The sequence below is a fragment of the Streptomyces globisporus C-1027 genome, from assembly GCF_000261345.2.
In the GTDB taxonomy this organism is placed as follows: domain Bacteria; phylum Actinomycetota; class Actinomycetes; order Streptomycetales; family Streptomycetaceae; genus Streptomyces; species Streptomyces pakalii.
Window position 1 is genome coordinate 7,076,862 of record NZ_CP013738.1, and the last position, 55,261, is coordinate 7,132,122.

At 70.9% G+C, this 55,261-nt stretch carries 53 protein-coding genes and 2 pseudogenes (2 of these 55 only partly in view); 19 read left to right on the forward strand and 36 right to left on the reverse strand.

The window, feature by feature from the left end:
- From manD to WQO_RS31235, 5 genes are all read right to left on the reverse strand, one after another.
- On the reverse strand, positions 1–117 hold the 5' end (the start) of the coding sequence (gene manD / locus WQO_RS31215; protein ID WP_010064651.1) for a D-mannonate dehydratase ManD. 1,098 nt of this gene lie to the left of the window's left edge; the window shows 117 of its 1,215 coding nt (coding positions 1–117); the start codon lies at positions 115–117; the stop codon falls past the left edge of the window.
- A 38-nt stretch (positions 118–155) separates the two neighbouring features.
- Positions 156–1,001, reverse strand: a complete 846-nt coding sequence (locus tag WQO_RS31220) for a carbohydrate ABC transporter permease (protein WP_010064650.1) — start codon at positions 999–1,001, stop codon at positions 156–158.
- The gene (locus WQO_RS31225) at positions 998–1,987 is read right to left on the reverse strand and encodes a carbohydrate ABC transporter permease (protein WP_010064649.1); all 990 of its coding nucleotides are present in this window, start codon (positions 1,985–1,987) and stop codon (positions 998–1,000) included. The genes WQO_RS31220 and WQO_RS31225 overlap by 4 nt, the downstream gene beginning before the upstream one ends.
- On the reverse strand, positions 1,987–3,303 hold the full coding sequence (locus WQO_RS31230; protein WP_010064647.1) for an ABC transporter substrate-binding protein: 1,317 nt from the start codon (positions 3,301–3,303) through the stop codon (positions 1,987–1,989). Before WQO_RS31230 ends, WQO_RS31225 begins: the two co-directional genes overlap by 1 nt.
- Before the next feature lie 187 nt (positions 3,304–3,490).
- A complete protein-coding gene (locus tag WQO_RS31235) occupies positions 3,491–4,312 on the reverse strand; it encodes a FadR/GntR family transcriptional regulator (protein ID WP_029182764.1) in 822 nt (273 codons plus the stop codon).
- 177 nt (positions 4,313–4,489) lie between these two features.
- Here WQO_RS31235 and WQO_RS31240 point away from each other — a divergent pair, with 177 nt between their 5' ends.
- Complete coding sequence (locus tag WQO_RS31240; protein WP_148660134.1) at positions 4,490–4,864, forward strand: STAS domain-containing protein; 375 nt, start codon at positions 4,490–4,492, stop codon at positions 4,862–4,864.
- Between the two features lie 25 nt (positions 4,865–4,889).
- Here WQO_RS31240 and WQO_RS31245 read toward each other — a convergent pair whose 3' ends face one another.
- The 3 genes from WQO_RS31245 to WQO_RS31255 form a co-directional block, all read right to left on the reverse strand.
- Complete coding sequence (locus tag WQO_RS31245; protein ID WP_010064644.1) at positions 4,890–5,315, reverse strand: ATP-binding protein; 426 nt, start codon at positions 5,313–5,315, stop codon at positions 4,890–4,892.
- A gap of 255 nt (positions 5,316–5,570) precedes the next feature.
- The gene (locus WQO_RS31250; protein WP_010064643.1) at positions 5,571–6,755 is read right to left on the reverse strand and encodes a spore photoproduct lyase family protein; all 1,185 of its coding nucleotides are present in this window, start codon (positions 6,753–6,755) and stop codon (positions 5,571–5,573) included.
- A gap of 152 nt (positions 6,756–6,907) precedes the next feature.
- Positions 6,908–7,780, reverse strand: a complete 873-nt coding sequence (locus WQO_RS31255) for a glycoside hydrolase family 19 protein (RefSeq protein WP_010064642.1) — start codon at positions 7,778–7,780, stop codon at positions 6,908–6,910.
- Between the two features lie 248 nt (positions 7,781–8,028).
- Between WQO_RS31255 and WQO_RS31260 the strand changes: the two genes are divergently transcribed.
- The 3 genes from WQO_RS31260 to WQO_RS36255 all read left to right on the forward strand — a co-directional run bounded on the left by WQO_RS31260 (position 8,029) and on the right by WQO_RS36255 (position 9,273).
- Complete coding sequence (locus WQO_RS31260; RefSeq protein WP_107115922.1) at positions 8,029–8,493, forward strand: DUF6389 family protein; 465 nt, start codon at positions 8,029–8,031, stop codon at positions 8,491–8,493.
- Between the two features lie 205 nt (positions 8,494–8,698).
- The gene (locus WQO_RS36250) at positions 8,699–8,914 is read left to right on the forward strand and encodes a hypothetical protein (protein WP_010064639.1); all 216 of its coding nucleotides are present in this window, start codon (positions 8,699–8,701) and stop codon (positions 8,912–8,914) included.
- A complete protein-coding gene (locus WQO_RS36255) occupies positions 8,911–9,273 on the forward strand; it encodes a hypothetical protein (protein ID WP_010064638.1) in 363 nt (120 codons plus the stop codon). The genes WQO_RS36250 and WQO_RS36255 overlap by 4 nt, the downstream gene beginning before the upstream one ends.
- 213 nt (positions 9,274–9,486) lie before the next feature.
- On the opposite strand, the gene WQO_RS31275 is transcribed toward WQO_RS36255, so the two are convergent.
- On the reverse strand, positions 9,487–10,527 hold the full coding sequence (locus WQO_RS31275) for a CBS domain-containing protein (protein ID WP_010064637.1): 1,041 nt from the start codon (positions 10,525–10,527) through the stop codon (positions 9,487–9,489).
- 101 nt (positions 10,528–10,628) lie between these two features.
- Positions 10,629–12,341: a GmrSD restriction endonuclease domain-containing protein gene (locus WQO_RS31280; protein WP_010064636.1), complete on the reverse strand. Its 1,713-nt coding sequence runs from the start codon at positions 12,339–12,341 to the stop codon at positions 10,629–10,631.
- 261 nt (positions 12,342–12,602) lie between these two features.
- Here WQO_RS31280 and WQO_RS31285 point away from each other — a divergent pair, with 261 nt between their 5' ends.
- The 3 genes from WQO_RS31285 (at position 12,603) to WQO_RS31295 (ending at position 14,700) form a co-directional block, all read left to right on the forward strand.
- A complete protein-coding gene (locus WQO_RS31285; RefSeq protein WP_010064635.1) occupies positions 12,603–13,616 on the forward strand; it encodes an EcsC family protein in 1,014 nt (337 codons plus the stop codon).
- A gap of 262 nt (positions 13,617–13,878) precedes the next feature.
- Positions 13,879–14,304 carry an aspartate 1-decarboxylase gene (gene panD, locus WQO_RS31290; protein ID WP_010064634.1) on the forward strand — a complete coding sequence of 142 codons (426 nt, stop codon included), beginning with the start codon at positions 13,879–13,881 and terminating at the stop codon, positions 14,302–14,304.
- Positions 14,305–14,346: 42 nt separating this feature from the next.
- Positions 14,347–14,700 (forward strand): GNAT family N-acetyltransferase, encoded by a 354-nt coding sequence (locus tag WQO_RS31295; RefSeq protein ID WP_010064633.1) that lies wholly within the window; start codon positions 14,347–14,349, stop codon positions 14,698–14,700.
- 53 nt (positions 14,701–14,753) lie between these two features.
- Here the strand turns inward: WQO_RS31295 and WQO_RS31300 are convergent, their stop codons facing one another.
- The 6 genes from WQO_RS31300 to WQO_RS31325 form a co-directional block, all read right to left on the reverse strand.
- Positions 14,754–15,524, reverse strand: a complete 771-nt coding sequence (locus tag WQO_RS31300) for a PIG-L family deacetylase (protein WP_029182762.1) — start codon at positions 15,522–15,524, stop codon at positions 14,754–14,756.
- Between the two features lie 561 nt (positions 15,525–16,085).
- A complete protein-coding gene (locus WQO_RS31305; protein ID WP_010064631.1) occupies positions 16,086–17,495 on the reverse strand; it encodes a type III PLP-dependent enzyme domain-containing protein in 1,410 nt (469 codons plus the stop codon).
- A 32-nt stretch (positions 17,496–17,527) separates the two neighbouring features.
- Positions 17,528–18,325, reverse strand: coding sequence for a family 1 encapsulin nanocompartment shell protein (locus WQO_RS31310; RefSeq protein ID WP_010064630.1), 798 nt, complete (start codon positions 18,323–18,325; stop codon positions 17,528–17,530).
- Positions 18,325–19,425: a Dyp-type peroxidase gene (locus WQO_RS31315; RefSeq protein ID WP_010064628.1), complete on the reverse strand. Its 1,101-nt coding sequence runs from the start codon at positions 19,423–19,425 to the stop codon at positions 18,325–18,327. Before WQO_RS31315 ends, WQO_RS31310 begins: the two co-directional genes overlap by 1 nt.
- Positions 19,426–19,600: 175 nt before the next feature.
- The gene (gene gndA, locus WQO_RS31320; protein WP_010064627.1) at positions 19,601–21,043 is read right to left on the reverse strand and encodes an NADP-dependent phosphogluconate dehydrogenase; all 1,443 of its coding nucleotides are present in this window, start codon (positions 21,041–21,043) and stop codon (positions 19,601–19,603) included.
- A 114-nt stretch (positions 21,044–21,157) separates the two neighbouring features.
- Positions 21,158–21,694, reverse strand: a complete 537-nt coding sequence (locus WQO_RS31325) for a DUF5709 domain-containing protein (protein WP_010064626.1) — start codon at positions 21,692–21,694, stop codon at positions 21,158–21,160.
- 232 nt (positions 21,695–21,926) lie between these two features.
- On the opposite strand from WQO_RS31325, the gene WQO_RS31330 reads away from it, so the two are divergent.
- Positions 21,927–22,850, forward strand: a complete 924-nt coding sequence (locus tag WQO_RS31330; RefSeq protein ID WP_010064625.1) for a DUF8017 domain-containing protein — start codon at positions 21,927–21,929, stop codon at positions 22,848–22,850.
- A gap of 172 nt (positions 22,851–23,022) precedes the next feature.
- Positions 23,023–24,523 (forward strand): annotated as a pseudogene (locus WQO_RS31335) (carboxylesterase/lipase family protein).
- Between the two features lie 42 nt (positions 24,524–24,565).
- On the opposite strand, the gene WQO_RS31340 reads toward WQO_RS31335, so the two are convergent.
- Together WQO_RS31340 and WQO_RS31345 are read right to left on the reverse strand one after the other, a co-directional pair.
- Positions 24,566–25,384, reverse strand: a complete 819-nt coding sequence (locus WQO_RS31340; protein ID WP_029182761.1) for an ABC transporter ATP-binding protein — start codon at positions 25,382–25,384, stop codon at positions 24,566–24,568.
- A 136-nt stretch (positions 25,385–25,520) separates the two neighbouring features.
- Positions 25,521–25,886: a hypothetical protein gene (locus WQO_RS31345; RefSeq protein WP_010064623.1), complete on the reverse strand. Its 366-nt coding sequence runs from the start codon at positions 25,884–25,886 to the stop codon at positions 25,521–25,523.
- Between the two features lie 95 nt (positions 25,887–25,981).
- Between WQO_RS31345 and sigJ the strand changes: the two genes are divergently transcribed.
- Positions 25,982–26,908, forward strand: a complete 927-nt coding sequence (sigJ, locus tag WQO_RS31350; protein WP_029182760.1) for an RNA polymerase sigma factor SigJ — start codon at positions 25,982–25,984, stop codon at positions 26,906–26,908.
- Here the strand turns inward: sigJ and WQO_RS35410 are convergent.
- The 4 genes and pseudogenes from WQO_RS35410 to WQO_RS31375 all read right to left on the reverse strand — a co-directional run bounded on the left by WQO_RS35410 (position 26,905) and on the right by WQO_RS31375 (position 30,676).
- Positions 26,905–27,755, reverse strand: a pseudogene (locus tag WQO_RS35410) (IS5 family transposase). The gene sigJ and the pseudogene WQO_RS35410 sit on opposite strands and share 4 nt — an antisense overlap.
- 40 nt (positions 27,756–27,795) lie before the next feature.
- Complete coding sequence (locus WQO_RS31365) at positions 27,796–28,752, reverse strand: IS481 family transposase (RefSeq protein WP_058953910.1); 957 nt, start codon at positions 28,750–28,752, stop codon at positions 27,796–27,798.
- Positions 28,753–28,920: 168 nt separating this feature from the next.
- Complete coding sequence (locus WQO_RS31370) at positions 28,921–29,580, reverse strand: MSMEG_1061 family FMN-dependent PPOX-type flavoprotein (RefSeq protein WP_010058853.1); 660 nt, start codon at positions 29,578–29,580, stop codon at positions 28,921–28,923.
- A 55-nt stretch (positions 29,581–29,635) separates the two neighbouring features.
- On the reverse strand, positions 29,636–30,676 hold the full coding sequence (locus WQO_RS31375; protein WP_058954225.1) for an SCO7460 family lipoprotein: 1,041 nt from the start codon (positions 30,674–30,676) through the stop codon (positions 29,636–29,638).
- Between the two features lie 286 nt (positions 30,677–30,962).
- Between WQO_RS31375 and WQO_RS31380 the strand changes: the two genes are divergently transcribed.
- From WQO_RS31380 to WQO_RS31395, 4 genes are all read left to right on the forward strand, one after another.
- Positions 30,963–32,105, forward strand: coding sequence for a S1 family peptidase (locus WQO_RS31380; RefSeq protein ID WP_010058855.1), 1,143 nt, complete (start codon positions 30,963–30,965; stop codon positions 32,103–32,105).
- A gap of 326 nt (positions 32,106–32,431) precedes the next feature.
- On the forward strand, positions 32,432–33,553 hold the full coding sequence (locus WQO_RS31385; RefSeq protein WP_029182122.1) for a DUF1996 domain-containing protein: 1,122 nt from the start codon (positions 32,432–32,434) through the stop codon (positions 33,551–33,553).
- Positions 33,554–33,674: 121 nt separating this feature from the next.
- A complete protein-coding gene (locus WQO_RS31390; RefSeq protein WP_010058857.1) occupies positions 33,675–35,441 on the forward strand; it encodes a discoidin domain-containing protein in 1,767 nt (588 codons plus the stop codon).
- A gap of 139 nt (positions 35,442–35,580) precedes the next feature.
- Positions 35,581–36,348: an isocitrate lyase/PEP mutase family protein gene (locus WQO_RS31395; RefSeq protein ID WP_010058859.1), complete on the forward strand. Its 768-nt coding sequence runs from the start codon at positions 35,581–35,583 to the stop codon at positions 36,346–36,348.
- Positions 36,349–36,439: 91 nt separating this feature from the next.
- Here the strand turns inward: WQO_RS31395 and WQO_RS31400 are convergent, their stop codons facing one another.
- From WQO_RS31400 to WQO_RS31415, 4 genes are read right to left on the reverse strand one after another with little or no spacing between them, the layout of a single operon-like run.
- Entirely contained in the window at positions 36,440–37,801 is a 1,362-nt protein-coding gene (locus WQO_RS31400) for a GH1 family beta-glucosidase (RefSeq protein ID WP_010058860.1), read from the reverse strand.
- A gap of 20 nt (positions 37,802–37,821) precedes the next feature.
- The gene (locus WQO_RS31405; RefSeq protein ID WP_029182123.1) at positions 37,822–38,715 is read right to left on the reverse strand and encodes a carbohydrate ABC transporter permease; all 894 of its coding nucleotides are present in this window, start codon (positions 38,713–38,715) and stop codon (positions 37,822–37,824) included.
- A complete protein-coding gene (locus WQO_RS31410; RefSeq protein WP_010058865.1) occupies positions 38,708–39,721 on the reverse strand; it encodes a carbohydrate ABC transporter permease in 1,014 nt (337 codons plus the stop codon). Before WQO_RS31410 ends, WQO_RS31405 begins: the two co-directional genes overlap by 8 nt.
- A gap of 11 nt (positions 39,722–39,732) precedes the next feature.
- Entirely contained in the window at positions 39,733–41,043 is a 1,311-nt protein-coding gene (locus tag WQO_RS31415) for an ABC transporter substrate-binding protein (RefSeq protein ID WP_010058866.1), read from the reverse strand.
- A 142-nt stretch (positions 41,044–41,185) separates the two neighbouring features.
- Here WQO_RS31415 and WQO_RS31420 point away from each other — a divergent pair, with 142 nt between their 5' ends.
- A complete protein-coding gene (locus WQO_RS31420) occupies positions 41,186–42,517 on the forward strand; it encodes an ROK family transcriptional regulator (RefSeq protein ID WP_029182124.1) in 1,332 nt (443 codons plus the stop codon).
- Here WQO_RS31420 and WQO_RS31425 read toward each other — a convergent pair.
- Together WQO_RS31425 and WQO_RS31430 are read right to left on the reverse strand one after the other, a co-directional pair.
- On the reverse strand, positions 42,510–43,001 hold the full coding sequence (locus WQO_RS31425; RefSeq protein ID WP_010058868.1) for an NUDIX hydrolase: 492 nt from the start codon (positions 42,999–43,001) through the stop codon (positions 42,510–42,512). The genes WQO_RS31420 and WQO_RS31425 overlap by 8 nt on opposite strands.
- A 104-nt stretch (positions 43,002–43,105) precedes the next feature.
- A complete protein-coding gene (locus tag WQO_RS31430; protein WP_010058869.1) occupies positions 43,106–44,194 on the reverse strand; it encodes a LacI family DNA-binding transcriptional regulator in 1,089 nt (362 codons plus the stop codon).
- 264 nt (positions 44,195–44,458) lie between these two features.
- Between WQO_RS31430 and WQO_RS31435 the strand changes: the two genes are divergently transcribed.
- Positions 44,459–45,790 carry a transglycosylase family protein gene (locus WQO_RS31435; protein ID WP_010058870.1) on the forward strand — a complete coding sequence of 444 codons (1,332 nt, stop codon included), beginning with the start codon at positions 44,459–44,461 and terminating at the stop codon, positions 45,788–45,790.
- Between the two features lie 46 nt (positions 45,791–45,836).
- Here WQO_RS31435 and WQO_RS31440 read toward each other — a convergent pair whose 3' ends face one another.
- Positions 45,837–46,994, reverse strand: a complete 1,158-nt coding sequence (locus tag WQO_RS31440; protein WP_032748121.1) for a DMT family transporter — start codon at positions 46,992–46,994, stop codon at positions 45,837–45,839.
- A 245-nt stretch (positions 46,995–47,239) separates the two neighbouring features.
- On the opposite strand from WQO_RS31440, the gene WQO_RS31445 reads away from it, so the two are divergent.
- Entirely contained in the window at positions 47,240–47,944 is a 705-nt protein-coding gene (locus tag WQO_RS31445; protein ID WP_058954166.1) for a (2Fe-2S)-binding protein, read from the forward strand.
- A 40-nt stretch (positions 47,945–47,984) separates the two neighbouring features.
- Here the strand turns inward: WQO_RS31445 and WQO_RS31450 are convergent, their stop codons facing one another.
- Both WQO_RS31450 and WQO_RS31455 read right to left on the reverse strand, forming a co-directional pair.
- Complete coding sequence (locus WQO_RS31450; RefSeq protein WP_010058878.1) at positions 47,985–48,347, reverse strand: STAS domain-containing protein; 363 nt, start codon at positions 48,345–48,347, stop codon at positions 47,985–47,987.
- A 223-nt stretch (positions 48,348–48,570) separates the two neighbouring features.
- The gene (locus WQO_RS31455) at positions 48,571–49,086 is read right to left on the reverse strand and encodes a MarR family winged helix-turn-helix transcriptional regulator (protein ID WP_010058879.1); all 516 of its coding nucleotides are present in this window, start codon (positions 49,084–49,086) and stop codon (positions 48,571–48,573) included.
- Between the two features lie 86 nt (positions 49,087–49,172).
- On the opposite strand from WQO_RS31455, the gene WQO_RS31460 reads away from it, so the two are divergent.
- Positions 49,173–50,342: a PP2C family protein-serine/threonine phosphatase gene (locus WQO_RS31460; protein WP_029182125.1), complete on the forward strand. Its 1,170-nt coding sequence runs from the start codon at positions 49,173–49,175 to the stop codon at positions 50,340–50,342.
- Between the two features lie 57 nt (positions 50,343–50,399).
- Here the strand turns inward: WQO_RS31460 and WQO_RS31465 are convergent, their stop codons facing one another.
- Positions 50,400–50,783 carry a winged helix-turn-helix transcriptional regulator gene (locus WQO_RS31465; protein WP_010058881.1) on the reverse strand — a complete coding sequence of 128 codons (384 nt, stop codon included), beginning with the start codon at positions 50,781–50,783 and terminating at the stop codon, positions 50,400–50,402.
- 143 nt (positions 50,784–50,926) lie between these two features.
- Here WQO_RS31465 and WQO_RS31470 point away from each other — a divergent pair, with 143 nt between their 5' ends.
- Positions 50,927–51,337, forward strand: a complete 411-nt coding sequence (locus WQO_RS31470) for a RidA family protein (RefSeq protein WP_010058882.1) — start codon at positions 50,927–50,929, stop codon at positions 51,335–51,337.
- A 35-nt stretch (positions 51,338–51,372) separates the two neighbouring features.
- On the opposite strand, the gene WQO_RS31475 is transcribed toward WQO_RS31470, so the two are convergent.
- The 4 genes from WQO_RS31475 to WQO_RS31490 form a co-directional block, all read right to left on the reverse strand.
- On the reverse strand, positions 51,373–51,846 hold the full coding sequence (locus tag WQO_RS31475) for an ATP-binding protein (protein WP_010058884.1): 474 nt from the start codon (positions 51,844–51,846) through the stop codon (positions 51,373–51,375).
- Between the two features lie 97 nt (positions 51,847–51,943).
- Positions 51,944–52,387 carry a response regulator gene (locus tag WQO_RS31480; RefSeq protein ID WP_010058886.1) on the reverse strand — a complete coding sequence of 148 codons (444 nt, stop codon included), beginning with the start codon at positions 52,385–52,387 and terminating at the stop codon, positions 51,944–51,946.
- Positions 52,384–54,015, reverse strand: a complete 1,632-nt coding sequence (locus tag WQO_RS31485) for a sensor histidine kinase (RefSeq protein ID WP_050992280.1) — start codon at positions 54,013–54,015, stop codon at positions 52,384–52,386. Before WQO_RS31485 ends, WQO_RS31480 begins: the two co-directional genes overlap by 4 nt.
- On the reverse strand, positions 54,005–55,261 hold the 3' portion of the coding sequence (locus WQO_RS31490; protein WP_010058888.1) for a PP2C family protein-serine/threonine phosphatase. The gene runs 9 nt beyond the window's last position; 1,257 of the gene's 1,266 nt are visible here — the last part of the coding sequence; its start codon lies off the right edge, out of view; it ends in the stop codon at positions 54,005–54,007. The genes WQO_RS31485 and WQO_RS31490 overlap by 11 nt, the downstream gene beginning before the upstream one ends.

Below are 55,261 nucleotides of genomic sequence, written 5' to 3' on the forward strand. Positions count from 1 at the left end.
CCGCCCGTTGAGGGTCGCGTCGCCGAGGCCGGTGAGCCCTTCGTCGGTCGTCAGCTTCAGGGTGACGAAGTTGCGGCCGGGGCTGGTGACGACGACCTTCGCGTCGACGATCTTCATGCGTGTGTGCTCTTTCCGCAGGTGGGGGAGTGAAGGGTTCAGCCCTTGGAGGCGCCGGACGTCAGCCCGGCCACCAGGTACTTCTGTCCGAGGAGGGCGGCCAGGACCACGGGCACGGTGATGAGGGCCGCGGCGGCCATCAGACCGCCCCAGTCCGTGCTCGCGTAGGAGATGAAGTTGAAGAGGGTGACCGGCACGGTCTGGGTCCGGTCGTCGGAGAAGACCAGCGCGAACATGAAGTTGTTCCAGCTGAAGACGAAGGCGAGCAGGGACGCGGTCGCGGTGCCGGGCGCTGCGAGCGGCAGCGAGATCCGCCAGAACGCGCCGAAGGCGCTCAGCCCGTCGGTGCGGGCGGCCTCCTCCAGCTCGACCGGCAGCCCGGCGAAGAAGCTGATCATGATCCACATGATCAGCGGGACCGAGACGAACATATGGCTCAGGACGAGCACCGTGTAGGAGCCGACCAGGCCCATCCGCGCGAACAGGTAGTACCACGGCACCAGCAGCGAGATCGCCGGGACGATGCGCGCCACGAGGATCACCGAACCGGTGCGGTGCATGGAGAACCGGCCGACCGCCCAGGCGGCCGGCACCGCGATCACCGCGGAGAGCACCGTCGAAACGACTCCGACCAGAAGGGAGTTGCCCATCGAGCGCACGATCTGCCCGGCCTCGACGACGGCACGGAAGTTGTCCAGCGTGGGCGTGAACCACAACCCGATCGACGGATCGGTGACCTGCACGTTGGTCTTGAAGGCGGCGGCGAACATCCACACCACCGGCAGCGCGAAGACCAGCGTCACGGCGGTGATCGCGATGCCCCGCAGCCAGGAACCGAGACGCCTGCCGCGCCGGGCCCGCGCGGGGGAGAGGGTGGCACTCATGCGTTCTTCCTTCCGCCCCGGCGGCGCAGCAGCACCACGACACCGATGATGAACAGCGTGAACAGGACCAGGACGGCGGCGGCGAGACCGTACTCCTGGTAGTCGAAGGTGAGCCCGTAGGCGTAGACGTTGAGGGTCTCCACCTCGAAGTCCGAACCGCCGCCCGCGCCCTTCGTGGCGTAGAGGAGGTCGAAGGTCTTCAGCGCGTCGACGGCGCGCAGCACCAGGGCGGTGGCGAGGGTCGGCCCGAGCATCGGCAGGATGACGTGACGGAAGCGCTGCCAGGCGTTCGCCCCGTCCATCAGGGAGGCCTCCTCCGGCTCCTCGGGGAGTGTGGTGAGGCCCGCGAGCAGCAGCAGCGTCATCATGGGGGTCCACTGCCACACGTCGATGAGCATCAGCGTCGGCAGCGACTGCCCGACCGAGCCGAGGAACTCCTGCCGGGGCAGACCGACCGCCTCCAGCAGGTGGTTGGCGATGCCGTTGGTGGGGTCCAGGATCAGCAGCCACAGGATGCCGATCGCGACCGGGGTGGCGAGCAGCGGGATGATGAGCACGGTCCGTACCCACCGCATCCCCTTGAACGGCTTGCGCATCAGCATGGCCAGGGCGAGCCCGAGCACCGTCTCCAGCACCACCGCGCCGACCGTGAAGACCAGGGTGCGGCGGGCCGCGGGCCAGAACCGGCGGGTGTCGCCCAGGGCGTCACCGAAGTTGCGCAGCCCGATGTGCGCGCTGTCGGCGTTCACCGCCCCGAAGGCGTCGGTGAGGCTGAGGTTCAGCGTGAAGACCAGCGGAAAGACGATCATCAGGCCGACGAAGAGCACGGCCGGGGCCAGCATCGCCCACTTGAGCCGCCGGTTGGCCTGCTCGAAGGTCCGCTGCCGCCGCCCGGATCGGGAAGGCGCAGGGCGCCGGGTGCGAGTGGCGGCAGTCCGGTCGGCCCCTGCCACCCCCGGGGTCTCGGCTGTCTCCGTGGCGGGCATCAGGACTCCTTGTGGCGGTTGTCGCGTACGAGGAACTCGGCGAACTCCGCGTCCGCGTCGCGCACGACCGGCCGCACGGACTGACCGAGGATGCCCGCGACCAGCGGGCGGCCGACGATGTCCCGGGCCCGGCCGACCTGGAGGACGCGCGGCCGGTCGTGGCCGACGCCGCGCTCCGCGTTGATCCGCATGGCCTCGGCCAGCTCCGGCGGGAAGGCGGACAGCGTCTTCGGGTCCGACCACACGGAGGTGCGGGCGCCGGGTATGCCCTCCTTCTGGAGCGCGGCCGACATCTCCGGACCGGCCGCCCACCGGATGAACTCCCAGGCGTCGTCCCGCAGTCGGGAGAAGGTGTTGATACCGAGGCTCCAGGACGGGATGTTGTGCGGCTTCGCCCCGGCAGGCCCGGCCGGGAAAGGCGCGAAGCCCACGGTCTCGCGCACCCGCGACACCTTCGGATCGAGGAAGCTGCTGTAGATCGCGTCGGCGTCGACGAAGAAGGCGGCCTTGCCCTGCGCGAAGATCGGCAGGGCCTGTTCGAGGCTCATGTTGGTGGCGCCGGGCGGTCCGGAGCCGGCCAGCAGACGGCCGTAGTACGCGTACGCGGCGACGGCCTCGGCGCTGCCGATCCCGGACTTCCCGTCCACGACGAAGTCCCCGCCGTACGAGTAGAGGAAGCTCGACCACTGGGAGACCGCGCCACTGCGCTGGCCCCTGCCGACGTACCCGTAGAAGCCGTCCTTCCGCCGGGTCAGCTCCCGCGCGCCCTCCATCAGCGCCTCCAGGGTGCGCGGCGGGCCGCCCAGGTCCGCCACCAGGTCCTTGCGGTAGTAGAGGGCGGGGCGCTCGGTCACCACCGGGACGCTCAGCACCTTTCCGGCCGTGACCGACGCCTCGCGCGGTGCGTCCTGGAAGTCGTCCCAGGCGAACCGGTCGTCCGCGACCCGGTCGCTGAGATCCGCGAGCCAGCCGTTGTGACCGAACAGCAACTGCTCCTGGAGCGCGCGGACCATCATCACGTCCACGTCCGTACCCGACGCGTTGAGCTTGACGTTGTAGCTGCCGGCGAGTTGGTCGGCGGTGAGCAGCGTCATCGAGACCCGCCGCCCGATGCGCTCCTCGAACTCTGCTGTGCGGCGCCTGATCGCCTGGGACCAGACGTGGTTGATCGCCATGATCCGCAACGGGGCGTCGGCCGAGGGCCTGCCGCCTCCGCCCGAACAGGCGCTCAGCGCACCCGCCCCGGCGGCCGCCGCGACCCCCGCGGCGATTCTGCCGAAGGCGCGCCGGCTCAGGAGCTGGCTGCTCGTGGACATCGTCGTCCTCGTTTCTCTGCGTACGTGTCGCGTGCCGGTCCCCTCGGGAAACCGGTCTGGTCCAACTGGTAGGACCAGTTGGTCTACGCGGGACCGTAACAGCAGGGAAACCTCCCCGACCAGACCCCGAAGCCAAGATCCCACGGACCGGACGGACGAATTCCGCCCCGGGCCGATGGGACGGGGGCTACCGCCCCGAGGAGGCCCGGCGGCCCTCGGTCTGCCCCAGCAGCGTCTCGATGTGATTGCGCGCCATGGTGTCGACCTGTACGTCGAGATCGGCCCCGTACGTCCGCAGGCCGAGCATCAGGTGCTCCCGCATCCGCGCGCACGCGAGGTCCACGTCCCGCGCCTCGATCGCCTCGAAGATCTCCGGGTGGTGCGGTACGCCGGGCTCCCCGATCGACGGGTCGGAGTTCGAGCGGAGCATCATCTCGAACATCATGCCGCCGATCGACGACAGCATGATCCTCAGCACCGGATTCTTGCTGGCCACCGCGATGGCGTCGTGGAACTCCATGTCCGCCTGGGCCTTGACCACGACGTCGGTCGCCGACTCCAGCCCGTCCCGGGCGGCCCGCATCGCCGCGATGTCCTCCTCCGTGGCCCGCTCGGTCGCCAGCCGGACCATCTCGACCTCCAGCGGGATCCGCGCCTCGATCAACTGCCGGACGGTGGGCCGCCCCGCCCGGTACAGCGCGTCGTACCCCCGGGCCTGTCCCGAGGACTGCTCGCGGACGAAGGAGCCGCGGCCGGGAGCCACCTCGATCAGGTGCTGGGCTTCCAGCCGCCGCAGCACTTCACGCACGACGTTCCTGCTGGCGCCGAACTGGGCGGCGAGCTCCCGCTCGGAGGGGAGCTTCGTCCCGACGGCGATCTCGCCGGAACGGATGTCGTGCTCCAGCTCACGGGCGATGCGCTCGGTCAGGAGCCCGCGCCGGGCGGGGTCCGCGGTCGGGCCGGACCGTGCGGACCCCGACGGGGAGGAGGAGGGGACGGGCGGCTGCATGATCGCAGCGTACAGGCCGGGTCGGAGGCGGATGGAGGCTCCGGACCGGGCCTGGCCGGGTGGGGCCCCGTCGCTGATCACGTCGGATCGGGCGAGCGGAAAGTGTGTTTTCTGCAGGAAACCGCTCGTCTGCGATCGACTTGCAGAACATTCATTTGGCTCTGTAAGTATTGCCTTGTGGAAACTATTGGAGACTTCCCTGCGGGCACGTCGATCACGGCGGAACTCCGCCGGACGCCGGCTGTGTGGTTGGTGCGGATCGTCGGCGACGTCGACATCGACTGCATAGAGCCGCTCCGCACGGCGCTGTCCGAGGCCACCCGTACCCGCACGGCCGTCCTTCTCGACTGCTCGGGCACCACCTTCGCCGACTCGTCCTTCCTGAACGCGGCCCTTCAGGCGATCCGTTTCGTGCCGGTCCATCTCGCGGGCGTCTCCGGCATGCTGGCCTCGCTTTTGAAGGTCACGGGAACGGAGGAGGCGTTCCACGTCCATCCCGACGTCGCGACGGGCCTGCGGGAGTGCGCCCGGCGGGAGGAGAACGGGCCGTGACCGGCTGGGGCCCTGCCCGCTGTGGTCAGAGGGCGAAGGTGACCGTGATCCGTTTTCCCGCGCCCGGCAGCCGGGTCACGGAGCAGGTGTCGGCCAGCCGCCTCACCAGGGCCCACCCCCGCCCGCCCGGTTGGAAGCGGTCGGTCTCGGACGGGCTGCGGGGCAGACGTGAGTCGGCGTCCTCGACCGCGAGGCGCAGCCGTGAGGAGTCGGGGCTCAGATCGGCGGAGAACCCCGTGAGGCCGCCGCCGTGGCGGATCGCGTTGCTGATCAGCTCGGTGACGGCCAGATGTGCGTCCCCCCTGGCCGCCGACGTATCGGCCGCGCAGCGCTGGAGGAGCGAGGTGATCAGGTCCCGCGCCGCCGCGCACGTCGGCACTCGCCGGTCCGTCGCGGTGGATCCGGCGGACTCGCTCCGCCCCTCCCCGTGTGCAGAGATGATGTCGGACATGGCGCTCCCCGGCCTTCGCGATGTGTGAACGATCTCTGTCCCGCGGTCGGCACGCACGGGGGGACATCACGCCGCATACCCGTACCGCGGCCGAACAATCGTGGTGATCGTGCGTCGCGTGGTGTGCGGGGTCGCGGCGTCCGACGGGACATCGGCGCGCATGATCTGCCGACAGCCGCCGATGCCCCTCTCGGCCGCGGGCTCGCCGTTCGCCCGGAAGGCAGGCCGTGGGCCGGGCCTCGGCGGCAGGCGGCGTCAGAACGCGTATCTGATGCGGAGCCAAGGAGCGTGGGACGCGATCAGCTCACGGAGCCGGGCGATGGCCCGCTGCTTGACCTGAAGCTCGTAACGGACGTTGATCGCACCGTTCTGCGAGCGCTTGGTCTCCTGCGCGGCGGGCTGCCACAGGACGTCCTCGGCCCGGGGGTGCCAGCCCAGATTGACTTCGTGGAGTTGCTCGTTGTGGGTCAGCAGAATGACCTCGGCGGCCGCCTGCTCCTTCACCCGGTCCGGCACCACGTCGTCGAGATGGGTGAGCAGTTCCGCCCAGTCCCGCTGCCAGCCCGGACGCAGCACCACGGGGGAGAGATTGAAGTGAACCTCGTAGCCCGCGTCCAGGAAGTCGGCGGCGGCCGCGATGCGCCGGGCCACGGGGCTGGTACGGATGTCCAGCAGGCGGGAGTCGTCCTGCGGCATCAGCGAGAACCGCACCCGGGTACGACCCCCCGGGTCCATACCGAGCAGGTCGGGATTGACGAACTTCGTCGCGAACGATGCCTTCGCGGTGGGCAGCGCGCGGAACGCGGCGATCAGGTCCGCGGTGTTGTCGCAGATCAAGGCGTCGACGGAGCAGTCACCGTTCTCTCCGACGTCGTACACCCAGGCGTCCCGATCGCACTGGTTGGGTTCCGGTTTGGCCCCCTGGGCCCGCACATGCCGCTGGATGTGGGCGATGATCGCCTCGATGTTGGTGAACAGGGTGATCGGGTTGGCGTAACCCTTGCGGCGCGGCACATAGCAGTACGCGCAGGCCATCGCGCAGCCGTTGGACGCACCGGGGGCGATGAAGTCGGCGGACCGTCCGTTGGGGCGGGTGGTGAGGCTCTGCCGGACGCCGAGGACCAGCGTCTCGCGCTTGATCCGGGTCCAGCGGGCGACGCTGCCGGCGTTCCCGTGGAGGGAGGGAATGCGCCAGTGGCCCGTCACCTCGGTGATCGGCACCTCCGGCAGGCGGGCCAGGATCTGCTGCCCGCGGGGGGACGCGAGCGCGGCCGGCTCTCCGTACACCTCCCGGATGTCCAGCATGCGCCGGGCCGTCGCGCTGTTCCGGAAGGCTCCGTCGCCCTCCGGGGGTGCGGCGGGAGCTGTGTCGGCCCAGCCGAAGAGGGCCTGCTGTTCCGGCTCTCCGTCGAAGGGATCTCCACCTGAGGTCGGCTGCACGGCGCTGCTCCTGATCCGGTGTTCCGGCGCTGCTGGGTCCGGGCCGCCCCCGACCGTACGCGGACACGCCCCCGTGAACACCGCGACGCGGCCGTACCGGGGGATCGCGGGCCGGAGGCGTCGGCCCCGGCCCGCGATCGCTGTGAAGCGCGTCAGCAGCTCAGGTTGGAACCGGGCGTGGTGCCCAGGATCTGGGTGAACTGCTGGAACTTGTTGATGCGGCTCTGTACCTGGGCGGGATTGCCGCCGTTGCACTCGATGCTGCCGTTGATGGCGCGGATCGTGTGACCGAAGCCCTGGTTGTTGACGATCGCGTTGTGCGCCGTCATCCACCCCGGGCCGTTCTGCGTGTTCCAGTACCAGAGGGCGGTCTTCCAGGAGACGGACGCGTTGTTCTGGACGAGCCAGGGGTTGTTCAGCAGGTCGATGCCGAGTGCGTCGCCCGCGGCCTTGTAGTTGAAGTTCCAGGAGAGCTGGATGGGCCCCTTGCCGTAGTACGCGGCTTGTCCGGCCGGGCAGCCGTAGGGCTGGCTCCAGTCGCAGTAGTGCGGATAGTTGGCGGTGTTCTGCTCCACGATGTGGACGAGACCGCCGGTCTCGTGGCTGACGTTGGCCAGGAAGGCCGCCGCCTCGCGACGCTTGACCTCGGTGCTGCCCGTGTTGGCGAACGCCGGGTACGCGCTCAGCGCGGAGACGAGCCCGCTGTAGGTGTAGAAGGAGTTCCTGTTCGGGAACATCTGGTCGAACTGCGCCTGGCTGACCGGGAAACCGGTGGTGGGCGGGTTGCCGCCGCCACAGGTGTAGGGGTCCCAGTACCACGTGCTGATGGTCGGATCGTAGGCCGGGTTGTCGTGCTCGGCGATGTAGTAGGACCCGTTGAAACGGACGACGGTCCCCGCCGTGTACCAGGAACCCGCCTGCCAGTTGGGTGCCGTGTCGCACAGACTGGCGGCGGCTTTGAGGGGGGCTGCCGAGGCGGCGGGGGCGAACGCCGCCGCGAGCCCGGTCACCAGCAACAGGGTCATGAGCGTTCTCGCGATGCGATGTCTGAGCACTCGGTCACTCCTTTACGCATGACGGCCGCCCGGACCGGGGTGCGCGGCGTCCGGTCACGACCGTGATGGGGGTGTGACCACACTCAAGCGTCTTGACATGATCCAGTCAAGGTATAGACCAATGATCGAGTGGGGGAAAAGTCGCCCGAATCGGCTCCACGGTGGCGGGCGTCGCGTGAGCAGGCGGAAATCCTCCGTACGGCCGCCATCTTGTGACCGTGCAACGCGACGGACACCAGGATGCGGAGACCGCCACCTACCGTTCCGAACTCCGGAGGGTCCTCGATGCTGCCTCGCCGTCGGTGGTGCGCCGGCTGGAGGTGGTCCGGGACGCCGCGACGGTGCGGACGGACGGTGTGACCATCGACGTGTTCCCGGACCAGGAGGGCGACGGCACGTTCGTCGTCTGGGCACGGTTCAGGGGAGCGGACTCCTTCGCCCTCGACTGGCTGATCGGCGACGAGCGTCAGCTCTTCACGGTCGTCTGGGCCGAGCACGGCTGGGAACCGGCAGTTCCTGAACGGCCCGGAGCCTGGTCCACCGCGCGGTTCGAGGACGTTCTCTTCGCCACCGTCGTCGAGTGGATCGACCCGCTCATTCCGCCCGATGCCGTACATCTGCAATGGGAAGTCACGGCACCCGACGGCACACAGGACTGTCACCCGGTGGGGCCGGGCCGCTGAGCGGTACTGGAGTACATCCGGTCGCCGAGGTACGCCGACCAGGGCTCCCTGAACTTCGGTGCGCTGCGGTGGCGCGACGTGGCGGTGGGGCCTGGTCATGACGTTCAGGCCGAAGCTCCGATCCGAACGCCTACCGTGGGCGGTAGTCCGGCCGTCACGCATAGTGCTTCCGCTCGTATACCGTTCGTACATCGGGAGGGGGCCCGTGAAGCTGATCTACTTCTCCTTCGAGGGCACGCCACAGGAACTCGACGCGTCAGAGGTGCTGCGCGAACTCGTCCAGCAGCAGTCCGGCACGGTCGACACCCCGCGCCGGACACCTCGAGTGGTCGCCGACTCCGACAGCGATGACGCCGTGGACTTCGGATGGCGCGTCGAGGGTGACATCCCGGGCTTGCGGACGAAGGGCAGGGGACGGTGAAGGCACAGCTCGCCTTCAACCCCGCTGCGCAGCAGTTCATCGACTTCATTGCGGAAACCAGCTCCTGGGAGAGCGTCGGAGTGCATGGCATCAAGCGCAAGACGTGGCAGGAAGGCGATCCGCTCGACTATTCCGGCTGCCTCCGGCCCCGCCGTAAGGGCAGCCAGTTCGGAGGGTTCGCCTATGCCTTCGCGTCGACGGGTGTGATCAACTTCCGTCTGCAGCACAGTGACGAGATCGCGGAGCTGGCGCCGGACGCCCATCGCCTCATCACCGGCCATCGCCGATACCGGGTGAGTATGCAGATTCGTGATGAGAGAACTCTGAAACAGGCCCTCGCTCTGGCCGAGCTCGCTTGACGCGACGTGAAGTCGTTCTGCCTCCGCGCGCTGGTGACAGGGCCGCTTCTGCCGCATGAGCGGAGAGCGGTGCGGGCATCCGACTCCTAGAAACCGAATGCCCGACAGCTCCGCTCTTCGCCTGGGGGTGCGAGGCGTGAGGCGTCCACACGGTGACCGTGCGGGCGCCTCACGCACCCGTTGTGCCCGGACGGCCAGGCGGACCGTGCGTGATCAGGAGACAAAGGCTCGTAGCAGCGCCGCGAAGGCCGTCAGCTCCTCGATCATCTTCGCTGGGAGCGGCTTCTCGTCGAAGTGGGCGATCCGGTTGCGGATGTCCTTCACCCGTGTCAGCCGGCCGATGAACTGCTCCCGGGGCATGTTCGGCCACTTCAGAGCTTCCCAGTTGCGATCGGCCTGTTGGGCGAGCGACTGTTTCGCCTGGTCGCCGTCCAAGAGCCGCAGGTAGTCGCCGAACATCAGATCCGACACCTGACCGGTGCGGTGCTCGGGCTTCTTGTTGGTCTGGACGGCTTTGACGGACCCCTCGTCGAGCGCCGCGCCCAGACAGCGGCGCAGCAGGGACTCGATCTCTCCGACGATGAAGAAGGGCCGCGCTGACCCCGCGAAGCGTTCGGTGACGTCCGCAGCGGTGACGATCCCCGACAGGCAGCCGTCGTCACCGCGCACGAGCAGGTATCCGTGTTCCCTGACCACCGGGAGGGCTGAGAAGAGTTCCTGGCGCGCGTCCGCGACGGGCAGGGAGTCCTTCTCCATGGCGTTCTCCAGCGTGGCGTCCTTGCCCGCCTCGTACATCCTGGCCACGGAACCCCAGGTGACCACGCCATGGATCTGCGCCATGCCGGTGGTCACCGGCACCTGGGAGAAACTCTCGGTGCGCATCAGGAAGGTGGCGTGCGCCAGGGAGTTTCCGAGGGTGACGCCACGCACGCCCCGTTTGGCGGATGGTAGGTCACTGAGGAGCAACCGCTGGGGAAGTGAGGGGAGGGCCTCGTCCGTCTCCTCGCCGGCGGTTTCGACGGGTCCGGCCTGAGCGGGTACGGAGACGAGGGGGACCACGTCGACACTGCTCCGCAGTCCGCAGACCGCGAAGTCCGGCAGTGTCGTCAGTCCCGAGTCCGCCAGCGCCTGCGCGATCAGGTGCACCGTGCGGTGATCACGGACCCGTACCTGGAACAGGTCCAGGATTCCCTGCACGGGCACGGTGGTGCCCTTGAGTGCTGCCAGATCCTTCTCGCTGGGTCTGGTCGTCATCGTGCGTCGCCCTCCGAGACATCCCGGAGCATGGTGGGCTTGCCCATGGCGGACTGCACCAAATCCAGCAACTGCCGAGAGCGGTCGGTGTAGAAGCGCTTTTAGTCGCTCTCGCGCAGCGTCTCCGGGTCGATCAGATGCGTGGCGACCACATCGTCGAACCACTCGGGACGCTTGTCCGAGGAGGCGACCAGGGTGGGAAGATAGGACGACGGCGCCCCCATCATGTCCATCGTGGCGCGGTGGGAAAGCGGGGTCTTGTTCACGATCGAGCCCGTCGGCAGGCCCTGGCTGTTGCCCCGGCGAAACCAGGCTTTGGGGAAGACCTGGCGAACATCCACGCTGTACTCGTCGAGCCGCCCGGGACTGAGCGGAGCGTCGGTGTAGTGCCAGTCGACCGCGCCCTGCTTGATGAGCAGGGCGTAGATCCCCTTGTAGGCGGCGCTGTTGCGAGTGCTGAGCGTGTCGAGCCGCTCGGCGAGGAAATAGGCGTCCGTGACCGTGTCGGGTGCACGGCCCTCATGCCGCATCCAGCCGATGAGCTGCTCGACGTCCCGGGTGAAGCGCGTCTCGGTCGATCCGCCGTACATCTCACCCAGGACCCCGCACCAGTACCACTGTTCGACCCTCTCCCGCGGGCCCGGCCCATCCGTCCCGTTGCCGAGAATCGCGCGGACGGCCGCGAGCGGGACCAGCTGGGTCTTGTACGGGAGGTCGTTGGGGCGGACGATGCACTGCCGCTCCAGGAAATCGCCCACCCAGGCGAAAGCCTCGGCGAGTTCGGGTGCCAGACGGACAAAGTCGGCCAGCGGGAGATCCAGCAGGTCGCGCCGCTTGCAGGACACCGCGGTCCTGGCACCGGCCTCCTTGCGCTCCCAGGTGCGTACCAGTGCGATGGCCTGCAGGAAGTCGATGCTGCTCAGGCCGTTCTCCAGGCCGCTCTCCAGCCGTCCGAAGACCGGGTACTTCGACGCCAGGGCCTGCTTGGTCTCCCGCCACACCTCCGGAAGCTGGTAGTAGTCCCCGGTCCGTTCCACGTACCCGGGGTCGCCCGCATAGGTGGCGGTGAGCAGTTCGAAGACGTTGAGGGGCACGCCGCCGGTGTTGACGCGCTCGAACACCGCGCAGACGGCGTCCATGGACGTGGACGCGGCCAGTCGGATCATCGGGACCTGGAAGGCGCGGACCTGCTGGAGGACCAGGTCGTCGAACTGGCCCCAGCGGTCCCAGTTCCGCTCCTCGTCCGCTTTGATGTAGCCCTTCTTCCACTGGTTGACGCGCTGTGCGTCGAAGACCAGGTGCAGAGGGAAGAGGCCCGCCGCGCACTCGGCCTCCTCGGTGCTCAGATCCAGCACCACAGTGCGGTTGAAGTCGGTGCGGAGAACCTTGTCGGCCGGGACGGACAGGATCGCCTCGTCGCGGTCGGCGGACGGTCCGACCGCCTTCTCGATGTCGACGTAGTACCAGCGCTCGATGGGCTTGCCGCGGGAGTCCGACGTCTCCACCGGGGCATCCAGCCACAGTGCTTGGAAGAGGGAGGTGAGGCGCTGCTGCCCGTCCAGCAGAAGGAGTTCCGCCTTCGGGTCGCCGTCGGGCCGGGCCCCGGTGAGCGTGCGGGAACGGAAGCGCGTGGAGCCGCCGGTCTGCAGCGTCATCACCACGCCGAGCGGGTAGTCCAGCGTCACCGTCGCGATGATCGCCCTGATCCGGTCGTCGTCCCACTTCCAGTTCCGCTGGAAGTCGGGCAGTTGTAACGCCCCTGAGGCGACATCCGCGAGTACGTCCCTGAGCTTCAGATTGTCCAATGCCGCCATGTGTCTCTCTTCTCACCCTGCCGCACGTACGGAGAGTGATTCCAGCAGTGCCTTCCGGTGACCGTCAACCTGTTCATCGAAGAACGACGGCACGGGCGGCGTTGGCCGGTTCACCCTGCCTGACCTCGTCGTCCGAGTCGCGCGCCTGGCCTATGTGGCCGTTCCGCTGCGAGATACGTCCGCGTTCCTGGAATATTCGGATCAGTGTGTGATGACCGGCGAGACGGTACCCGGCGATCACCGTCGAAATGGAGAACCTCAATGAGCGTGTACGCCGCCCCTCTCATCGACGATGCACCCCCGATGAGCGAGTACGAGGGGCATGTGTGGGACACGCTCAACGAGCACTGGCAGCGCCGCAACAACCGCCGTGGACTGCCGAACTGGGCGAGCACCGCCCTCGGCCGCACAGGCGAGGCCGCGGGAAACGCCGCGAGACGGGTGTCGGACGCTGTGCCGGAGGCCGTCACGAAACCGATCCGCCGCGCGGGCGACGCGGTCGCCGACAAGGCCATGCGACCGGCGCTCGCAGGGGCGGCCGCGTTGCTCGAGCTGGTCAACGACTGGGCCATGGAGCTCAACGACCCGAAGAGCGTCGAGAAGCTCGCCCGCAAGCGAGGCTTCGACATCGACACTTTCGCCGAACTGCGGCAACAGGATCTCAAGGTCTGCGACCGCCTGCTCAGCCGCAACACCCTCAAGTGGCGGACGACCGGCGCGTTCGAAGGCGGTGCGATGGGCCTGCTGGCCATGGTCCCCGTCGCAGGTATCCCCGCCGCGATGACTGCGGACATCCTGGTCGTGCAGGTCCTCAGTACATCGATAGCGGCGCGCATCGCGTACTCCTACGGCTACGACGCCAAAGACCCCAAGGAGCAGGAATTCATCCAGCGCCTGGTGCAGCGGTCCTTCATGGCGCAGGCGGCCAAGGCCAAGCCCCTGCAGGAGACCGCACGGGCGGCGAGCGCGGTCAAGGGACGCGTCAACTGGTCGCAGAATCTCCGCCAGGACCACCGTCTCCTCGCTGCTCTTGAGAAGCTGATGCAGCAGATGGGCCCGGCCGGCTCCAGGGTGTCGGTCAAGAACGTCGCGAAGGTCGTGCCGTTCGTGGGCGTCCTCATCGGGGCCGGCATGAACGCCGCGGTCCTCGGCAGGGTGGCCGCCGACGCCCAACGCTACTGCCAGACCCGATTCCTGTGTGACAAGTACGGGCTGCCGCTGCCGACTGCACTGGTGACCGACGAAGACGAGGATCTGCCGGCCGACGAAACGTGACCGTGCATGGCGATGAACCGGGCAGCGCGATCATTCAAGGAGGTCCTTGCGCACGGAGGGACGGCGCACTGGTCTCAGTGAGCACCACCGGACCAAAGCGGCCCGTCCCGCTGGATGGTGCCTTGTGGAAGTCAGCGCGGGTCAGCGTGGGCCCTGCAGCACCTGGGAGCAGCTGACCGAACACGGGAACCGTTGTACGCTCCGGCGATAGCCCTTGACCTGCGAAGAGCAGGCAGGGAGCAGACAATCCGGGAGATTCTCCATGCTGCGCACCATGTTCAAGTCCAAGATCCACCGCGCCACCGTCACCCAGGCCGACCTGCACTACGTCGGCTCCGTGACCATCGACGCCGCTCTGATGGAGGCCGCCGACCTGCTGCCCGGCGAGCTGGTCCATATCGTTGACATAGACAACGGCGCCCGCCTGGAGACGTACGTCATCGAGGGCGAGCGCGGCTCCGGTGTCATCGGGATCAACGGCGCGGCCGCACACCTCGTGCACCCCGGTGACCTGGTCATTCTGATCAGCTACGCGCAGGTCGACGACGCGGAGGCCCGGGACCTCGTGCCGCGGGTCGTGCACGTGGACGCGGACAACCGGATCGTGGCGCTCGGCACCGACGCCTCGGCGCCGGTTCCCGGGAGCCGTACGGAGCGGAGCCCGCAGGCCGTCGTCGCGGGCGGCTGAGAGCGCCGGCCGCGTCCGGGAACCAGGAGAGGGTGGAAGGCGATGGCGGAGAACGCTGCCGTGGAGATCAGGGACGACCGGGAGCACGGCAACCTCGTGGCGTACGAAGGCGGTGAGCCGGCCGGGACCATCGCGTACTTCGTCATGGACCCGGCTCCCGGCGCGCTCGTGGCCGTCCACACCGTCGTCCGGCCCGAGCATGAGGGCAAGGGCATCGCGGGCGCGCTCGTGCGGGAGTTCTCTGCGATGGCCGCCCGTGAAGGCGTCGCCGTCATTCCGCTGTGCCCGTACGCGGCGAAGTGGGCCGAGCGCCACCCGGACGAGGCGCCCGAGGCATCGGCCGAGCTCGTCCAGGAGGCGAAGCGGCAGCTCAGGAACCACCCCGAGCTGTTCTGAGCGGCCCGAGGGGAGCCCGGGCCGGGGCGGATCACGGGATCGGACCGGGCGGATCACGCGCTCAGTTCCGTGGCCGATCCGCCCCGGTGCCGCAGGTCCTCGCGGATGTACCACTCGGTGCCCAGCACCTCGCGCTGGACGGCCGGAGTCAGGGCGGCGATCCGACCGGGTGCCGCTCCTCGTTCCACCTCACTGCGGTGCGCGAGGATCGCGGCCAGCTTCTGCGGAAGCCAGGGGCGGACGTCGACGGTCGTGGTGATCCAGGCGTCCTCGGAGCAGTACAGCGCCTCGGCCGGGGTGCCCGACCGGGCCATCCGTCCGCCCACCGCGACGGCCGCCGAGCGGGGGTGGGTGGCGAGGTACAGGGCACTCGGCTGCCAAGGGGCGCCGGCGCCTGGACAGAACCCGGGGAGCCCGGCGGCACGTGCCGCCAGCACGGTGATCCGGTGGGCGTGCACGTGGTCCGGGTGGCCGGTCATCCCTCCGTAGGCGTCCGTCGTGATCACGATCTCCGGGCGTACGCCACGGATGTGGCCGACCAGCGCCGCCACGGCTTCGCCCAGCGGCGCGTCCAGGAACCGGGTCCTGCCCGGGGCCGACTCCGGCACCCGCGCGTCCGCGTAGCCGAGCAGCCGGGGGGCGCCCGCGCCCAGGGCGTCGAGGGCCCGGGCGAGCTCGGCTGCCCGGTGCGTGCCCGCCGCCCAGGTCGCCGTGACCACCGCCGTACGGGCCCCGGCCGCCGCGTGCCGGGCGAGGACGCCTCCGCAGAACAGGGCCTCGTCGTCCGGATGGGCGTGGACGGCGAGCACACTCGGTGGGGGCATGGAGGCACCTTTCGCAGCGGTGGCGACGGTCCCGGATCCGTGCCGGCCCGGGCGTCGTGCCCGGAGTTCTGCCCATTCGGGACCGCCCTGCACCTGCGCCCGAACGCGCCGCGGCCACCGGGCGTATGTGTGGACTCGGCAGGCGCGGGCAGCCGCACCGGGAGACGGTGGAGGAAAGCTCCATCTGTCCTTTTCGTGCCGTTGTGGAGGATCGCGATGACCCACCCGTACCCCGACCCCGTACCGCCCTCGCCGACCCCTCCGCCCGTGCCGGGCCCGCCCACGCCGGTGCCCAGCCCGCCGCCCGTGCCGCCGGGGCCCGGGCCGATGCCGCCCGGGCCCGCACCGGACCCGATCCCGCAGCCGCCGGGCCCCAGCCCGGACCCCGTACCGGACCCGGAACCGGAGCCGCAGCCGGCCGGGACGTGACCGGGGGAGCCCCCGGACGACGCTCATCGTCGTCCGGGGGCTCCTCGGTGATGGGCGGGTGGCGGGTCCAGGTGCTCCTCGGAACGGACCGGACCGGACCGTGCTGCCCGCCGAGCCGTACAGCGAGCCCCCTCAGCCGTCCCGCCCGGCCTCCCGGTCGTCCCGCTCGATCAGGGCGTCCACGTGCGCCAGTCCGCTCTCCGCCGCGATGGAGTCCAACGACTGCGGCCCCCGCACGGTCGCGAACGTCACCGTCCCCGCGTGCCCCGGCCCTTCCCCCTCCCGCCCTGCCGCCACCCGGAATCCGTACACCGCCGGGCGGGGCAGGCTGTTGTACGCCCACGGGGTGGAGAAGTAGTACGCCCCCGTGTCGTACAGCACCACCACATCGTCCTCGGCCAGCTCCGGCAGCTCCCTGCCGCACGCCACCACATCCCCCGCGAAGCAGCAGGGACCCGCGATGTCCTGCGCCAGCACCGGGCCGCCCTTGGGGACGCCGTCCGGGCCGAACGCGCCGATCCGCAGCGGCCAGGCGTCGGGCATCAGGACGGTACGGGTGGCCGTGTGCGCTCCCGCGTGGGTGAGCGCGATCCGGCGGCCTCCGGCGTCCTTCGTGTACTCCACCCGGGCCCCGATGAACCCGTTCTTCGCCAGCAGCGACCGGCCGAACTCCGTGACCAGCGCATAGCGGCCGGAGAAGAGGCCGGGGGCGGAGGCCGTCAGGGCCGCCACGTAGTCCGTGTAGGTGGGGTGCACAGTCTCGTCGGCGAAGTTGACCGGGAGCCCGCCGCCGATGTCCAGGCTCGTGATCTGCGGGACGCCCAGCGTGGCGTTGATCTCCTCGGCCAGCTCGTACGTCCGGGCCACCCCGGCCGCGATCAGCTCCAACGGGCAGCCCTGTGAGCCCACATGGGCGTGCAGGCGGGTCAGCCACGGCCGCTCCCGGAAGGCCGCCACGATCGCCTCGCGGGTCCCCGGGTCGCGCAGGGCCACCCCGAACTTCGATGTGTCCGTCGCCGTGCTCATCGGCCCGATCGACCCGCCGCCCACCTGGGGGTTGACCCGCAGCCCGAGCACCGAGGAGGTGCTCGGGTTCCGCAGGGCGTCGATGCGGCGCAGTTCACCGAGGCTGTCGGCGTTGACGGCCACGCCGAGGGCGAGTGCCAGCCGGATCTCCTCGCGGGTCTTGGCGGGGGAGTCCAGGACGACACGGGACGCGGGGAACCCGGCCTCCAGGGCGAGGCGCAGTTCACCGGGGCTCGCCACCTCGCACCCCATGCCGCAGTCGGCCAGCAGCCTCAGCACCGGAATGAGGGAGCAGGCCTTGGCCGCGAAGGTGTGCAGCACCCCGGGCGTGGCGGCGAAGGCGTCCTGCAGGGCCCCGACGGAGGCGCGTACCCCCGCCGTGTCGATGAACCCGGCGACCGGACCGCCCTCGCCCAGCAGCCCCTGCTGGACGGCCGCTTCGACGACGGCGTCGAAGCGGGCGGCGGGCGGTGCCGTGCCGTCCTCGTGCCGGGGTGCGGAAGTCGTCTGCGTCATACGGCCAGCGTCCCTGATGGCTGCCCCCGGGGTCAGGCGATCAGGCCGACCACGGCTTCCGGCGTGAGCATCCGGAAGGTGAAGGCCTGATGGAAGTAGAGGTGGATGCTGGTGGCGTCGTGGTCCGCGTAGCCGATCGACAGGTCCTGCCCCAGGCAGAGTTCGAAGTCCCCGCCCCGCGTCGACAGCAGTACCCCGCCCTTGACCGCGGGCGCCCACAGGATCTCGTCGTCCACCAGCCGGCTCAGGTGGGTCTTGACCGGATACCCGTGGTCCGAGGTCTCGGCAGCCTCGGTGAACGCGTCCGCGCCCAGCAGCAGCCGGTACGGTCCGTCGACACCGGCCAGCCGCAGCCGCGTCACGGCCTGGCTGACCGCCACCGGATAGTCCCGCGCATCGGCGGGCAGCGGCAGCGGTTCGTGCGAGGAGCCGTCCCGCAGACCGGTGATCCCGGCCGCCGCGTACCCGTCGATGACCGCCATGTCCTCGGCGAACGCACAGGTGCGGGCCGCGTCCTTGACCGGCTGCCAGTCGCTGTCCGCGGAGCCGCGCTCCACGTCGTCCACGGCCTGGCGGCTCACCGTGAACGGCACCCGCCACTCGATGACCGGCATCGACGTGCGGGCCCGGGCCAGCACGTCCGGGGTGGGCGGATCGATGTCGCGCAGATGGCCGTCGCCCACGGCGGCCAGCGTCGGACCGTCCGGATCGGACACGTCGACGACGCGGCGGCCGGCGACATGGCGGCGGAAGGTGCGCCGGGCCTCCTCCTCGATCTCGTCCCACGCGGACGGGGTGACCGGTGCGAGTTCGCGGTGCAGATTGTTCATCACTGGGCACTTTCTTGCAGGCTGCCGATGCGCAGCGAACCGTGGTCGGAACCGGCCGGGACCGGCTCCCGCCGGACGGGGCCGGGCGCCGGTTCCTGCCCGACCGGTGCGGCGACCGGTTCCGGCCGGTCCCCGGATCGGGTCAGGGAGGGCAGGGGCGGCGGGTCGTCCAGGAAGTCGGCGCGGGGGGCGAAGAAGAGGGAACCGGTGACCGCGGTGGAGAAGTCGAGGATGCGGTCGTGCGTCCCGGGCGGATCGCCGAGGAACATGTTGCGCAGCATGCGCTCGGTCACGTCGGGATCGGCGGCGTACCCGATGAAGTACGTACCGAACTCGCCCTTCCCGAAGCTCCCGAACGGCATGTTCGCCCGCAGGATGTCGCGCTCGGTGCCGTCCGGATCGGTGATGGTGTTGAGCGCGAGGTGGGAGTCGCCGGGCTTGTCCTCGTCCGGGAACTCCACGTCGTCCAGCTTGGTGCGGCCGATGACGCGTTCCTGCTCCTCGACGGTGAGCGCGTTCCACGACGTCAGGTCGTGCAGGTACTTCTGGACGACGACGTAGCTGCCGCCCTCGAAGTCCGGGTCGTCCTCCGCGCCGACCAGCGCCGCCGCACGGGCCGCGTCGCCGACCGGGTTCTCCGTACCGTCCACGAAACCGAGCAGGTCCCGGTGGTCGAAGTAGCGGAAGCCGTGCGTCTCGTCCACGATCCGCAGCGCTCCGCCGAGCTTGTCGAGCAACTGGGCCGCCCACGCGTAGCAGACGTCCATCCGCTCGGCCCGGATGTGCAGCAGTACGTCACCCGGCGTCGCGGGCGCGTGGTGCAACCGCCCCCGCAGCTCCGGGAACGGGTGCAGGTGTGCGGGGCGCAGCCCGGCGAACAGCCGGTCCCAGGCGCTGGAGCCGAACCCCGCCACGCAGGCGAGATCGGCGTCCGGACAGCGGAAGCCGAGCGACCGGGCCACGGCCGCGAGATCCGGCAGCACGTCCCGTACCGCGCCCTCGCCGCCCGGTTCGATCGTGCCGACCAGGATCAGCGCCGCGTTCGTCACCGGCGCCACGACGGGCTGTACGGAGACGGGATCGGGGACGGCGTCGGGCATGCGCGCACTCCAGGACGAAGGTGACAGGAGAACAGGACTCGCAGCCACTAAGCCACGTCCCGCAGCCCCCCGCACTCGGGGTGGACCGGCCGGGTCAGCCCTCTTCGCCGCGCCCCCGCCCGCACGCCGGGAGCGCCCGGCCCGGTCAGCCGGCCCCGGATGGGACCCGGCCGGGTCAGCCCGCCCCGACCTCGGACCGGTCGCCGCCCCAGAGCGTGTGGAACGAACCCTCCCGGTCCGTACGCCGGTAGGTGTGCGCCCCGAAGAAGTCGCGCTGGCCCTGGGTGAGCGCGGCGGGCAGCCGGTCCGCGCGCAGCCCGTCGTAGTACGCGAGCGCGGCGGCGAAGCCCGGCGTCGGCACGCCCTGGCGCACGGCCTCGGCCACCACCGCCCGCCAGTCCTCCTGCGCCGCGCCGATCTCCTGCCCGAACTCCTTGTCGGAGAGCAGGCTGACCAGGTCGGGCCGGCTGTCGTAGGCGGCGCGGATACGGTCGAGGAACGCGGCCCGGATGATGCAGCCCGCCCGCCAGATCGCCGCCACGGAGCCGAGGCCGATGTCCCAGTCGTAGGCCTCGCTGCCCGCCCTGATCTGGTGGAAGCCCTGCGTGTACGAGACGATCTTGGAGGCGTACAGGGCCTGCTCCACCCGGTCCGCGAACGCCGCGGCCGCCGCCTCGTCGAGCGGCTCCGGCGTGGGCCCCGGCAGGCCGCGCGCCGCCTCCCGCAGATCGGCGTGGCCGGAGAGCGACCGGGCGAAGACCGCCTCGGCGATCCCCGACACCGGGACCCCGAGATCGAGCGCGATCTGTACGGTCCAGCGCCCGGTGCCCTTCTGCTCGGCCCGGTCCTGCACGATGTCGACGAACGGCTTTCCGGTCGCCGCGTCGGTGTGGGTGAGGACCTCCGCCGTGATCTCGATCAGATACGAATCGAGCCGGCCGGTGTTCCACGTACGGAAGACGTCGGCGATCTGCGCGGGGGAGTACCCGGCGACGGCGCGCAGCAGGTCGTACGCCTCGGCGATGAGCTGCATGTCCGCGTATTCGATGCCGTTGTGGACCATTTTCACGAAGTGACCCGCGCCGTCCGGACCGATGTGGGCGGTGCACGGCGTGCCGTCCTTCGCCTGCGCGGCGATCTTCTCCAGCATCGGGCCCAGCGAAGCGTAGGACTCAGCCGAACCGCCCGGCATGATGCTGGGCCCGTTCAGCGCGCCCTCCTCGCCGCCGGAGATCCCGACCCCGACGAAGTGGATCCCGCGCTCGCGCAGCTCCTTCTCGCGGCGGCGGGTGTCCTCGAAGTGGGCGTTCCCGCCGTCGATGATGACGTCGCCCTCCTCGAGGAGCGGCGCGAACTCCTGGATCACCGCGTCGGTGGGATCCCCCGCCTTCACCATGATCACCAGGCGCCGGGGACGCTCCAGCGCGGCGACGAACTCCTCGGCCGTGTGCGCGGCGACGAAGGTGCCCTCGTCGCCGAACTCCTCGACCAGGGCGTCGGTCCGGGCCGTGGTGCGGTTGTGCAGGGCGACGGTGAAACCGTTGCGGGCGAAGTTCCGGGCGAGGTTGCGGCCCATGACCGCGAGTCCGGTGACGCCGATCTGAGCAGTGCCGCTCATCTGTGTGCTCCTGGGGTGCGGTACGTACCGCTCTTCGGGTGCGGTGCTTCGGTCAGGGGAATACGGGCGCGGGCACAGCCGCGTTCAGGGCCGCGCGCACGCCGGCGGGCCCGCTCAGGGCGAGGCGGCCGTGCCACCGGTGGCGGGATCGGTGCCGGTACTGCCCGCGACCGGCGAGGGCTCCAGGAGCGCGTCGTCGTCCCCCGGCTCGGGGATCACGTGCATCGCGGCCTCCTCGGCCGACGCGGCCGCCCCGTCGATGCCCACGTCGCTGGCGGTCAGGGTGGCCGGTACGGTCCCCTCCGCCTGCTGGGTCAGCCGACCGGCGCGGGCGACGCCCACCTCGTTGTCCCAGGGCTCGCCGTCGCCGTCCACCAGATCGCCCACACCGTCGCCGAGAGAGCCGTCCGGCTCGGGAACCTCCCTCGTCAGCCGCCTCTCCAGGGATTCGCCGGAGTGCCGCTCGTTGGCCGTGGTGCCGAGCCCCTCGACCACCCACGGGCGGTCCGGGGGCGCGTAGCCCTCGTCCAGCGGATCGCCGGTACCGGACGGGTCCATGAGCGTGTCCTCCGCGCCGAGCTGCTCGGCGGGGTCGGAAGCCTCGGGTTGCTGGGGCTGGTAGACGTCGTCCCCCCAGTCGGTGTCGCTCATGGCGCGTCCTTTCCTCCGGGGGTCTCCGGGAGTACCGAATTCCACTGTCCCCTGTACGCAATTCCACTGCGGTCCTGCTCCGGCCGCAAAGGGAAGATCGGGTTCGGGTGCCCCGCGCGGGTGGCGTGAAACGGTCCGTACGCAGGTCGCGCCCCGTTCCCCGGTGCACGGAGACTCTTGGACGCCGGGACTGTTCGAATCGTCGAACAGTCCCGGCATAGGGTGACCCTCCATGGGGTACGGACAGCAGTCGCCCGGGGGCGAACACCAGCAGCAGGGCCCATGGCCGCCGTACGCGGGACAGCCGCCCGCTCCCGGAGGCGGCGCGCCGTGGAACGCGCACCCCGGCCCGCCTCCGCCCCCGCCCGGCGGCCGCCGTAGCTCGCTCATCGCGGTCGTCGCGGCCACCACCGTCGTGCTGGCCGCCGGGATCACCGGATTCCTGGTCCTCGGCGGTGACGGGGACGACGGGAGGCCGGACGCGGGACCCACTGGAGCGGCCGCCGTCTCGCCGTCCGCGTCCCCGGGGGAGCCCCGGGGCGGAGCCGGGGACGGCACCGCGCCCCTCGTGCCCGGCTGGAAGACGGTGATCAACCCCAAGCGCGGCATCGCCTTCGACGTGCCGGTCGAGTGGGCGGTGAAGTCGTCCGGATGGGTGACGTACGTCGCGGAGAACGGCGACCCCGAGGAGACCCCGCTCGTCGGGTTCGCCGCGCCGGCGATCCTCAAGGAGAAGTGGTGCCGGTCCGACGACGACGGCAACGGCACCCAGGAGGACACCCCGCTGGCCTCCGTGGGCTCCCGGGCCGAGCCCGACGCCCGCGACACCGCCGAAGCGGCCCGGGAGAACGCCCGCCTGTGGGTCTACGGCAGCTACGCCCAGCCGGCGAAGGAGAAGGTCACCACCGGGGCCGCGAAGCCGTTCACCACCAAGTCCGGCCTCACCGGGATCGTGGCGACGGCAACCTCGACCGGCGTCGACGGTCCGGGCCGCTGCGCCTACGACGGCAAAGTGACCGCGTTCGCCTTCGAGAACCCGGCGGGGGACACCCTCTCCTGGACGTTCGTCGGTGTCCGCGGCGTCGACGACGAGGTGCCCGAGCCGACCGTGCGGAAGATCCTCGGCACGGTCCGGCTCGTCGACGGTGCGCCCTGACCGCTTACAAGATCAACTCACTGGCGGCGGTACGGTGAACTGCGATGCCGGCCCGGCCGCGCCGAACGCCGGACGGGGCAGGAGCTGGGGGGCCGGTAGCGGTGGACGTCTTCACGACTTCACGACGAAGTCCGGAACGGTACGGGGGCGGCGCGCCGACCGGGGTCACGGCATCGTCGTCGTACGCGGACTCCCGTACGGGGCACCGCCGTTCGGCGACCTGCGTTTCCGGGAGCCCCAGCAGCCGGAACCCTGGGACGGCGTACGCGACTGCACCGCCTTCGGTCCGGTGGCCCCGCAGTCGGCCGAACTGCCGGGCGCGCCCGTCTGGTCACCCGGTGACGAGGACGTCCTCACGCTGAACCTCTGGATGCCCGCCGACGGCCCGGGCGACCTGCCCGTGCCGGTCTGGATCCATGGCGGCGCGTACGTCTTCGGCTCCTCGGCCCAGCCGGACTTCGACGGCACCTCGCTGGCGGGCGAAGGACTTGTCGTTGTCACCCTCAACAGCCTTCTCGGCTTATGGGGTTCGGTCATGTGCCGTGCGCCGGTCGCAGTGCGGCCTTCCCCGGCAACCGGGGCCTCCTCGACCAGATCGCCGCCCTGGAATGGGTCCGCGACAACATCGCCGCGTTCGGCGGCTCGCCCGGCCGGGTCACCCCGGCCGGGCAGTCGTCGGGCGCGACCTCCGTGGCCTGTCTGACGGTCGCCGGCCGGGCGCGTGGCCTGTTCCGCCGCGCCGTCCTGCACAGCGCCGTCAACGCCTTCGCCTCGGTGGAGCAGGCGGCCCGCACCACGGCCGAGGTCGCCGCGGAAGCCGGGGTGCCCGCCACCCGCGCCGGGCTGCTCGCGGCCCGCCCGAGGCCCTCGTGGCGGCCACGGGCCGGGTGTGCGCGCGGTACGCCCAGGACCCCGCCTCGGGGCAGCGCCACTACGATCCGGCGATCTACGGTCCGGTCGCCGACGGTGTCCTCCTGACCGCCGACCCGCTGGAGGCGCTGGCGGCCGGAGCGGGCGGGGCGGTGGAGCTGCTGGTCTGCCACACCACGGAGGAGTACTGGCTCCTCGACGCGGTCGGCAGTAGCGCGAAGTTCACGACGGAGGGGCAACTGGCTGTCTTGGCCGCCGACTTCGGGCTCCCGGCCTCGCTCGTCGAAGGGCACCGCGAACGCCTGCCGGACGCCACGGTGCTCGACGTCCACCTGTCCCTCCACTCCGGCCCCCTCTTCGCCGAGTACAGCTCCCGCCTCGCCGAGGCCCACGCCCGGGCGGGCGGCCGGGCCTTCCTCGCCCGCTTCGACCGCCGCCGGGACCAGGCCGGGCGGCGGGTCCGCGCCTGGCACTGCGCGGACATCCCGTTCGCCTTCGGCAACCTCCACGAGGAGAGCGTCCACTTCCTCATCGGCGGCCCGCCCGGCGAGGAGGACGAAGAGCTCTCCCGGCGCATGACCGGTGCCTGGGCCGCGTTCGCCGGCCACGATGACCCGGGCTGGGAGCCGCTCGACGGATCGGCCGGGAGCGGGGCGGCGGCGGTACGGGTCTGGCGTACGGCGGAGGAGAGTGCGGACGCGGTTCGGCGCGCTGCGGAAGGACCGGCCGGGGACGCTTCCGCGGCGCAGAGCGGCTTCCGCGACCTGTGGCGTACCGCCGGCCTGCCCCTGCTGGCTCCCTGAGCCGGCCGACCGGGCGGGCCTGTTCGCCCAGGCCGCCGTGGTCTACGCGTGCCCGTCGGCGCGTGCCAGCCAGCGGCCGGCGTGCCGGGTCACCCCGATGGGGCGGCCGAAGCAGGCGGTCATGCGCTCGGCCGTGAGAACGCCCTCGATCGCCCCGCGCGCCAGAACGCGCCCCTCGCGCAGGAGCAGGGCGTGGCCGATCGCCGGAGAGAGCTCCTCCAGGTGGTGGGTGACGGTCACCGTCGACAACTCGGGCCGGGCCGAAGCGAGATGGCGCATGGTGTCGATGAGGTCCTCGCGCGAGGGCAGGTCGAGTGCGTTGAACGGCTCGTCGAGCAGCAGCAGCGCCGGGTCCGCCATGAGGGCGCGGGCGATGAGGATCCGGGCGCGCTGGCCACCCGAGCAGACGCCGTACTCACGGTCGGCGAGGTCCTTGATCTGGAGCTCGGCGAGCAGCGCGTGGGCCCGGTCGCGCACCTCGCCGTCGTACTTCCTCCACAGCGGCTGGACCGTGCCGGTGTGGCCGGTGAGCACGACGGCGTGGCCCGTCAGGTCGCCCGGGACGCGCTGGGAGGTGGAGACGTGACCGATCAGGGCGCGCAGATCCCGCACGTCGACCCGGCCGAGCCGGTGGCCGAGAACCTCGACCGTGCCGGCCGTCGGGAAAGCGGTGGCGCCGACGAGCCGCAGGACGCTGGTCTTTCCCGCCCCGTTGGGGCCGAGCAGTGCCCAGTGCTCACCGGCCCGGACGGCCCAGTCGACGGCGTCGAGGATGACCTGCCCGCCGGTGTGGCGGCGCATGCTCACGCCGTCGAGGGCGGCCACCACGCGCCCGTGACTGATGCCGGTGTTCCCGTCCATGGCGTCGGTCGGCCCCTTCGCGTCGGTGTTCACCGCACGAAGGGTAGCTGTAGACGGCATTTACCCGTTGCGGGTGACTGCATCGTGGAATCGGGACCCGGCACCGCGGCGCATGGGTGCCGCGGCACCGCGGACCTCAGCGCCGCGCCAGCGCCAGCACGCTCAGCCCGAACATGAGGACGCCCAGGGGGAGATGCACCGACGGTACGTGCGCGATGCCGACGACCACCTGTACCGAGGCGAGGACCAGGAAGCCGACGGCGTGCCCGACGGGCCGGGGCGAGCCGCCGCCCGGCTTCCACGCCAGCACGGCGGCGAGCACGTACAGCATCGACGCCCCGTACATCACGCGCGCCCCGACGCTGTGCAGGACCGCGCCGTAGGCCGAGGTCATCAGCAGCCCGGAGGAGACCGCCTGAAGGAAGATGGTCAGGGTCTGCAGGGCGATCGCGATCCGCAGGAACGAGAAGCCGCTCCGCTCCGTCGTCACGTGGGTGGTCATGCCGGGCCCCCATTTCCCGCCCGTGGGCGGCAGATCGATAAGGTCTCACCAGCCCGACGACATGGGCCCGCGAAAGGTAAGGCGAAGGGGCGGCGGTGAGCTGGGGGACGGCTGGGGCGAGTGCTGACGGGACAGCCGGTGAGCGGCGCCAACTGTTGAATGTGGCCTACCGGTTGCTCGGCTCGGTCGCCGAGTCCGAGGACGCCGTGCAGGAGGCCTACACACGCTGGTACGCGCTGCCGCGCGGCCGACGGGACGAGATCACCTCCCCCGGCGCCTGGCTGACGACGGTCACCGGCCGCATCTGCCTGGACGTTCTCGGCTCGGCGCGGGCCCGGCGGGAACGCTATGTCGGCGCGTGGCTGCCCGATCCGCTGCCCGACCGCGCGGAGTGGGGCCACGGCCCGGGCGCGGACCTCGTCGACCCCGCGGACCAGTTGGTCCTGGACGAGTCGGTGACCATGGCCTTCCTCGTCGTCCTGGAGTCGATGACACCCGCCGAGCGCGTCGCGTTCGTCCTGCACGACGTCTTCCGCTACCCGTTCGCCGAGATCGCCGACGTCCTCGGCCGCACCCCCGCGGCCTGCAAGCAACTGGCCGCGTCCGCCCGGCGCCGGGTGCGCGCCGCACAGACTCCGGTGTCGGCGGCGGCGACCCGGCGGGCCGAGGCGGTTCGGCAGGTCAAAGAAGCGTGGGAGAGCAAGGACGTCGCCGCCCTCGTCGACCTCCTCGACCCGGCCGCCGTGATGACCGCCGACGGCGGGGGCCCGGCAGGAGCCGCCCTGCGGCCGATCGAGGGCGGTGCGCGCATCGCGCAGTACATGGTCGCCATCGCCGACAAGGCTCCGGGGCTCGAACTCCTGGAGCGGTCGGTCAACGGCGCGCCGGGCCTGGTGGCCCGGCGCGACGGCGTCGTCATGACCGTGGCCTCGTTCGACCTCAGCGACGGCCGCGTCACCCGGATCTGGGCGGTCCGCAACCCGGAGAAGCTGCGGCCGTGGGCCCGCCATGACCTGTCCTAGGGGGTGTCCGCAATGTCCGCGGGGAGCCAGAGTCGTAGGCAGGCGATGGTGACGAGAGCTTGGTAGTGGCGGGCGCGTTTGTCGTAGCGGGTGGCGAGGGCTTTGTTCTGCTTGAGCTTGTTGAAGCAGCGTTCGACGACGTTGCGGCGTCGGTAGGCGGTGCGGTCGAGGCGGCAGGGGGTCTCGCCGCGTCGTCGGCGGCCGCTGATCTGGTCGGTGCGTTCGGGGATGGTGCAGGCGATGCCGCGTCTGCGCAGGTAGGCCCGGATCTTTCGGGAGGAGTAGCCCTTGTCGCCGGCTACCCGGTCGGGCCGGGTGCGGGGCCGGCCGGGCCCGTCCCGCTTGATGGCGATGCGGGCCATGACCGGCTCGAACTGCGTGCAGTCGTTGACGTTTCCGCCTGTGATCGTGAAGGCGAGCGGTCGGCCCTGCCCGTCGCAGGCGAGGTGGATCTTCGTGCTCAGCCCGCCGCGGGACCGGCCCAGTGCCTCGCCGGTGCAGGGCCCCCTTTTCGGGCCCCGGCCGCGTGCTGGTGGGCCCGCACGATCGTCGAGTCGACGCAGACGATCGACCAGTCGACCTTCCCGACCGCATCCGAGTGCTGCTGGACATGAGCCAGGAGCCGGTCCCACGTCCCGTCCGCCGACCAGCGACGGAACCGTTCGTAGACTGTCTTCCACGGCCCGTACCGATCCGGCAGATCCCGCCAGGCCGCCCCCGTGGACAGCTTCCACAGGATCCCGTTGAGGACCTGCCGCCGGTCCCGCACCGGACGACCCATCCGAGGCGGAGCCAGCAACGGCCCGACCACTTCCCACGCTTGATCAGTCACTTCATGACGACGCACCACGAACGGCCCAACGACCAAACGACATTGCGGACACGCCCTAGGTGTGCTGTTCGGAGAGGTTGGTGCCGCGGCTGGCGGGTGTTTGGCCGCCGATGCCGGTGTGGGGTCGGTGGTAGTTGTACCAGTGCAGCCAGTGGGTGAACGCTTCCCTGCGTTCGTGGTCTGAGGTGTAGGGCTTCTGGTAGGCCCATTCGTCGAGCAGGGTGCGGTGGAAGCGTTCGACCTTGCCGTTGGTCTGGGGTCGCCAGGGCCTGGTCCAGCGGGGGCTGATGTCCAGGTCGCGGCAGGTGTTTCGCCAGGTGTTCTTGCTGTAGGCCCAGGCGTTGTCGGTCAGGACCCGTTCGATCCGGATGCCCAGGGACGCGAAGTGGGCCGTGGCCCGGACGAGGAAGCCTGCGCAGGTCGGGGCGGTCTCGTCGGGCAGGTCCTCGGTATAGGCGATGCGGGTGTGGTCGTCGAGGGCGGTGTGCAGGTAGGCCCAGCCGGCGCCGTTGGTCCGGCTGCGGTGGCCGTCGGCCCGGCCGAGAGTCCTGTGGCCGCCGCCGTCGGGGATCCGGCCGAGCTTCTTGACGTCGATGTGGACCAGTTCGCCGGGTCGGGCGCGTTCGTAGCGGCGGACGGGCTCGCCGGTGGCCCGGTCCAGGGCGGCCAGTGGCGGCAGGCCGTGCCGGACCAGGATGCGGTGGGCGGTCGAGGCGGCGATGTTGCATCGGGCGGCCAGTCGTAGCGGCCCGATCCGGTGCTCGCGTCGCAGCCGGAGTACCTGTTCCTCGACGGTGACCGTGGTCCTGCGGGGCTGGTGGTGCGGGCGGCTGGAGCGGTCGCTCATTCCGGTGACGCCGAGCTGCCGGTAGCGGCTCGCCCAGCGGGCGGCGGTGGTGTGGCTGACCTGGAAACGCTCGGCCGCCCGCCGTACGGGCCATCCGTCCTCGACGACGCAGCGGGCCAGGCGGAGTCTCCCGGTCTCGGTCAGCGGGGCATTACGGTGGACCACGAGGGCCTCCTGATCTCGGTGGAGATGTCGCAATCCACACCGAACCCGGAGGCCCTCACCCATATCAAGAACCCAGCACGCGTGTCACCAACGTCCCGGGACTACACACCTAGGGCGTGTCCGGCGGCAAAGGGGCCCTCCTGCTCGTACTGGTACTGAGGGGCCCTCCTACTCGTACCGGTACTTCAGCGATTCCGCCTCCCGCTGCTCGATGTCGGCGATCGTCAGCTCCGGCATCCGCAGTTGCGCCAGCGTCACCTCGGCCGAGGTCGGCTGGGCGTCCGCCGGCAGCCACTGCTCCGGCTTCCAGGCCCCGCTGCGCAGCAACGACTTGGGGCAGTGCGGGTAGACCTCCTCGATCCCGATCACCAGTGCGCTGGCCGGCGGCTTGCCCACGGCGGTGAGCTGCGACAGCAGCTCCGGGCGGGTGGAGACACAGGCCCGGCCGTTCACCCGGAGCGTCGTGGTGCGCCCCGGAATGAAGAACAGCAGCCCGGCCCGTCCGGTGGCGATGACGTTCTGCAGGGTGTCCAGCCGCTTGTTGCCGGTCGCGTCGGGTATCGCCACGGTCCGTGCGTCCAGGACGGAGACGAACCCGGCCGGGCCGCCACGCGGCGAGACGTCGCAATTGCCCTCCGCGTCCGCGCTGGCGACCAGAACCAGTGACGAGCACCCGATCAACCGCTGTGTCTGCTCGGTGAGTTCGGTCATCTGCTTGCGGATGGCCGAGGCCCCGGGCAGTTCGTAGGCGCGGCGCAGCGCCTCCTGGTCGGCCACGGCGTCGAGGCGGAGCGAGTCGAAAGCGCTGCCTGCAAGGGGTGTCGTCATGTCTGTGACTCTAATAGGGGGTGTCGATCCCGGCCGGTGGGGCAGGGCCGGCCGGTCAGTACGGCGGCAGCCGCAGCGCCCCCGTCCCCTCGCGGACGTCGTGGACGAGCCGGATCTTCTCCACCGGGTTGCCGCGCCCGTCCGTGGTCACCAGTGCCGCGTCGTCGGCGTTGACGCACCGCCCGCGTGCGCCCGGCTCGGGGCAGAACAGGACGTAACCGGTCTGCCGGTCCACCCGGCCCGGCTCCAGTCGCCAGATCCACTGGTAGTCGCTCACGACCACCCGGGGGTAGGTGGCGCGCAGCTGCTCCTTCACGGCGTTCTGCACGGTGTCGCCGAACTTCTGCCGCTCCCGGAACGGGCGGACGATCCTGGCGCTGCCCGTCGTGTCGACCCGACCTGCCTCGATCTCGTAACTCGCCGAGAAATACGCGTGCTTGGTGAGCGAGGCCAGGAGGTCCGACCGGGTCAGCCGCATCACCGTCGGCCAGGAATCCTTGCCCCGGTCGCGCCGGTCGGCGACCGACGGGGAGACCACGTTCACGTACGAGGCCTGAGCCTTCGCCAACGCGCTGTCGGCCCCGCTCGCCGTGACCCACCGCTGGACGCACTCCCCGATCTCGCCGAGCACCTTCGTCACGGTGGCGTTCGTCAGCTCGGCCACCACGTAGGGCGGGGTGCCGGTCGGGCCCAGGGCGACGACCTCGTAGCCGCAGGCGTCGAAGGCGTCCCGGAGCGCACGGAAGTCCTCCGCCTGCTGCCGCCCGCGCTCCACGGCCTCGGCCAGCACGCCCGCGCACTCCTTCCGGTCGCACATGCCCCGGTCCGCCTCGTCCGTGTCGATGCGGAGCCGGACCACGGCGTCGCGGTCGTCGGTCACCGCGAACGTGACTTCCGAGCCGCCGGAACCCGGGAAGAGCGTGCGCACCCCGACCGCCTTGAGCTGCCCGGGGAAGTGCTTCTCGGCCAGCTCCTCCGCCGCCCGGCGGTCGTCCTTCGTGTCCACCACACCGCACGCGCCGAGCAGCACGACCAGCGAACCCGCCAGTGCGCCGGTGAGCCCGGCTCTCCACCGTCTGCGGCGTGATCCGGCCATGATCTGCTCCTCCACCTGGTCCTGCCATCGGGTCTCGCCCCGTGCTCCTGTGACCGTAGGACCAGTCTCCGCGGGGCGGATGAGTACGCCTACTCAACCCCGGTGCGCACAGCGCCCCGAACTCCTCCCGCGCACCTCCTGTCATTGGCATGGACCTGACTCTTGAACTCCGCTACAGTCCGGGAACGGCACATCTGAGAGCGCTCTCAAAAGCACGCCCGGATCGCGCTCCCGGACGCCTCCCGTTCCACCCCACGTCGTTGGAACAACAGGAAGGGTCACTCCCTTGAGACACGCAACCCTGCTGCGGACCGGTCTGTCCGCACTCCTGGTCATCGGTGCCTGGACCGCCGCCGGTCCGGTGTCCGCCTCCGCCGCGCCCGCCCCCGCCGAACCTCCCGCCTCCGCCGCCCTGCTCTCCGCGATGCAGCGCGACCTCGGCCTCACCGAGAAGCAGGCCCTCACCCGGCTCGCCGACGAGAAGGCCGCCACCGCCCTGGAGAAGAAGGCGCAGCGCGCCGCCGGCTCCGCCTTCGGGGGCTCCTGGCTCGACGCGAAGACCGGCAGGCTGACCATCGCGGTCACCACCGCCGAGAAGGCCGAAGCCGTACGGGCGACCGGTGCCGACACCCGGCTCGTCGAGCACTCGGCCAAGAGCCTCGACGCCGCCAAGGCGCGGATCGACGCCCTGAAAGCTCCGTCCGGGGTGAGCAGCTGGCACGTCGACCCGGCCACCAGCCGCGTCGTCGTGAACGTCGTCGCCGCAGAGCAGTCTGACAACGATGTCCGCACCTTCGTCGCCAAGGCCCGCAAGGCCGGTCCCGTCACCGTGAAGACGACCGCCGAGGCTCCGCAGACCTTCGCCGCCGGAACGGTCGGCGGCGACCCGTACTACACGGGCAACGTCCGCTGTTCCATCGGCTTCTCCGTGCACGGCGGCTTCGTCACCGCAGGCCACTGCGGCGGCACCGGCCAGCAGGTCCGCGGCTGGGACAACTCCTATATCGGCAACTTCCAGGGCTCGTCCTTCCCCGGTGACGACTACGCCTGGGTGAACGTCGGCAGCGGGTGGTGGACCGTCCCGGTCGTGCTCGGCTGGGGCACCGTCCCGGACCAGCTCGTCCGTGGCTCGAACGAGGCCCCGATCGGCGCTTCGATCTGCCGCTCCGGTTCCACCACGCGCTGGCACTGCGGCCGTGTCCTCGCCAAGAACGAGACCGTCAACTACAGCCAGGGCGCCGTCCACCAGATGACCAAGACGAGCGTCTGCGCCCAGGGCGGCGACTCCGGCGGCTCGTTCATCAGTGGCGACCAGGCCCAGGGCGTCACCTCGGGCGGCTGGGGCAACTGCACCAGCGGCGGCGAGACCTGGTACCAGCCGATCAACGAGATCCTCAACCGGTACGGACTGAGGCTGCACACCGCGTGATCCGGGGGAGTCGTCCCGCCGTCCTCCCCGGCGGAGCGGGCCCCGGCAGTACGACGTAGGACCAGTGAGCGGCCCCGCCGGTGTGCGGGGCCGCTTCCTTGCGCCAACAGCCCTTGGGCAGCGCATCGTTCACAAGCTATTGACACCCTCTCAGCCTCGGCGCAACACTGGCACCGCTTTGGAGAGCGCTCTCCCGGAGGGATCCCGCGGTCCGCCGGCCTCGTGACGCGCAGGGTGGAGTCTCTTCCCGGCTGCACCGTCCAGCTCACCCTTTCCCCCCACCGTGCACCCGAAGTGCAGGGATGAAGAGCGGCATGGAGGTCCCGATGGTGACAAGACTCAACCGATCAACTCTGGTGTCCGTACTGGTCGTTGCCACCGCCCTGGCGCTGGTCGCGCTCGGGCTGTCCGCGATCGCGAATGCCGGTCCGGCCGCCGCCGGTGCGGCCCCGGAGGCGGCCGGCAAGCCCGCTGCGGCCTCGCACGCCATGCAGGGGCACAAGATGGCCCCGGCCAAGCCCGTGGCCTTCGGGGACGACCCCGACGGCGACGGCTACATACCCGCGGAACCGCCGGTCACGGGCGTGGAGCCGTCCGACGAGATCCCGCCGCACCGCTACTTCCACGAGTTCCAGGCGAACTGCTCGGTCAACCACACCGCGCCGGACGACCCGATCGTCTATCCGGGCCAGGTCGGCGCCTCGCACGACCACACGTTCATGGGCAACGCCACCACGAACGCGGACAGCACCACCGCATCCCTGAGCGCGGGCGGCACCAAGTGCGTGGCGCCCGGTGACCGGTCCGCTTACTGGATGCCGACCCTCTACAACGGGGGCGAGGAGGTCCGCCCGATCGGCCCCCAGACCATCTACTACAAGGCCGGAGTCACCGACTACCGCACCGTCCGGCCCTTCCCCAAGGGGCTGCGGTTCGTCGTCGGCAGCCCCACGCAGACCGCCGAGGAGTTCCGCAACCACCCCGGCATGGTCGAGGGGTACGAGTGCGGTGAGAGCTACCACAACTACGACTTCCCGGCCGCCTGTCCGACCAGCCAGGACACCCAGCTCAACCTGCGCATGCAGGCGCCCAGTTGCTGGGACGGCAAGTATCTGGACACCCCCGACCACAAGGCCCACATGGCCTACCCGGTCGTGATGGGGGCCAACCAGGACGTCTGCCCGCCGAGCCACCCGGTCGCCCTGCCGATGATCGAGTTCAAGATGGCATGGCCGGTCAACGGTGACATGTCGCAGGTGAGACTGGCCAGCGGCTCCGGCCACTCCTTCCACTACGACTTCTTCAACGCCTGGGACGACGCCACGCTCGACGCCCTCGTCGACCACTGCATCGTCGGCGCTCTCCAGTGCAACGCCCGTGGCTACGACGAGAACAACCCGGGCGAGGGCGCGGCCCTCGACGAGAACTACGAACTGCCCCGACTCTGACCCCTCCCCGTCGCGTCTCCCTCATGGGTGCATCGCGCCCATGAGGGAGAGCGCTCTCCAAATTCTCCCGTACCTCGGCACCCCACCCGCACCCCGACTCCCGTGAGGAGCTTCTCCCCCCATGATCACGTCCCGTTCTCGACGACCGGCCCGCCCCCGTGGCCGTACCACCGCCCGCCTCGCCGTCGCCGGAGTCCTGGCCGCCACGGCGGCCGCCCTTCCGGTCCCGAGCGCCCAGGCCGCCGGAAGCGTGGTGAAGGTGACCGGCTCCCAGGGTGCCTGGCAGCTGACCGTGGACGGCGCCCCGTACACCGTGAAGGGCCTGACCTGGGGTCCGTCCGTCGCGGACGCCGGGCGGTACATGCCCGACGTGAAGTCGATGGGCGTCAACACGATCCGTACGTGGGGCACCGACGCCACCACGAAGCCCCTGCTGGACAGCGCGGCCGAGAACGGCATCAAGGTGATCGCCGGGTTCTGGCTGCAGCCGGGCGGCGGCCCGGGCAGCGGCGGCTGTGTGAACTACCTGACGGACACCGCGTACAAGAACGACATGCTCGCCGAGTTCCCGAAGTGGGTGGAGGCCTACAAGGACCATGAGGGCGTCCTCATGTGGAACGTCGGCAACGAGTCGGTGCTCGGCCTGCAGAACTGCTACAGCGGCGACGAGCTGGAGCGGCAGCGCGACGCGTACACCACCTTCGTCAACGAGATCGCCAAGAAGATCCACGCGGTCGACCCGAACCACCCGGTCACCTCCACCGACGCCTGGACCGGGGCCTGGCCGTACTACAAGAAGAACGCACCCGACCTCGACCTGTACGCCGTCAACTCCTACGACGCCGTCTGCGACATCCGCGCCACCTGGGAGAGCGGTGGCTACGACAAGCCCTACATCGTCACCGAGGGCGGGCCCGCCGGCGAGTGGGAGGTCCCGGACGACGCCAACGGCATCCCGGACGAACCCACGGACGTGGCGAAGGCGGAGGGCTACCAGCGGGCCTGGGACTGCGTGAACGGGCACCAGGGGGTCTCGCTCGGGGCCACGTTGTTCCACTACGGCACCGAGTACGACTTCGGCGGCGTCTGGTTCAACCTGCTTCCGGCGGGCCAGAAGCGGCTCTCGTACTACGCGGTGAAGGAGGCGTACGGGGCGGACACCTCCGGCGACAACACCCCGCCGGTCATCAGCGGCATGACCGTCGACAACGCCTCCGCCGTCGAGGCGGGCAAGCCGTTCACGTTCAGGGCGTCCGTCTCCGACCCCGACGGCGACGCGCTCACCCACCAGGTGCTGGTCAACTCCAAGTACATCGACGACAGCGGCCAGTTGACGGACGCCGACTTCACCGACCGGGGTGACGGCACCTTCGAGGTCACCGCTCCGGACAAGCTCGGCGTCTGGAAGGTCTACCTCAAGTCGACCGACGGGAAGGGCAACGTCGGCATCGAGACGAAGTCCTTCACGGTGGTCCCGCCGAAGGTCGACGGGGTGAACCTGGCCTCCGGCAAGCCCGCCGAGGCCTCCTCGTTCCAGCCGGACAGCGTCGGCTGCCCCTGCCCGGCGGCCAACGCCGTCGACGGCTCCTTCGACACCCGCTGGGCCAGCGAGTGGGCCGACCAGCAGTGGATCCAGGTCGACCTGGGCGCGACCACCTCCTTCGACCACGTCCAGCTGGCGTGGGAGGCCGCCTACGCGAAGGCGTACACGGTCCAGACCTCGGACAACGGTCAGGACTGGAACACCGTTCACACCGAGACGGCGGGCAACGGCGGCATCGACGACATCCCGGTCACCGGGAACGCGCGCTACGTCCGCGTGAGCACCTCCGAGCGCGGCACCCCCTGGGGCTACTCGCTCTACGAGTTCGGCGTCTACCGGCGCTGATCAGGCGGGGCCCGCAAGCCCTCCGCGCCGTCCCATCCCCGCTGTCGGCGCGGCGGGAGCCCGCGGCGGCCACGGAACATCCGTGGCCGCCGCGGGCTCGTCACGTCGTTGGCGGGAGATGCGGGGTAGCGTCCTCGTCATGGACTTTCGAACCACTGTCGAGCGCGCTGAGCGCCTCAAGCAACTGCACGCCGACCACCAGCCGCTCGTGCTGCCCACCGTCTGGGACGTCTGGTCCGCCCGGACCGCGGTCGCCGCGGGCTTCCCCGCGCTGACCATCGGCAGCCATCCGCTCGCCGACTCCCGAGGGGCCGAGGACCAGGAGGGCCAGACCTTCGAGGAGGTGCTCGCGGCCGTCAGGCCGATCATCGCGGCGGTCGACGTCCCCGTCTCCGTGGACCTGGAGTCCGGCTACGGCCAGAAGCCCGCGGACCTCGTCGCCGGTCTCATCGAGGCCGGCGGTGTCGGTCTCAACATCGAGGACACCGTCCACTCGGAGGGCGGACGCGTGCGCAGCACGCAGGAGCACGCGAGCTACGTCGCGGGCCTGCGCGGGGCGGCCGACGACGCGGGCGTCCCGGTCTGGGTCAACGGGCGCACCGACCTCTTCGCGCACGCGGAGAACCCCTCCGCCGTCCTCGACGAGGTGATCGAGCGACTGCGGGCCCTGGAGCAGGCCGGAGCTGACAGCGTCTACCCGGTGAAGATCCAGGACGACGACGAGCTGCTCGCGGCGGTGACCGCGGCCGTCGCCGTTCCGGTGAACACCACGGCACACCCCGTGAAGCACGACCTGGAACGCTTCCGCCGCCTCGGCATCGGCCGCATCACCTACGGCCCGCTGTTGCAGTTGGCGCTGACGGACGCGATGAAGGACATGCTGAAGCCGTGGGCGCCCTCTTCCTAGAGGCTGCTCGGCGACAGGCAAGCCCTCCGGCCGCGGCGAGCGATGCGCCGCGGCCGGAGGGCTGCCGGGGAGGAGCAGGGGAGAAGAGGGGTCAGGCGGCTGTCCGGCCCTCCCGGCTTCCCGCGTGCTCCCGGACCAGCTCCGCGTACCGGAGCCCGCTGCTCTTGACCGTACGGCGCTGGGTCGCGTAATCCACGTGGACCAGGCCGAACCGCTTGTCGTAGCCGTACGCCCATTCGAAGTTGTCCATCAGGGACCAGGCGAAGTACCCGGCCAGCGGGGCGCCCTCGGCGACCGCGCGGGCGCAGGCGGCGAGGTGCTCCTCCAGATAGCGGACGCGCTCCGGGTCGTGCACCGAACCGTCCGCCGCGACGACGTCCTCGTACGCGGAACCGTTCTCGGTGACGTAGATCCGCTGCACGCCGTACTCCTCGGTCAGCCGCAGCAGCAGCTGCTCCAGGCCCTCCGCGTGGACCTCCCAGTCCATGTGGGTGAGCCGGGCGCCGGGGACGGACACCTGCCGGGCGTGCGGTGCTGTCCCGTCGGGATCGGCGGTGACGATCTGCCGGAAGTAGTAGTTGAGCCCCAGCCAGTCCAGCGGGGTTGCGATCGTCTCCAAGTCACCCGGATGGACCGGGAGTTCGATGCCGTACTCCTCCACCATGTCCTGCGGGTAGCCGCGCCCCAGGATCGGGTCCAGCCACCAGCGGTTGATGTGGCCGTCGGCGCGGCGGGCGGCGGCGTGGTCGGCCTCGCTCGCGCTCGCCGGCTCGATCGGGCTGAGGTTGTTGACGATGCCGACCCGGGCGTCCGAGGAGGCCGCCCGGATCGCCTGGACGGCGAGACCGTGGCCCAGGTGCAGGTGGTAGGAGGCGCGCACGGCGGCGGTCAGGTCGGTGAGGCCCGGCGCCATCCGGCCCTCCAGGTGCCCGATCCAGGCCGAGCACAGCGGCTCGTTGAGCGTCGCCCAGTCCTTGACCCGGTCGCCCAGGCGCTCCACCACATGGGAGGCATACGCCGCGAAGTGCTCCGAGGTCTCCCGTACGGTCCAGCCGCCCCGGTCCTGGAGCACCTGCGGCAGATCCCAGTGGTAGAGCGTGGCGAACGGGGTGACGCCCGCCTCCAGGAGACCGTCCACGAGCCGGTCGTAGAAGTCCAGGCCCGCCTTGTTGGCCGGCCCGTCGCCGCCGGGCACGACGCGCGGCCAGGCGACGGAGAAGCGGTAGGCGTCCGCGCCGAGTTGCTTGATCAGGCCGATGTCCTCAGGGACCCGGTGGTAGTGGTCGCAGGCGATGTCGCCGGTGTCGCCGCCGTCGACCTTGCCCGGGGTGTGCGAGAACGTGTCCCAGATGGAGGGGGAGCGGCCGTCCTCGGCCACGGCTCCCTCGATCTGGTACGCGGCGGTCGCGACGCCCCAGGTGAAGTCGGCCGGGAGTGCGGTGAGGTCGGACACGTACTGCCTTTCTGTGGAGGTCACTTGACGGCTCCGGCGGTGAGACCGGCGACCAGGTAGCGCTGGAGCAGCAGGAAGCCCACGACGATCGGGACGCTGACGACGAGGGACGCGGCCATGACCTGGTTCCAGTACACGTCGTTCTGCGTGGCGTAGCCCTGGAGGCCGACGGAGAGGGTCCGGGTGGCGTCGTTCGTCATGACGGAGGCGAAGAGCACCTCGCCCCAGGCCGTCATGAAGGAGTAGACGGACACCGCGACGATCCCCGGCACGGCGGACGGCACGACCACCTGGAAGAGGGCGCGGACGGGACCGCAGCCGTCGACCAGGGCCGCTTCGTCGAGGTCGCGGGGGATGGAGTCGAAGTAGCCGATCAGCATCCAGATGGAGAACGGCAGCGAGAACGTGAGGTAGGTGAGGATGAGCCCGCCGCGCGAGCCGTACAGGGCGACGCCGGTGCTGTTGCCGATATTGACGAAGATGAGGAACAGCGGGAGCAGGAAGAGGATCCCCGGGAACATCTGCGTGGAGAGCACCGTGACGGTGAAGACCCGCTTGCCCCGGAACCGGTAGCGGCTCACCGCGTACGCCGAGAACACCGCGATGGTCACCGACAGCACCGTCGCCGAGCCCGCCACGATCAGCGAGTTGACGAAGTACTTGGCGAGCGGGACGGTCTCCCAGATGTCGAAGTACGGCTGGATCGTCAGCGTCGACGGGAGCCACTGGAACTTCCCCGACACATCCTGGAGCGGCTTCAGCGAGCTGCTGACCATGACGTAGACCGGCAGCAGGACGAAGCCGGCGAGCAGGGTCAGGATGATGCGCCGGGTCCACAGGAAGGACTGCGGGGCCGCCATCGGCGAGCGGGCCCGCGACCGGGCGGTGCGGGTCGGCCGCGTGAGGCTAGACATCGGCGCCCTTCCTTCCGCGCGAGGTGAAGAACAGGTAGACGGCCGTCACGATCAGCAGGAAGAGCAGCAGCAGGACGGACATCGCAGATCCGGTGCCGAAGTTCCAGGTGACGAACGACGACTGGTAGATGTGGATCGAGATCAGGTCCGCGTTCTCGGGCGCCGATTTCCCGAACAGGACGAACGGGGTGTTGAAGTCGTTGAACGTCCAGAGGAAGAGCACCAGGACCAGCACCTGGTTGACCGGGCGCAGCGAGGGCAGCGTGATCCGGCGGATCTGCTGCCAGATCCCCGCGCCGTCGATCGAGGCGGCCTCGTACAGTTCACGCGGGATGTTCTGGAGCCCGGCCATCAGCATGAGGAAGGCGAACGGCCAGCCCTTCCAGACCGAGACGATGATCAGGGTGTAGAGACTGTTGTCGCCGATCAGCCAGAACGACGGCTCGTCCGTGATGCCGAGCTGGTCGTGCAGCAGGTGGTTGATCATCCCGTTGTCCCGCTGGAACATGAACGCCCAGGTGATGACGGCCGCGTAGACCGGCAGGGCGTACGGGACCAGGAAGATCGTCCGCAGGACGCCCCGCCCCCGGAAGCTCTCCTGGAGCAGGATCGCTGCTGCTGTGCCGAGCAGCCAGGCCAGGCCGACGGAGAAGAACGTGAAGACGCAGGTGACGAAGAACGAGTGGAGCAGGGCCTCACCGATCGGCGCGTCGATGTCGACGGCGATCCTGTAGTTGTCGAGGCCGGACCAGGGCGCCGCGCCCCAGTTGTTGATGAAGAACTGCGTGAGCTGCCGGAAGCTCATCACGATCCCGATGACCATCGGGATGATGTGGATGAGGAGTTCCAGCAGGACGGCGGGCAGAAGCAGGAGATAGGGCAGTCCGCCTTGGCGGATCCGGTCGGGGATGCGCGGCAGTCTCCTGCGCGCACCCCCGGTGCCCGGGCTCGCACCCCTGCTGGTCGACTTGTCGACCTCGGGGTCCGTGGTGACGGTGACGGTCATGGATCAGGGCCTCACTGCTGCATCGTCTGCTGGGCCTTTTCCAGGCGCTCCTTGACCGACGCCTCGGTCACGGGGCGCCCGGCCGCCGCGTCCGCCCACAGCTCCTTGACCGCAGTGCCCACGGCCGTCTCGAACTGCGACTCGTTGGGGACCTGGGGGAGCGGGGCGGCGCTGGTGGCGAGGGTGTCGCGCAGGACCTTGAGGTCGGGGGCCCTGAACGCGGCGTCGGCCTGGGCTGCCTTGACCGGCGGGATGGAGCCGTAGGTCTTGTTGAGCAGCTTCTGCTCGGCGTCGCTCGTCATGAACTTCACGAACTTCTTCGCGCCGTCGATGTTCTTGCTGTTCTTGAACACCGCCATGTTGATGCCCGCGACCATGGAGTTGACCTGCTCGCCGGTGCCCGGGGCGCCCGAGGGGACCGGCACCGGGGCCGCCCCCCAGTCCTCCGGCTTCATGCCCTGCGCGGCGAAGGTGGAAGCGGCCGCCTGCCACAGCACCATCGCGGTCCTGCCCTTGGCGAAGTCGGTGAGCGACTGGTTCTGGGCGTACTCCGCGTTGCCCGGGGCGATGATCTTGTCCTTGGCCATGAAGTCGATGTACTGCTTCACCGCCGCGACCGCACCGTCCGAGGTGAACGTCGCCTTGCCGTCCATGTCGAAGAAGTCGGCGCCGTGCTGCTGGCCCAGGACGAAGGTCTGGTGGATGTTGTTGGAGAGGTTGCCGCCCTCGGCGCCAAGACCCCACTTGCCGTCCTTGGATATCTTCTTGCCGGTCGCGACCAGCTCGTCCCAGGTGGCCGGCGGCTTCTCGACGCCCGCCTCGGCGAACATCTTCTTGTTGTAGTAGAGGGCGTACGCCAGCGAGTACAGCGGCACGGCGGCGGGCGGTTCGCCCTCCTTGCCGGCCGAGGCGACCGCCGAGTCGACGAAGCGGTCCCGGCCGCCGATCGCCTCGAAGTTCTTGTCGTCCCACGGCAGGAGCGCGCCGGTCGCCTGGAGCGAGGCCGACCAGGTGTTGCCGATGTTCAACACGTCCGGGCCCTGACCGGAGGTGGTGGCCGCGAGGATCCGGTTCAGCAGGTCGGCCCACGGCACGACCTCCAGCTTCACCTTGATCCCGGTCTCCTTCTCGAACTTCTTCAGCTCGGGAGTGAGGATCTCCTTGTCGGCCTCGATGCTGGGGCCCTGGTTGGACGCCCAGTAGGTGAGGGTCTTCGGCGACTCGTTGCTGCCGCCCGACGTGGTTCCCCCACCACAGCCGCTGGCGGCCACGGCGATGGCGAGGGTGAGGGTGACGGCGCTTGCGGCTCTGAGATGACGCATGAGAGGTGGCCCCTTTCCGGGGATGGCTGCGTTCGGGAACCGAACGGCCTCCATGACTTAATTTATGCCGTGATTTAAGAGGTGAGGGAAGGTCGCGTCAAGGCCTTGGGCCGGGGTATGTTCCTGGACGGGAAGGAGCACCATGGCCGAGCGCAACAGACGAACCGTGCGTGACCTGCGGCGGGGCAACCGGGCGCGGGTATTGCAACGGTTGTATTTCGACGGCCCGCTGAGCCGTCAGGAGCTCGGCCCGGTCACGGGCCTGAGTTCAGGCTCCATCAGCAACGTCGTCGCGGAGCTGTCCGCCGTGGGCCTGCTGGAGGAGGCCGGTGTCGTCGACTCCGACGGCGGTCGCCCCCGTACGCTGCTGCGCGTCGCTCCGGACGGCGGCCTCCTCGTCGGCATCGACATCGGCGAGACCCGGGTCCGCGTCGAGCTGTTCGACCTCTCCCTCACCGAACTGGCCCGCACGGAGCGGCTGTTGGCCCAGCACGGTTACGACGTCGAGCGCATCGTCGCCCATGTCCGCACCGGCGTCGCGGACGTGCTGCGCGACGCGGGCGCCGACCCGCGCCGGCTCCTCGGCATCGGGATCGGGGTCCCCGGCATCATCGAGCGCGAAGGCCCCGAAGGCCTCGACGGCACCCGCGGCGCGGTGGTGCACGGCCAGACGATCGGCTGGCGCGCGGTCCCCTTCGAGCAGCTGCTGCGCGAAGCGGTCGACGTGCCGCCCGAGGTGCCGCTCTTCATCGACAACGGCGCCAAGACGCTCGGCCAGGCCGAGATGTGGTTCGGCGGCGGCCGGGGCGCGGGCGCCGCCGCCATCGCCCTGATCGGCTCAGGTGTGGGCGCCTGCGTCGACCACGGCGACATCCTCGACGAGGACCGCACCAGCCTCGCCCTCGAATGGGGCCACACCACCGTGCAGTTGCGCGGCCGCCGGTGCCGCTGCGGCTCCATCGGCTGCCTGGAGGCGTACGCGGGCGCGGAGGCCCTGCGCGAGCGCTGGCGGGAGGCGGGCGGCCCGCTGCCCGAGGACGCCGACGACGAGACCGCGCTCGCCGCCCTGCTCGCCGCCGCCTACCCGGGGCGCCGCGGCACCCCGGACCCGGTGGCCCTCGCGCTGCTCGACGAGACGGCCGAATGCCTCGGGGCGGCCCTCGCCGACCTGGTGAACCTCTTCCTGCCCGAGCGCATCCTGATCGGCGGCTGGGCGGGCCTGCTCCTCGGCCCCCGCCTGCTGCCGGAGATCCGCCGGTACGCGAACGAGTACGCCCTGAGCCACGCGGCGGCCCGCACCACCATCGAGATGGGCCGCCTCGGCCCGGACGCGGTCACCGTGGGCGCGGCGACGCTCCCGCTCGCGGACTTCCTGACCCGGGGCGGCAGCCGCCCCGAGCCGGGCGGGACGGGCACCCCACCGCGTACGGCCGTCCACGCGGTACGGGAACGGCACCGGACCCCGGTCAACTGAGAAGACGCGCCTCGTCGGCCCGGCCCGCCGCCTCGCCCGGCGCGGCCCAGCGCGGGTCCACCCGGCGCAGGTGCGCGCCCTGGGCGTCGGCGAGCGGGTACGCCAGGCGGAGCGGCGCGAACCGGCAGACGAACCGCATGCCCGCGTCGCCCCCGTCGCCGCGGACCCGGTGCTCCCACTCCGCGGGGCCGTCCGGCGGGGCGTCGAGCAGAAGACAGGTGGTCAGCCGGGGCCGCCCTGCCTCGGGATGCGGCCGCCCGTCCACCGCGACCCGCCGGACGACACGGGCTCCCCGCAGCCCGGTCTCATCGGCGACCTCGCGCAGGACGGCCCGCTCCGGATCCTCGCCGGGCGCGACACCGCCCGCGTGCACCTGGGTGCCGGCCTCGGGGAAGGCCGGCTGATCGAACACCAGCAGGGCGGGGGAGGGGTGACGCCGGATCACAGAGGCGGCGACCCGTACGCGGGGCGGGGGAGAAGTCATGAACGGCATCCTCGCGTACGCCGATGAGACCCCGTCCGGCAGACCCCGGGCCACGCACGCCGATGTGCCTCCGCCCGGTCGAGTGTGCCTCCGCCCGGCGTTTCCTAGGCCGACCCCCGTACCACCAGTTCCGGTTCGAAGATCACCGAGGTCACCGGGCCGTCCGGCCGGGACAGCCGGTCCAGGAGCAGGCGCGTCATCTCCGCGGCCATCCCCTCCACCGGCTGGCGGACCGTGGTCAGCGGCGGGCGGCAGGCCAGGGCCGCGCTGCTGTCGTCGAAGCCGACCACCGCCACGTCCCCCGGCACCGAGCGGCCGCGCTCCCGCAGGACGTGGCAGGCGCCCAGCGCCATCAGGTCGTTGGCGGCGAACACCCCGTCCAGGTCGGGGTGTTCCGCCAGTAGCCGTTCCATCGCCGCCTCGCCGCTCTCCTGGGTGAACTGCCCCTCCACGATGGGGATGTAAGGGTGCCCGTGGCGCGCCATGGTGTCCCGGAACCCCGTCAGGCGCGCCTGCCCCGCCGGTACGCCCAGCGGGCCGCTGATCGTCGCTATCCGGCGGCAGCCCCGGCCGAGCAGATGCTCCGCCGCCAGCCGTGCACCGTCCTGGTGCGCGAGATCGACATAGCTGACCGGGACCGGCCGCGCCGGGCGGGCGAACAGGACGGCCGCCAGGCCGGCTTCGGCGATCAGGGCGGGCAGCGGGTCCTCGGCGTGCGTCGAGACCACCAGGGCGCCGTCCGCGCGGCCCTGCCGCAGGTACGCCACCACGTCCTCGCGTGCCCGCGAGGACTCGGCGAACATCAGCACCGGGTGCATCCCGCGCGGCCGCAGGTAGTTGACCACCCCGGTCACCACCCGGCCGAAGAACGGGTCGGCGAAGACCTGCGCGGTGAACGAGCTCCCTTGCCCGGACTCGGTGGTGTCTTCGCCTTCTTCTGCCGCCCCCGGCTCCACGCCCGCGCCCGACACCACCAACGCGATGGCGTCGGCCCGCCGGGTGACCAGGGACCTGGCCGCCCGGTTGGGGGTGTATCCCGTCACGGAGACCGCCCGGCGCACCGCCTCCTGGATCACCGGGTCGACATTGCGCACCCCGTTGACGACCCGGGAAACAGTGGCGCGTGAGACGCCCGCCGCCCGGGCCACGTCCTCCAGGGTGGGTGCTCCGGCCGACCGCAGATCATCCGTCATGAGCGCCTTTATAGCACTGACGGAGAGCGCTCTCCATGGAACGGCCTTCCTGCCGATACCGATGGGGAGGCGGTCATGCGTGCCTGGCCCGAGGAGTCCCAGGAGGGGTGAACGCGGCCGGGCGAGAGGGAAGTTCAGAGCGGCGCTATTCGGCCACGGACTGGCCGGGGGCGGCTGAAGTATCACGTTTTGCTTGTGATCAGTCACTGTGCGGACCTACGTTGCCCCTTGCGAGATGTACCGAAGCCAGTGGGGGAGCCACGTATGGCCGCGACCGGACGGCACCGCAGATATCAGCCCAGTCGGATCAACCGTGCCTCGCTCACGGTGACGGCGGGCGGCGCGGGCATCGCGCTCCCGCTCATCACCGCGGCCTCGGCCGGGGCTGCATCCGGCGAGGTCTGGGAGAAGGTCGCCGCCTGCGAGTCCAGCGGCAATTGGGCCATCAACACCGGCAACGGCTACTACGGCGGGCTGCAGTTCAGCGGCTCCACCTGGGCCGCGTTCGGCGGCACGGAGTACGCGCCACGCGCCGACCTCGCCACCCGTGAGCAGCAGATCGCCATCGCCGAGAGGGTGCTGGACGGCCAGGGGCCCGGGGCCTGGCCCACCTGTTCCGTACGGGCGGGGCTCACGCGGGGCGGCGACGCACCCGACACCACCGCGGAGACCGGGACCGCCCCGCAGAGCGCGGGCAGCCGGACCGCCCAGGCAGCGGCGCCGCAGAGCGCACCGCCCCGGCAGACCCGTCCCGCCGAGGCGACGCCCACCCATGTGCCGGGCAAGCGCGACGCCTACACCGTGGCGAGCGGCGACTCCCTCTCCGGGATCGCGTCCGCCCAGCGGGTCCCCGGCGGCTGGCAGGGCCTCTACGCCGCCAACCGCACCGTCGTCGGGGACGACCCGGACCTCATCTTCCCCGGACAGCGGCTGAGCCTGGGCGGGAGCCGGGCATCGAAGACGGGGGAGGGGACGAGCGCCGGGAAGCCCGCAGGGCAGACCGCTCCGAAGCCCTCGGCCACAGCGTCCGGGCCGAAGAAGGCGGAACAGCGTCAGACCGGGCCCAAGAAGGAAGCACCGAAGGAGCAGGCGCCCAAGAAGGAAGCGCCCAAGCAGCAGGCCCCGAAGCAGGAGGCGCCGAAGAAGGCCGCCCCCAAGAAGGAACAGCCCGCTCCGGAACGGGCCGTGCGGCACCCCGGTTTCAGCGCCCCGGTCGCCGCCGGCACCGGCACCCCGTACCGCCAGGCCGGCTCCTGGTCCAGCGGCTACCACACCGGTGTGGACTTCCCCGTGCCCACCGGGACGTCGGTGAAGTCGGTGGCCCCGGGCCGCGTCGTCTCGGCCGGCTGGGCCGGAGCGTACGGCTACGAGGTCGTCATCCGGCACAGCGACGGCAAGTACAGCCAGTACGCCCATCTCTCCGCGCTCCACGTGCGCGCCGGGCAGTCCGTCTCCGGCGGGCAGCGCATCGCCCGCTCCGGCTCCACGGGCAACAGCACAGGGCCCCACCTGCACTTCGAGATCCGCACGGGCCCCGGCTACGGCTCGGACGTCGACCCGCTCGCCTACCTGCGAGCAGGCGGCGTCAGGGTCTGACCGTCCCCGTACGCGCGGGCGCATGGCGTCGGGGGCCGAACGGCCCCTACCTGTGGGCAGGCGGCATCAGAGTCCGAACCCTCCGCTCGGAGCGGGGGCGCCGCAGGGTGGCTCCGCCGCGCCGCTGCTGCTCCGCGAGCGGCCCCGGCGTGCCGAACTCCACCTGCGGCACGGCACGCCCCGGCGGCAGGGGCGACGACTTGGTGGCCGTGGACGCCGGTCCCGGCACGGCAGGCGCATCGGACACATCCGGCGACGACGAGGGCCGACCGTCCTCCTGCCCCTCCGGGCCGCGAGCCCCGTCCACCCCGGCCGGGGCCGCGCGCCCGGCTCCCGGGCCCGCCGGCTCCGGGTTCGCCAACGCCTCCTCGGCGTGCTCCCGATTCATCCGCTCCCGCGTCAGCATGATCAGACCTGCGGCGGCCAACGCCCCGGAGGAGAGGGCGAGGACGGTGCCGGGGACGCCGAGACGGAAGTGCTCGCCGAACAGGGTGAGGCCGATGGCGGCGGCCACCACCGGATTGACCACCGTCACCGTGGCCAGCGGAGCGGTGAGCCCGGCGCCCCGGTACGCGGCCTGGGACAGGAACAGGCCCGCCGCGGCGAGCCCGGCGATCACCAGCAGCGTCAACGCACCCGAGCGCACCGAACCGGACGTCCACTCCACGGCCACGGTCTTGGTGAACACCGAGGCCATACCGAACGCCGCTCCCGCGCCCGTTGCCAGGACGATGCTGCGCAGGACCGGCCGGCGCAGCGTACGGGAGAGGACGACGAGCGCGCTGACGGCACCGAACGTCACCGCGGCCAGCAGCGCCTGCTCCGGGCCGTTCAGGGTGTGCGGTTCGGCGTTCCCCGTGAGCGCCAGCAGCCCGCCGAGCCCCGCCGTCGCCATCAGCGCGCCACGCCACGCCGTCGCCCCCGCCCGCCGCCCGACGAACAGGGCCGCCATCGGCAGGGCGAAGACGATCGTCAGTGCCCCGAGGGGCTGGACCAGGCTGAGCGGACCGTAGGCGAGCGCCACCACGTGCAGGACCGCGCCGACCCCGTTGAGGACGACGGCGACCCACCACACGGCGTTGCGGAGCAGGGCGTGCCAGGCGTTGTCATCGGTCGCGGCCACGCGCTCCTGGATGATCGCCCCGGCCGCGTAGGCGACCGCGGAGACCAGTGACAGCAGCACGGACAACGCAAGGGAGCTCATGTACACCACGATGTCCCGTCCGGGGCCCCACGTCGTCGTCCTTGAGTCTCCACTTCGGCGTACTGCCCCAGTAGTACGCCCGTCGGACCGACGTCCTCCTCCTGACGGTAGTCCTGCCGCCCCCGGCCGTCAGAAGTTGGCGCCCGGCGGATACGGTGAGCCGCCGGGGCGGCACAGTCGGTGGCCGCCGGACCGGTCACGGGAGCGGGACCGCGGACGGACCGGAGACGGAGGCGGAGCGGGCCATGGACCTGGCACAACTGGCATCGGTGGGGGGTTTCTTCGCGCTGCGGACCACCCCGGTGCCGGACGGCGGGCACCGGCCGCTGGAGCGGCTGTACGCGGGCGAGAACGCTCCGCTCGCCGCGCGTGTCGACCGGGTCGCGGAGCGGCTTCGGGCCCCCGAGCGCCGCGTCGCCGCCTCCATCGCCCATCTCGGTCTGGCCGCGCGGCTCTGGTCCATCGCCCTGGGCCCGGCCGCGCTGTTCGGACGGATCCCCGTCCTGGCCCCCGGCGATCTCCACTGGGACCCGACGTCCACCTCGCCGGACGACTTGTGGCTCGCGGGGACGGCCGAGATGCCCGGCACGGCGGCCCGGATCCGCGAGGAGGTCCAGTACGGGCATCTGGTCCCGCTGGCCGACGCGTTCCGGCGCGACGGGAACATCTCCTCGCAACTGCTGCGCGGCAACGCGGGATCCGCGCTCGCCGGGGCCGTGCGCGAAGTCGTCGCCTTCGCACGCGCCCAGGACCGGCCGGACGTGGCCGCACGGGCCCGCGCGCTGGCGGCCGAGCTCTTCGACGACGAGACGCTGCGCGACACCGGGGCCCCGCACGGTCCGGCGTTCCGGCGGCGCAGCTGCTGTCTGTACTGGCGCTGTCCCGGCGGCGGGCTGTGCGGAGACTGCGTGTTCGACCGGGCGCCCGGCCCCGCTCGGGCCGGGGCGTGACCTCAGGAAGTCAGGCGGGCGAAGACAGGCGGGAAGAAGGTCAGGAAGGCAGCACGGCGTCTATGGCGTCGTCCACCGACGGCAGGACGGGCAGGGCGCTGTCGAGGCCGATCATGCCGATCAGGCGACGCATGAACGGGGACGGGGCCGCGAGACGCAGCCGGTCGCCGAGCGCGGTGTGCCCCTGGAGGAGCACGTTCACCGTCGTCGAGTCCGCGAATCCGACGCCGGAGAGATCCACGACGACCGGGCCCGAGCCGTCGTCGGCCGCCGAGGTCAGAGCCAGGCCCAGGGGGGACACGCTGTCGATGTCGAGGTCACCCGAGACGGTCAGGACCAGAGCGCCCCGCTCTCGCCGGGTGGCGATTCTGACGGCTCTGTCCTCGTTGGGCGATGAAAGCACGGAAGGCACCTCGGGCGGGATCGGAAGGGAGCGGAGAGCCGTGCTGCCGGAGGGGCCGACAGCGCTCCGTCCCTGGTCGCGGCGGGATATCGGGATAACGATAGAAGTAACAGTTGCCATTTGACAACATTCTCCATCGGGTAACAATCTGATCCCCGACGGTTGATCGTCCGGCTGTCGACGGCGGAGTGCCGATGGATGCGGAAGCAGGGGCTGGATGAGGCTAGGCGCTGTCGGCGACATCATCGCGGAGCGGGGAGGCGTCCGTATCCCGTTCCGGGGAAAGGCGCTCCGAAGCCGCGGCATGGAAGGCCGCGAGTCCGTCCGTGAGCGCGGCGAGGTCGGCGGGAGCCATCCGCTCCAGCACGGCGTTCAGCTCGGCGGCGCGCAGGGCCCGGTATTCTTCGAGGAGGGCGTGGCCACGAAGACTCAGCCGCAGTTCCAACTCGCGTCGGCTGGTCGGGCTGGGTGCACGCAGCACGAGCCCCATCGCCTCCATCCGGTCGCAGAGCCGGCTGACGGAGGGGGCGCGCGAGCCCAGGGCTTCCCCCAAGGCCCGCAGATTGGTGCCTTCGTGCTTCTCGATCACCAGCAGGGCACGGAGCTGGGAGGGCGATACGGTTCCCGAAGCGGCGGATTCCTGGCCCCGGCCCCACAGCACCTCCAGCAGCTCCGAGGCGGCGACGGCATAGACGGACGCCTGTTCGCCATTGCGGGGGCGGAATCCTCGGTGGGGCATTCAGCCACTCTGTCACCCGTCAGCCCTCCTTGTCAGCCCGGGCCCGGCCCTTACCACGTCGCAGGACGAAGATTGCGCGAGAGACCGTGAACAGACGAACCCACATCGAGGCCGCAGTGCGGGCCGCCGCGCCGCACGCTCTGCTGGCCGCCCTGCGCGCCGAGCTCATCAGCGCCTACGGGGCCCTCGCGGTGGAGCTGCACCTCGCCGACTACGGTCTGCGGGTCCTCACCTCGCTGGACGGGCCCGACGGCGAGAGCGAGCCGCTGTCCCTCCACAACAGCCCTGAGGGCCGGGCGTTCGGCAGCCAGGAACCCCGTGAGCAGCAGGTCCGGCACGACGACGCCGTCGATCACCACCTCCCCGTGACCGTCCGGGGCGAACGGCTCGGCATCCTCACCGTCCGGCTGCCCCAGGCGCTGTCCACCCCGGAGCTGGTCGGCGAGCTGACCCACGTCGCCGACCTGCTGGGACACGAGATCCTGGTCGCCGAGCGGGACACCGACCTGTATCAGCGCGCCCGGCGCACCAGCCGTCTCACCCTGGCAGCCGAGATGCAGTGGCAGCTGCTGCCGGCCCGCGCCTGCACCGCCGCCGAGTTCGCCATCGGGGCCCAGCTGGAGCCCGCGTACGCCATACACGGCGACAACTTCGACTGGGCCGCCGACGGCGACGAGCTGACCCTCGCGGTGACCAACGGCATGGGCGAGGGCATACAGGCCTCCCTCCTCACCAACCTCGCCGTCAACGCCCTGCGCAACGCCCGCCGGGCCGGCATCGGCATCGCGGACCAGGCGGCCCTCGCCGACCAGGCCATCTACGACCAGCACCGCGGCGCCTCCCACGTCTCCACCCTGCTGCTCCGCTTCGAGCTCGCGACCGGGCGGGTCGGCGTCGTCGACGCGGGATCGCCGCAGCTGTGGATGCAGCGCGGCCGCTCGGTCCATCGGATGGAGCTGGAGGCGCAGCTGCCTCTCGGCATGTTCGAGGAGTCGCAGTACACGGTCCAGGAGTTCCACGTCGAGCCCGGCGACCGGCTGCTGCTGTTCAGCGACGGCGTGTACGACGCGGTGTCCCCGCTCGGTGAGGCGTACGGGGACCGCATGCTGGCCCGCGCCATCCAGTCGACCCGGCTCCTGCCCGCCGCCACCGTGCCGCGCGCGATCCTCGCCGAACTCGCGGAGTACCGGATCACGGAGACGCTCGACGACGCGCTGGTGCTGTGCCTGGACTGGTTCGGCCGGCAGAACGGCTGACCGGAAGGACTGAGGGGGACCGGCCGGGCCAGGGCCGACCGGCCGGCCGGATACGCCCTAGGACGCGTCGAAGGCGCGGCGGGAGGCCTCGATGTGGCCGATGTGCTCATGGGTCCAGTCGCACATCACGTGGACCGTCCGGCGCAGGCCCTGCCCCGGCTCGGTGAGCGTGTACTCGACCCGCGGGGGCACGGTGGGGTGTACGCACCGCTCGACGAGTCCGTAGCGCTCCAGCATCCGCAGGTTCTGGGTGAGCATCTTGTGGCTGATGCCCTCGACCTCGCCCCGCAGCTCGCTGAAGCGGAGAGTGCCCTCGCCCAGGGCCTCGATGATCAGGAGCGCCCACTTGTTCGCGACGTCGGAGAAGATCTCGCGCGCCAGCGAGTCCGCGCGCCGCAGATCCGCGTCCTCGGGCGAGCCGCTGAACTGCTTGGTCACCATGAGGTTCCCCTGTCACCGAAAAGTGCGTTCTTCCTTGTCGACGCACACTCTCCTACGGTTCCTGAGTAACCACAAGTGACCGGCATCCGTCCGGTCCGAAGGGCAATGGGGGGCACGGCCCCCGGGACGAGGAGGCGAGTGGTATGGCCATCACCCTGGTGAACCCGAGCGGACTGCCGGAGATCGGCGCCTACCGGCAGGTGGCGGTCGCGACCGGCTCGAAGCTGGTCTTCATCGCCGGGCAGGTCGCCTGGGACGCGGACGGCGCCACCGTCGGTGCGGGCGATCTCGCCGCACAGGTCGAGCAGTGTTACGTCAACATCGGCACGGCCCTCACCGCGGTCGGCGGCACCTTCGAGGACGTGGCGAAGCTGACCGTGTACGTCGTGGACTGGACGCCCGAGAAGCTGCCGCTGTTCCTGGAGGGTGTGGCCCGGGCCGCCGCGCGGCTGGGGACCACTCCCGTACCGCCGGGCACGCTGGTGGGCGTCGCGGCTCTGGACGTCCCGGACCACCTGGTCGAGGTGGAGGCAACCGCCGTGCTCGACTCCTGAGGGGAGCGGCGGCCTGAGAGGGGAGCCCGGCGGGCTCAGGTGCTGAGCTGGAACTCCGCGCGGATCCGCTTGCCCACCGGCACCCGCTCGGCGGTGAGCCGGTCGCAGAGCGCCACGACGATCTCCATGCCGTGGCCGCCGAGGCGGGACGGGTCGGGGGCGTACAGCACGGGCATCGCGGTGCTGCTGTCGTACACCGTGACGCTGATGCGCTCCGCGTTGCCCTCCAGCTCCAGCATGTAGGGGCCGTGGCTGTAGCGGTCGGCGTTGGTGACCAGCTCGCTGACGGCCAGCATCAGGTCGCTGCGCGTGTGTTCGCCGATCCGGGCGAGGCACTCCACCGTGAGCCTCGTCAGGAAGCGGTCGGCGAGCGCACGGGCCAGCGCTATGCAGCCCGGCTCGCCGTCGAAGACCTCGGCGCTGAGCAGTACCTCGGCGGAGGGCGCTACCTCGACGGAAGTCGGCGCCTGAACCGTTTCTTCCGGTGAGGAGGTGACCTGTTCGTTCATGTGCTCCAGCCAGGGCGCCGCAGTGAGGGTCGGAGACCTTTTCCGCCAATCGTCTACCCGTGGCGAACGATCCCACTCCAGGAGATCCGGACCGATCCTACGCACGTCCGGGCAGCCGCACCACGGTCACGAAGAACTCGTCGATCTGGCGGACCGCCGCGATGAACTGGTCGAGGTCCACCGGCTTCGTCACGTAGGCGTTGGCGTGCAGTTTGTAACTGCGCAGGATGTCCTCCTCGGCCGAGGACGTGGTGAGGACGACCACGGGGATGAGGGCGAGCTCGGGGTCACCCTTGATCTGCTCCAGCACCTGCCGGCCGTCGTACTTGGGCAGGTTCAGGTCCAGCAGTACCAGGTCGGGGCGGGGGGCCTCGGCGTACTCGCCGCGCCGGTAGAGGAAGTCCAGCGCCTCCTGCCCGTCGCGCACTACGTGCAGGGTGTTGCGGATCTTGTTGTCCTCGAAGGCCTCACGGGTCATCAGCTCGTCGCCGGGGTCGTCCTCGACGAGCAGGACCTCGATGGGCTGCACAGGGGTGTTCACGAAGCGTCTCCCGACTGGCTGGTGAGCTGGGCGTGAGCGAGCAGCTCCGCCGTGGTGTGGGTGGGCGCCTCGGGCGCGACCGGCAGGGTGAAGTGGATCCGGGTGCCTTCGCCCGGTTCGGGCTCCAGCCAGATCCGGCCACCGTGGAACTCGATGATCTTCCGGCAGAGTGCCAGACCGATGCCCGTGCCGTCGTACTCGTCCCGGGCGTGCAGCCGCTGGAAGATGACGAACACCTTGTCCGCGAACTCGGGCGCGATCCCGATCCCGTTGTCCGACACGGTCAGGTGCCAGTTCTCGTCCTCGCGCTCGCAGTCGACGGTGATCCGGGGCGGACGGTCGGGGTGGCGGAACTTCACGGCGTTGCCGACGAGGTTCTGCCAGACCATGGTGAGGGCGGTGGCGTCCCCGACGAGTTCCGGCAGCTCCTCGGGCCGCTCGACGACCGCCCCCGACTCCTCGACCGCCGCGGCCAGATTGCCCAGGGCACGGTCGAGCGACCGCCCCAGGCCGACGGGCTTCCAGCTCTCGTGGACCCGGCCCACCCGCGAGAAGGTCAGCAGGTCGTTGATGAGCACCTGCATGCGCTTGGCTCCGTCCACCGCGAAAGCGATGTACTGCTTGCCCCGGTCGTCCAGCTCCGTCCCGTACCGCTTCTCCAGCAGCTGGCAGAACGAGGCGACCTTGCGCAGAGGCTCCTGGAGATCGTGCGATGCGACGTACGCGAACTGCTCCAGCTCGGAGTTGGAGCGGCGGAGTTCCTGCGTCTGGTCCGCGAGCAGGTCTTCACGCTTCTGCGTCGCGGCCAGCTCGTCGGAGAGCCGTTGGCGCATGTTCTCCACCGCCCCGGCCACGGCCTGAACGTCGGAAGGGCCCTCGATCTCGATCCGACGGTCGAAGGTGCCCGAGCGCACCGCTTCGGAGGCGGCGCGGAGCCGGTTCAGCGGCACGCCCACCACCCGGTGGAGCAGCACGCTCAGCGCCACGATGGTCAGCACGAGAACGCCGAGCAGGATGCCCACCACCCAGTCGCGGGTGGTGCGGGCGGCGTTCAGGTCGGCCCGCGCATGGTCCCGGGCCTCGGACAGATGCCCCTGCTGGGTGGTGTAAGCCCGCCGCAGGTTGTCGAACTCCGCCTTGCTGCTCTGGAGCTGCGCGGTGGTGCCGGAGCGGCTGGGACCGCTCTCCCGTACCGCCGCGATCAACGGCTCGGCCTTGTCCTGCCGCCACCGGCCGGCGGCGGCCTCGATGGCGTCGAGGTCATTCGCGAGCCGCTCGTCGTCGCCGACCAGCTCCCGGGCCTGAGCCAGCCGCTCCCGCTCGGCGCTCTTCCCGGCCTCGTACGGCTCCAGGAAGGAGCGGTCACCGGTCAGAGCGAACCCCCGGACCCCCGTCTCCTGGTCGAGCAGGGCGTTCTGCAGCTGGAAGGAGACCGATCGCGCCGGCTGGATCCGGTCCACCAGCTCGTCGGTGCGCTCCGACATCCGGGACAGCACCAGTCCGCCGACCACGAGGCAGCCGCAGACGACCACGACGAAACCGCCGAGTATCAGATGGACCCAGGACTGCACCGGCAGTCGAGCGGCGAGGCTCGTTGCCGGTATCGCCTTGGTGCTGTCAGTGCTCATCGTCTTCCGATCCCCAAGCCAGGTGCAGTACGGCCACGTCGTCCGCGAGCCCGCCGTACGGCGCGGCCCCCTCGGCGGCTCCGGCCACCAGGGCGTCGACGAACGCGGAGGCCGGCAGATGCCCGTTGGCCTCCGCCATCGCCAGCAGCCCTTCCTCGCCCAGGCGGCTTTCCGGTCCGTCGCGCCCCTCGAACAGGCCGTCGGTGAAGAGCACCAGGCCCGCCCCGGGTGACAGCGGAATGTCCACCGTCGGCCATCGGCCCGTTCCGGGCAGCAGCCCGAGCGCCATGCCGCCCTCGGGCTCGACCCACGTCACACCGGTGCCCTGGCGCAGCAGCAGGCCGGGGTGGCCGGCCCGCAGGATCTCGACGCTTCGCCGGTCCGGCGGGAACACCAGGGAGGTGACCGTGGCGAACACGTGCGCGTCCGAGCGCTCGGCGACCAGCATCTCCTCCAGCAGGGCGATCTGCTCGACGTGGGACGTGCCGCACAATACGGCGGTACGCCAGGCCACCCGCAGACACACGCCGAGAGCGGCCTCGGCCGCACCGTGCCCGGAGACATCGCCGATCACCGCGTGCACCGTGCCGTCCGCGGTCTGCACGACGTCGTAGAAGTCACCGCTCAGCAGCCCGTGGACACGCCCCGGCTCGTAACGTGCACGGGCCCGGAACAAGTCGTCCCGCAGCAGCGGTACGGGCAGCAGACCACGCTCCAGCCGGGCGTTCTCCTGGGCCATCAGCTGGTTGGCGCGCAGTGCCGCGGCGGCCCGCTCGACCTCCTTGCGCTGCAGGGCGTAGCGGATCGCGCGCGAGAGGATCTCGGGGCCCAGCCGGCCTTTCACCAGGTAGTCCTGGGCGCCTCCGGCGACCGCGCGGAGCCCGGTGCCCGAGTCCTCCAGGCCGGTCAGGACGACGATCGCGGCCTCGCCGTCGGTCTCCAGGATCTGGCGCACGGCGTCCAGCCCGTGGGCGTCGGGAAGATGAAGATCGAGCAGCACGCACACCGGCGCGGTCGAGGCGCGCAGGAACGTGCGGGCCTCACCCAGTGTCTTGCACCAGGTGAGGGCGGAGTCCAGCTCGCTGTCCGAGAGCATCTCCTCGACGAGCAGCGCATCGCCGGCATCGTCCTCCACCAGCAGGATCGTCGCGGTCCACAGCGGAGACTCGGGGCGGTGGGGGATGCCGACCTGCTGGGTGGGGATACCGGGCGCGCCCGCAGAGATCTGCGGTGCGCCCACGGGTGA

Excerpts from the sequence above, each read along its gene's own strand:
- WQO_RS31225 (WP_010064649.1), bottom strand. The coding sequence starts at position 1,987 with ATGCCCGCCACGGAGACAGCCGAGACCCCGGGGGTGGCAGGGGCCGAC.
- WQO_RS31370 (WP_010058853.1), bottom strand. The coding sequence starts at position 29,580 with ATGACGACACCCCTTGCAGGCAGCGCTTTCGACTCGCTCCGCCTCGAC.
- WQO_RS31285 (WP_010064635.1), top strand. The coding sequence starts at position 12,603 with ATGAGCGTGTACGCCGCCCCTCTCATCGACGATGCACCCCCGATGAGC.
- WQO_RS31300 (WP_029182762.1), bottom strand. The coding sequence starts at position 15,524 with ATGCCCCCACCGAGTGTGCTCGCCGTCCACGCCCATCCGGACGACGAG.
- WQO_RS31220 (WP_010064650.1), bottom strand. The coding sequence starts at position 1,001 with ATGAGTGCCACCCTCTCCCCCGCGCGGGCCCGGCGCGGCAGGCGTCTC.
- WQO_RS31275 (WP_010064637.1), bottom strand. The coding sequence starts at position 10,527 with ATGACGACCAGACCCAGCGAGAAGGATCTGGCAGCACTCAAGGGCACC.
- WQO_RS31455 (WP_010058879.1), bottom strand. The coding sequence starts at position 49,086 with ATGCCCCACCGAGGATTCCGCCCCCGCAATGGCGAACAGGCGTCCGTC.
- WQO_RS31405 (WP_029182123.1), bottom strand. The coding sequence starts at position 38,715 with ATGTCTAGCCTCACGCGGCCGACCCGCACCGCCCGGTCGCGGGCCCGC.
- WQO_RS31430 (WP_010058869.1), bottom strand. The coding sequence starts at position 44,194 with ATGACGGATGATCTGCGGTCGGCCGGAGCACCCACCCTGGAGGACGTG.
- gndA (WP_010064627.1), bottom strand. The coding sequence starts at position 21,043 with ATGAGCGGCACTGCTCAGATCGGCGTCACCGGACTCGCGGTCATGGGC.
- WQO_RS31390 (WP_010058857.1), top strand. The coding sequence starts at position 33,675 with ATGATCACGTCCCGTTCTCGACGACCGGCCCGCCCCCGTGGCCGTACC.
- WQO_RS31235 (WP_029182764.1), bottom strand. The coding sequence starts at position 4,312 with ATGCAGCCGCCCGTCCCCTCCTCCTCCCCGTCGGGGTCCGCACGGTCC.
- WQO_RS31440 (WP_032748121.1), bottom strand. The coding sequence starts at position 46,994 with ATGAGCTCCCTTGCGTTGTCCGTGCTGCTGTCACTGGTCTCCGCGGTC.
- WQO_RS31340 (WP_029182761.1), bottom strand. The coding sequence starts at position 25,384 with ATGGACGGGAACACCGGCATCAGTCACGGGCGCGTGGTGGCCGCCCTC.
- WQO_RS31330 (WP_010064625.1), top strand. The coding sequence starts at position 21,927 with ATGGGGTACGGACAGCAGTCGCCCGGGGGCGAACACCAGCAGCAGGGC.
- WQO_RS31410 (WP_010058865.1), bottom strand. The coding sequence starts at position 39,721 with ATGACCGTCACCGTCACCACGGACCCCGAGGTCGACAAGTCGACCAGC.
- WQO_RS31445 (WP_058954166.1), top strand. The coding sequence starts at position 47,240 with ATGGACCTGGCACAACTGGCATCGGTGGGGGGTTTCTTCGCGCTGCGG.
- WQO_RS31325 (WP_010064626.1), bottom strand. The coding sequence starts at position 21,694 with ATGAGCGACACCGACTGGGGGGACGACGTCTACCAGCCCCAGCAACCC.
- WQO_RS31375 (WP_058954225.1), bottom strand. The coding sequence starts at position 30,676 with ATGGCCGGATCACGCCGCAGACGGTGGAGAGCCGGGCTCACCGGCGCA.
- WQO_RS31245 (WP_010064644.1), bottom strand. The coding sequence starts at position 5,315 with ATGTCCGACATCATCTCTGCACACGGGGAGGGGCGGAGCGAGTCCGCC.
- WQO_RS31305 (WP_010064631.1), bottom strand. The coding sequence starts at position 17,495 with ATGACGCAGACGACTTCCGCACCCCGGCACGAGGACGGCACGGCACCG.
- WQO_RS31420 (WP_029182124.1), top strand. The coding sequence starts at position 41,186 with ATGGCCGAGCGCAACAGACGAACCGTGCGTGACCTGCGGCGGGGCAAC.
- WQO_RS31485 (WP_050992280.1), bottom strand. The coding sequence starts at position 54,015 with ATGAGCACTGACAGCACCAAGGCGATACCGGCAACGAGCCTCGCCGCT.
- WQO_RS31255 (WP_010064642.1), bottom strand. The coding sequence starts at position 7,780 with ATGACCCTGTTGCTGGTGACCGGGCTCGCGGCGGCGTTCGCCCCCGCC.
- WQO_RS31465 (WP_010058881.1), bottom strand. The coding sequence starts at position 50,783 with ATGGTGACCAAGCAGTTCAGCGGCTCGCCCGAGGACGCGGATCTGCGG.
- WQO_RS31280 (WP_010064636.1), bottom strand. The coding sequence starts at position 12,341 with ATGGCGGCATTGGACAATCTGAAGCTCAGGGACGTACTCGCGGATGTC.
- panD (WP_010064634.1), top strand. The coding sequence starts at position 13,879 with ATGCTGCGCACCATGTTCAAGTCCAAGATCCACCGCGCCACCGTCACC.
- WQO_RS31425 (WP_010058868.1), bottom strand. The coding sequence starts at position 43,001 with ATGACTTCTCCCCCGCCCCGCGTACGGGTCGCCGCCTCTGTGATCCGG.
- WQO_RS31385 (WP_029182122.1), top strand. The coding sequence starts at position 32,432 with ATGGTGACAAGACTCAACCGATCAACTCTGGTGTCCGTACTGGTCGTT.
- WQO_RS31310 (WP_010064630.1), bottom strand. The coding sequence starts at position 18,325 with ATGAACAATCTGCACCGCGAACTCGCACCGGTCACCCCGTCCGCGTGG.
- WQO_RS31435 (WP_010058870.1), top strand. The coding sequence starts at position 44,459 with ATGGCCGCGACCGGACGGCACCGCAGATATCAGCCCAGTCGGATCAAC.
- WQO_RS31395 (WP_010058859.1), top strand. The coding sequence starts at position 35,581 with ATGGACTTTCGAACCACTGTCGAGCGCGCTGAGCGCCTCAAGCAACTG.
- WQO_RS31295 (WP_010064633.1), top strand. The coding sequence starts at position 14,347 with ATGGCGGAGAACGCTGCCGTGGAGATCAGGGACGACCGGGAGCACGGC.
- WQO_RS31230 (WP_010064647.1), bottom strand. The coding sequence starts at position 3,303 with ATGTCCACGAGCAGCCAGCTCCTGAGCCGGCGCGCCTTCGGCAGAATC.
- WQO_RS31470 (WP_010058882.1), top strand. The coding sequence starts at position 50,927 with ATGGCCATCACCCTGGTGAACCCGAGCGGACTGCCGGAGATCGGCGCC.
- WQO_RS31345 (WP_010064623.1), bottom strand. The coding sequence starts at position 25,886 with ATGACCACCCACGTGACGACGGAGCGGAGCGGCTTCTCGTTCCTGCGG.
- WQO_RS31475 (WP_010058884.1), bottom strand. The coding sequence starts at position 51,846 with ATGAACGAACAGGTCACCTCCTCACCGGAAGAAACGGTTCAGGCGCCG.
- WQO_RS31415 (WP_010058866.1), bottom strand. The coding sequence starts at position 41,043 with ATGCGTCATCTCAGAGCCGCAAGCGCCGTCACCCTCACCCTCGCCATC.
- WQO_RS31315 (WP_010064628.1), bottom strand. The coding sequence starts at position 19,425 with ATGCCCGACGCCGTCCCCGATCCCGTCTCCGTACAGCCCGTCGTGGCG.